Below are 57671 nucleotides of genomic sequence, written 5' to 3' on the forward strand. Positions count from 1 at the left end.
TCGAAGGTGGGTTTCCCCATTCGGAAATCCATGGATCAAAGCTTCTTCGCAGCTCCCCACGGCTTATCGCAGCGTAGCACGTCCTTCATCGCCTCTCAGCGCCAAGGCATCCACCGAACACCCTTAAGGCACTTGATTGCTCTCATTATCAATGTCCACACACTCGGCAGAATGTTGTCTGTAAGAACTGCCTTGCGGCGCGCGCCCTCGATGAACGCTATTCTCACAGCCGGACAATGATTAGAAAGACCAGTTTGCTTCGTAAGATCGTTCCGATAGCGAGGCGGTCAAGCTTCGCTAAAAGGATCATTTACAACTCGCATGTCTCTCAAACGCAGCCTTGTGAGCTACCTTGAAAGACGCACGAGCGCCGAAATGATCCGGAGATAATGAAGTATCGCGCAACAATTGCTTGTTGCCCGATCCAACTCGGATCGATCTCCTCTTTACGATGTCAGAAATCACGCAGCTTACTGTCCATCCGGACTAGTAAGTGCGAAGTGATGTTTCGCGGACGATTTAGGTGCACGATCAGTCGATGATCAAACCATCTGGTGGAGCCAGACGGGATCGAACCGACGACCTCATGCTTGCAAAGCACGCGCTCTCCCAGCTGAGCTATGGCCCCGTAACCAGAAGACGAATGCTCACTCGATGAGTGTGGTGGGCCTGGGAAGACTTGAACTTCCGACCTCACGCTTATCAAGCGCGCGCTCTAACCAACTGAGCTACAAGCCCCTAACGCATATCCAGTCAAGGACCAGGGATTCTGCAAGCTTGCAGCCCCAGCGCGTGTTCGTCCGCGAAGAAAGAGAAACGAAGACGGCGAAATCCCGCCAATGCAGCTCAACAATCCTGACGATCGTTGGCCACTGATGTTTCTAAAACGGCTCGATAGAAGCAAGCTTCTGAAGAACCATCCTTAGAAAGGAGGTGATCCAGCCGCAGGTTCCCCTACGGCTACCTTGTTACGACTTCACCCCAGTCGCTGACCCTACCGTGGCCGGCTGCCTCCCTTGCGGGTTAGCGCACCGTCTTCAGGTAAAACCAACTCCCATGGTGTGACGGGCGGTGTGTACAAGGCCCGGGAACGTATTCACCGTGGCGTGCTGATCCACGATTACTAGCGATTCCAACTTCATGGGCTCGAGTTGCAGAGCCCAATCCGAACTGAGACGGCTTTTTGAGATTTGCGAAGGGTCGCCCCTTAGCATCCCATTGTCACCGCCATTGTAGCACGTGTGTAGCCCAGCCCGTAAGGGCCATGAGGACTTGACGTCATCCCCACCTTCCTCGCGGCTTATCACCGGCAGTCTCCTTAGAGTGCTCAACTAAATGGTAGCAACTAAGGACGGGGGTTGCGCTCGTTGCGGGACTTAACCCAACATCTCACGACACGAGCTGACGACAGCCATGCAGCACCTGTGTTCCAGGCTCCGAAGAGAAGGTCACATCTCTGCGACCGGTCCTGGACATGTCAAGGGCTGGTAAGGTTCTGCGCGTTGCGTCGAATTAAACCACATGCTCCACCGCTTGTGCGGGCCCCCGTCAATTCCTTTGAGTTTTAATCTTGCGACCGTACTCCCCAGGCGGAATGCTTAAAGCGTTAGCTGCGCCACTAGTGAGTAAACCCACTAACGGCTAGCATTCATCGTTTACGGCGTGGACTACCAGGGTATCTAATCCTGTTTGCTCCCCACGCTTTCGTGCCTCAGCGTCAGTATCGGGCCAGTGAGCCGCCTTCGCCACTGGTGTTCTTGCGAATATCTACGAATTTCACCTCTACACTCGCAGTTCCACTCACCTCTCCCGAACTCAAGATCTTCAGTATCAAAGGCAGTTCTGGAGTTGAGCTCCAGGATTTCACCCCTGACTTAAAGACCCGCCTACGCACCCTTTACGCCCAGTGATTCCGAGCAACGCTAGCCCCCTTCGTATTACCGCGGCTGCTGGCACGAAGTTAGCCGGGGCTTATTCTTGCGGTACCGTCATTATCTTCCCGCACAAAAGAGCTTTACAACCCTAGGGCCTTCATCACTCACGCGGCATGGCTGGATCAGGGTTGCCCCCATTGTCCAATATTCCCCACTGCTGCCTCCCGTAGGAGTTTGGGCCGTGTCTCAGTCCCAATGTGGCTGATCATCCTCTCAGACCAGCTACTGATCGTCGCCTTGGTGAGCCATTACCTCACCAACTAGCTAATCAGACGCGGGCCGATCTTTCGGCGATAAATCTTTCCCCGTAAGGGCTTATCCGGTATTAGCACAAGTTTCCCTGTGTTGTTCCGAACCAAAAGGTACGTTCCCACGCGTTACTCACCCGTCTGCCGCTGACGCATTGCTACGCCCGCTCGACTTGCATGTGTTAAGCCTGCCGCCAGCGTTCGCTCTGAGCCAGGATCAAACTCTCAAGTTGGACTTGAACTTTGAACCGGCTGATCACAACGTTTGACGAGGTCCCACCATTATTTCGACAACCGAAGTCGCCGAGCTGCCCGCGATTCACATCGATGGCAGCGATGGTGTTTCCTTTAAAACGTGTACCGCCGAAGTCTTTCGTCCCCTCTCAAAACTCAAAAGCCGAAGCTCTTCAGTGTCCGAGAGGCGCAAGGACTCCGCCGTCCACGTTTCTCTTTCTTCATCTTCACTTGTCAAACAGCCCGGGACCAGGAGGCCCCAACCTTCCAGAGTGGAAGGGTTCCGACACCCTTACCGACGATGAATGAACTCCAATCGACTTACGTCGATTGTTGTGTCACTCAACAAGGTGAGGAGCATCAAGAGCGTGCATGCTTCCCTTGGCATCTAGGCCAAAGAGAGCGCCCGACAGACGGGCAACGCTGGAAAACACATAGACGCTCACTCACCTGACTTCAAGCAAAAAATGAAAAGTTTCCACTTCGCCAATCTTCTCGTGTCCGCGTAGCAGAGCAGCAAGCCTGCTCGTCCTGGTTAAGCCCAGACGTTCATCGACTTTCCACCCGGGCACTCAGATAGTCAGGACCTCGGAAGAGACCGCTCTGGCCGTCGAGTTAGGGAACGATGCCTCGGCACGCCCACGCGACGTTTGCAAAGGACCTCGGGCCATCGGGCCGGCCGGCCTCGTAGGCATCGCGCACGGCGGCGTCGGTGCGCGCTCGCTCCGCAGCGTCGAGCGCTGCCACATACTTGCCGAGCGGCCCTTCGCCAGCGGCAATCGGCGTCCAATAGTCGGCAAAGCTTTTGTAGTCCATGCGGATCATCAGCTCTACTTCCGCAATGCTCACGAGACCCTGTTCGGCAAAAGTCCGTCTCAGTTCGCCCGGCTGCATCATTGGTTGAAAGCAATAGCGACTGCGCAGCTGGCGCCCGCTTTCACCGAGTGCCGCCACCGTGTCGACCATCATGCGCATGCCGGGCATCCCGCCGAGATGATCCCACACCGCTGCCGCGACCACGCCGCCCGGCCGAACGACGCGGCGCATCTCGGCTACTGCCTTACCGGCTTCGGGAACGAAGTGGAGCACGAGAAGCGCCAAAGCGCGATCGAACGTGCCGCCCTCGAAGGGCAGGGCGCAGGCATCCGCCTGTCGGACTTTTATTCGCGGGTTTGTGTTGCGCCGGATTACCTCCTCGACAAAGATTGGCGAATAGTCGACCGCGGTAATCTCGGCGAGGTCGGCGGCTTTGGCGAGCGTGAAGGTCAAGCTACCGGTGCCGCAGCCGATCTCGAGAATCCTTTCGCCGTCGGAAATCCCTGTGAAGTCGATGAATTTCCGCGCGAGTCTTCGGCTCCAGCGGCCCATGAGCTGCTCATAGCCCGCGGCGCTGTGGACGTTGAATTCTGAGGTCACCGAAGTCTCCGTGCGCTTCCCAGATTTTTAGATCTCCACGAGGTGGCTGCACAGCCGCTAACACAATCGCATTGCGATCGCGGCGAGAACGCCGCGCTGCTTGCTCTGTGGATGCGTATGAGAAGATCCGTCACGGCGAGCTCCTTTTGAGGGCTACCATGCCTCATCGAGGCCGAGTTGCCCAAACACCTCGCGACGAAGCTCAACGAAGTGCGGATCGCCCCGGTGGCGTGGATAGGGCTGGCTGTTGACGACTTCAGCCTTGACCCGTGCAGGCCGGTCGCTCAGCACGATGACACGGCCAGCAAGCAATAGCGCCTCCTCGACATCGTGCGTGACCATCAGCGCCGTGAAGCGCGAGCGCTGCCAAAGTGATACGAGTTCCGCCTGCATCGCGATGCGAGTCAGCGAGTCGAGCTGGCCCAAAGGTTCGTCAAGAATGAGCAGCTTTGGGTCGTTGACAAGCGCACGCGCCAGAGCCGCGCGTTGCGCCATGCCACCGGAAAGCTGGTGCGGGTAGGCATTGGCGAAACCCGTGAGCCCCACCAGGCGCAAGGCGTCTTCGATACGCCCGCCATAAGTGCGTAGCAACCCGCGGGCTTCCAGACCGAGCGCAACGTTGCTCCGTACCGTGCGCCATGGATAAAGCGTGGGATCTTGAAAAACGACGACGCGCGACGGATCGGGTGCTTCGATCTCTCTTCCCTCCGCTAGCAGGGAGCCGGCTGTTGGAGTGTCGAGCCCCGCGACCAGCCGCAGCAGGGTCGATTTTCCGCACCCACTCGGACCCAGGAGAGCGACAAATTCGCCGCGGCCGACCTGAAGGCTGATGCGGTCCAATACCGGCAGGGGCTGCCCTTCGAGATCGAAGCTGTGGCTCACTTCGCGGAGCGTTAGCGTCGATCCACGGACCGCGTGATCGCTTGCGATCGCCGCTACCATCGCACCAGACCTTTCTGCCAGGATAGCAGGCGGTCCCGCAAGCGGAACAGCAGCGTGATCAGCCCTGAGCACAAGAACGCCATGAGCAGCAGCGCGGCGTACATATTGGCATAGGCCGCCCAACCTTGCGCCCATTGCAGGTACCAGCCGAGCCCCGCCTTCACGCCCAGCATCTCGGCTACGACAAGAACCGCAAACGAGTTGCCGAGACCCATGAACAGGCCAACAAAGACATGTGGCATTGCCGCCGGAATGGCAACCTTGAGCACGAGGAAGCGCTGGGTTGCTCCCAATGTCCGCGCAATATCGTAATAGGCGCTCTTCACGCAGGCGACGCCCGACCAGGTCAGCACGGTGACCGGAAACCCGGTGGCGAGCGCAATCAGGAAAATGCTGGCGCTGAAGCTCGACGGGAAAACGAAAAATGCGAGCGGCAGCCAAGCTGTCGCGGGCAGCGGCCCGATGAACCGCAAAACTGGGTGGATCCAATAACCGGCGAGCCGCGACCAGCCGATCGCCACGCCGGTTACGAACCCCACCGCCGCACCGAGAAAGTAACCGGTCGCGAGCAGACGCGCTGAGGCGAAGATGCCTTCAGCCAGCCGCCCCCAATCATCGATTACGACTTCGACAATGGCCTGCGGCGGCGGAAAGAACGGCAACGGCAGCAATCCAAGCTTTGCTGTGACGGCCTCCCAGGCGGCAAAAAACAGCGCGAGCGCAAACAGCCACGGGGAGAGCCGCTGGAGACGCTGAAAAGCAACAAAACGAACGCCGGCAAAGGCTGCCAGGGCGAGCGCAAGGGCCAACGCGCCGCAGGCAATCGCGAAGCCGCCCGTGTAGGCCCAATCGCTCTCGGGCTTATCCGGCCAGAGCGCAGTGAGCACGGCGACCATAGACCATGCGGCGGCAACAGACAGTCCGCCGATCAACGACCGAGTGGTCGAACTTTCAAAAAAGCCGAAACCCGATTTCTCTGATGGCCTCGGCACTTCATCGATGACCGAGCTCACTGCGGATCTTCCCAATCGGCTCAGCTTAGAACGTCAAGATAAATCCGCTCGGCGAACTTGGCCGGGTCAGTGCTTCGCTTCATGACGTTCACAGCCTTGAGTTCGTCGGTGTAGAGTAGAAGCTGCTTCTTGAGCGCGGCCCCGACCGGGTGATTGTGGTGAGTATGGCTACGATACATGGTGGCGAGATCCTCTACGGATCCTCTCCCGCCGTAGCCCGAATAGATTGCTGCGGCATCGGCGGGATCGCTGGCAACTAGGTCTGCCCCCTCCAGTATCGATCGGGTCAGAGCGGCCGCCACCGGCATTTCGCTTCGGGTGAGGCTGCCACGTATCGCGAGAACGCAGCAGGTGCGGTCGGCGAATTCACCCGTCAAGTTCGTCGCGATCTCGTTGAGTTTGCCTTCCTTGAGCCAGAGGTAGGGCAGCGGATCTATCTCGGCCAGCGCCTGCACTTCGCCCTTGTCGACGGCAAGCGCGAGCAGATTGGCCGGGTACTGGCGCCACTCTACCTCTTGGGCCGGATCGATGCCCTTTTTGGCGAGGTAGATCGAAAAGAAGTTCTTCGCTGGGCTCGATTGATCGCTAATCCCGATGGCCTTGCCGCGCAGGGATTCCAGGCTGTCAATATTCGCAGCCTTGGAGCCGAGGAGCCGGATGCAGCCGCCGTGCACACCGGCGGTGATCCGAACGTCGAAACCTTGCTCCAGCGGTTTGAGCCAGCGCAGGGCCAATCCCAAACCGGCATCCGCCTTGCCAGTTGCAATCGCCTCCAACAACTGGTCGGTCGAACCGCCGAAATTGACGAATTCGACATCGAGGTTGTGCTTGGCGAAGATGCCCCGCTCCTTTGCGACAGCCGCAGCGACGGTACACGCCGCGTTCGCATTCCAGGCGAGTTTGAGTTGGCGGGGTGGGCCCTGCAGCTCTTCACTGCTCGCTGCGGCGCGACAAATAAGAGGCGCGCCGGGAATATAAGACAGCGATCCAGTCCCGGATGCCGTCAGCGCGCGAGCCGCTCCAAACATTCCAAGCGGCGCCGTGGCGCCGAGGGTGCAAACCAACGTCAACACCGAGCGGCGGGAGAAGGCGCCCCGCTTCGCTTCGGACAGACCTTTCGTCAAGCTGTTGCCAATTTCGCGCTTTTCCATGTGTCACTCCCAAACTCGCGTGTGAATGGAATAGAACTGGGCGGCGCTTTGCGGGGCCTTAGCTCACCTCTCTTTGGGCATCATCCGAGCCCGTCTGCTACACAGGTGTGAAGAGCTTCACATTAACGCAAAAAATTGGAAGGAGATAGCCGCGCGGCGATTAAGGCTCTCGTCAATCGTATTGACCTACTCACGGAAGCCTCTGTCGCATTTAGTCGCGATCGGCGGGGGTAGATGATCAAAATTTCGGTCGTGCGCACGCACCAGCATGGAGCCTGCGTTGCGCGAATTCAGCGACGCGGTCTAACTTCTAACGCTAAGTGTCTGTTCCAAAACATGTTGAGTCGAATGAATCGGTTGTGATTCAAGGTGAGCGGCCTGATTCGATGGGGACGCGCCGCCAATGTGGACTACCGAGAACCGTGCACGCTACGACCGCAGCCGCCTGCGCTATCCGAGCGACTTGACCGACGAGGAGTGGGCGCTGATCGCGCCTCGCATCCCGCCGGCCAAGCGCGGCGGCAACAAGCGTACGGTGGACCTGCGCGAGATTGCCAACGGGCTGATGTACATCCTGAGCACAGGTTGCCAGTGGCGCGCGATCCCCAAGGACCTGCCGCCGCGCTCGACGCTGTATGGCTACTTCGATCTGTGGAGCTGGAACGGCACGCTCGATAAAATTCATCACGCCCTCTATGTCGAATGTCGCGAAAGGGCCGAGCGCGAGGCTTCTCCCACCGCCGCCATCATCGATAGCCAGAGCGTGAAAAGCGCTGAAAAAGGGGGCCTCATGATCTCCATGGCTACGACGCGGGCAAGAAGATCAAGGGCAAGAAGCGGCACATTCTCGTCGACACGCAAGGCCTCTTGATGCACGCCATCGTGCATGCGGCGGACATCCAGGATCGCGACGGCGGCGTGCTCCTGATGGCAACGTTGTTCGGCCTCTATCCCTTTCTTCTGAAGCTCTACGCCGACGGCGGATATCAAGGGCCACATTTCCAGAAGGGGCTGCGTAGCGCTCTGAAGCGCGTGAACCTCGAAATCGTCAAACGCTCCGATCAGGCTCACCGTTTCGTCGTCTTGCCCAAACGCTGGATCGTCGAGCGTACCTTTGCCTGGCTCGGGCGATGCCGAAGACTGTCCAAAGATTGGGAATGCTTCAATCACAGGGCGCTCGCCTTTCTCAAGCTGGCCTCCATCCGACTCATGCTGCGAAAGCTATGCAATCCAAGGTAATCTTTCCGGACAGACTCTAAGTCAGCATGATCTGGGATAGTCGGCTGGTCGCAGCAGAACGGAAACTACTGGTTAGGCTTTGCGCTTTTGATCCATGTCGGCTTCCCGCTTGCTTGATCGCGGGAATGCCAATTGAGCCGGGGCATCCTTACAAGGAGGTCGCATGATTACCGCCGTTGTACGATACAAACTGCCGCCGCAGATCGACCACGCGACGTGTCGCGAGCACTTTCATAAGATCGCACCCAACTTCCGCGAGGTGACGGGGCTGATCAGCAAGCACTTCATCTGGTCCGAAAGCGGCTGGGCGGGCGGCGTGTACCAGTGGGAGCGTATTGAGGATGCCAAGGCGTTCTACACCGGGCCGTGGCTCGAGGGCATCATCCAGCGCTACGGCATGAAGCCGCAGATCGATTTTTACGAGGTTTTTGCGGTAACAGACAACACGCGCGGTAAGGTTGAGCTGTTCGAGGAGGCCGTTGCTCCAAATGACCCCAGCAGATAGCTCTTCTGCCGCACTAGCGCGTAGAGGTGGCGTTGTATGAGAGGATAGCTGCGGAATCCTCACGTCATCGTAGGTAGCAAGTCCACGCCGCGACCGAATGCGACGATCACTCTGATCTTGGCTCTTCGGAGACGTGCCGATCAGGCCAAATGTCCGCGTTTCGCCAAGAACTGCCCTCCCCGTTAAGTCGCAGTTTGCCCCAACCCGGACATATCTTGCACCGGAGACAAGTAGCCCTTTTGGGCGTCCGGTAAGGCCGCCGCCTCGCCGGACCGATTAAGCTTCGACCGCTTTAGTTGAATGTTTGCAGCCTCAATTTGAGCGATCCGTCGGCTTGGCGTTCGAAGACGTGCGTCGCTAAACCACTGAAGGGAGACGGCTTGCCCTCCTTGTCCTTACCCGTAGCGCTCCACTTGGCTGTGCCGAAGACTACCTTGTCGTCTCCGCCGGCATCGATCATCTCCAACTTGTGATCCGTCACACCGCTCGCGAAGAGTCCGGCAAAGAACTTCTCGATCTCGGCCGGCCCCGACGCGACCTGATGTGTGGGCGGCATCAATTTTGCCGTCGCGACATAGGAGGCGCCGATGGCTTTCTCGTCGTGCTTGTTGAATGCGGCATCCCAAGCGGCGTAAGCCTTCTCCACGTCCCCCTTGGCGTCTGCGGCCAACGAAATTCCCGGCGCGCCGAGCAGACAAATGAGTAGTGTTGATTTTTGAGCCAACTTCATAGGATACTCCTCTGTTGGATAACGCCTTTCCCGAATGATTGGATCATCTCTCCGGTCGTCTGCCGCGGCTGCGCTCCCGCCAGCATGACGGACATCGTCGCCGGTCGCGCTGTGGCCGGCCATTGTTTCATTACGAAAGAGGTGCAGGCGATGGCAACTTCAACGGCGCCGTTCACCTCGGGAGTCCATATCGCTCGTCATGACATCGCTAATGCAGCCGGTCCACAGGCCGCACTTCAACCACCACGACCAGTTTTGCGAAGGCAAATTCAGCTGGTTGCCGGAAGAGTCCATCCAATAGTTCGCGGAACAGCGATTCCGGGCAATTACCGTCAACCACGTTGACAAATGGGAGAGAGCGACGGCGCACACATTGCCTAGACCGGAAATCCCCGCGCTGGTCACGGTGTAATTCGCCTTTTGACCCCTTAGCTGACTTTGCCGCGTTGGAGATCGCGCCGGAAGGGTTTGACCATACTTTCCTTGCCGGATCCGGCTCCGAGGCGGTCGATACCGCGCTGAAGATGGCGCTGGCCTATCACCGGGCACGCGGCGAAGGCCATCGCCAGCGCCTGATCGGGCGCCAGCGCAGTTACCATGGAATGGGATTCGCCGGACTCTCGGTCTCGGGCATCGGGTGGCAGCGGGCGCAGTTCGGCGTCATGCTTCCGGGGGTATCACGCCTTCCTCACACACATGATCTCACCCGCAATGCGTTCAGCAAGGGCGAGCCCGAGCACGGCGTCGAATTTGCAGACGCGCTGGAAGGTCTTGACCGCGATGGACCCCTCGACGGTCGCAGCCGTGATCGTCGAAATTGTTTCGAAAATGGGATCTTTGTTCGCGCTGTTGGCGATACACTGATCCTGTCGCCGCCTCTTATCATCAACGAGGAGCAGATTGGTCAGATCGCCGATGGCATCAAGAGCGGCATTCGGACATTATAAGATACTGAGGCGCAAACAGGGGCCGCCGGAGACCGTTACAGGAATTTCTCGCGGCCCTGTGCTTTGATCTCGGTCTCCAGTTGCTGATCGAGCTTGTCGAGGCTTCGCCTCAAAACCTCGATTTCGTGCGGATCGAGCGCGGCCATGAGCTTGCGCTCGACCCGAACAACGAATTTCTCGATATCCTTGTAGACCTTGCGGCCATCGGTCGTGAGGCTCAGGCTGGCGCGGCGGCGGTCCGCTTTATCCACGTCACGATGAATCAGCCCTCGGCGCACCAGCAATTCGATGGAGCGCGCGACCTTGAACGCATCGGACGAGGTCAATGTCGCAAGTTGCGTGGCCGTCAGCGGCTGATGCCTGGCAATGACCGCGAGGCTTCGCCAGGCCGGCATCGTCAGCTCGTAACGATCTTCGTACATGGGGGAGATGAAGCTGCCCAGCCGTGAAGCAATGAGACCGAACCGGTATCCGGTCCAGTTCTCGAGCGGGAGGATCGTGCTGACCTTGTTCATCAAGACAATTTGCTCGCGGTGATGGGAGCAGAACCATAACGAGTTGCACTGCACCGCTCAACCGCTCGCTTTCCGGACGATCGCGTCATTGACGCAGGGGCGACTTACTTGCATAATGCAAATAATAAGCATTCAAAAGAGCTAGGGAGGATCACCATGTCGAAATCGACTGACGGCCAGGATCTGACGCTGGTTGGCCCGGGTACGGTCATGGGCGAGATGATGCGGCAATACTGGATACCCGCCGCTCTTTCTTCGGAACTATCGGTCGACGGCGATCCAATGCGCTTGATGCTGCTCGGTGAGCAGCTCATTGCCTTCCGTGACAGCTCGGGCCGGGTTGGCGTGCTGGATCACCAATGTCCGCACCGCTGTGCCTCGCTGTTCCTCGGCCGTAACGAGCAGGACGGCATCCGTTGCGTCTATCACGGCTGGAAATTCGACGTTGACGGCCGCTGCCTCGAAATGCCGAACGTCCCCCCTCCGCAGGATTTCAAGGAAAAGGTCCGTGCAAAAAGCTACAGGGTTCGCGAGTCCGCGGGCCTCATATGGGTTTACATGGGCGCACGGGCCGAGGCGCCACCCATGCCGATGCACGAAGCGCTGTTCGTTCCGGAGCAGGATCTGACCGTCACCATCCTCCAGCGCGAAGCCAACTGGCTCCAGGGCCTCGAAGGCGATATCGACACGTCGCATTTCGGCTTCCTGCATGCCGGACACATCAACCCTGATGATTTCGAGGAAGGCCACCCGGCCCGTCACACGGTTTCCAACCGAGCGCCGGAGTACAAGGTCACCGAGACCGACTGGGGTACGATGTACGGCGCGTTTCGGCCGGAAGCGGACGATCGAATGCACTGGCGCATGGCGCATTTCTCACTGCCGTTCTGGACCCAGACCCCGAACGCCGACTTTGCCGACCACGTGGTCGCCAAGGCGTGGGTGCCCATGGACGACACCCACACGATGCTGATCTCGATCTATGGCGGCCGCGCCAAGGGGGCGACTTACTCGAGCTCCAAGCTGAAATCCGGTGGCGGCATCCCCGGGGCCGACGGTCTCGATTATCTACCCAACACCACGGACTGGTATGGGCGCTGGCGTGCGGTCCAGAACATCGGCAACGACTGGCAGATCGATCGCGAAGCTCAGCGCACCAACAAGATCTACACGGGCATCCGCAACATCGTGATGCAGGACCAAGCCGTCACGGAAAGCATGGGGCCGATCGTCGATCACACCAAGGAACATCTCGCACCGAGCGACGTGATGATCGCGCGGACGAGGCGGCGCCTGCTCAACGCTGCACGGGCATTCGCCAACAACGGCACCGTGCCGCCCGGCGTCGACGACGCCGAGGTGTTCTGGAACGCGCGCGCAGGCTCGTACTACGCTGATGCGAAGATCGACTGGCTCGAGGCCTATCAGGACAAGCTGAAGACCGCCATTCGCTGGCGTGCCCCAAGCCCGCAAGCCGCGGAGTAGCGACAATGGCCACGCCGGACCGGGAAAAGCGCGCGCGCATCACGCGCCGCGCTACGGTGTTTGGACTGACCGCCTCTTCGATCCTGCCGTCGATCATGGCTCCGTCGAGAGCGGAGGGCGAATGGTCCTCGCTGGTCGCCGCCGCAACGAAGGAAGGCCGCGTGGTGCTCTACAGCGCGTTCGTCGGCCTTGCCGCGCACAAGGAGCTCAAGAAGGACTTCGAGTCCGCTTACGGAATCACCGTGGACATTCTCGAAGCGCGCGCGAGCGAAGTCCGGGAGCGCATCCGCATCGAGCAGGCCGCGGGCCGCAACGCAGCCGACGTCTCCGAGAACGGGCGGACCACGACCACGCTGCAGATCAAGGAGGAGCGTGTCTTCGAACCGCACGGCCCCCTCCCCAGCCTCGGCCGTCTCAAGACGGACTTCCCAAGCGACGGCATGCGGCTCCCTGTCTTTGCCATCGTCTACGGCATCCTGGCGAACACCATGCTGGTCAAGCCGGCGGACGAGCCGAAAAGCTGGCTCGACCTGACGGATCCGCGCTGGAAAGGAAAAATCCTCAGCGACGATCTGCGGACGCTCGGCGGCGGCGGCGTGCTCTTCTCGGTCCTGCAGGACCTCTACGGGCGCGCCTTCCACGAGAAGCTTGCCCAGCAGGACCTGAAGTTCAGCCGGGAGATACCCGCCAATGAGCGCCGCATAGCGCGCGGCGAATACCCGCTCTACATCCCCGACAGCCTGACGTCGCTGCTCGAACTCAAGGGCCTCCCGGTCAAGTTCATCGCGCCGAAGGAGGGGCTGCCTTATGTCGGCTACGATCTCGCGCTGCTGAAGAATGCACCCCACCCCAACGCGGCGCGGCTGCTGATGGAATACTATCTGGGCAAGACGATGCAGCAGAACCTTGCGAGGCTCGGGCTGCTGCCGACCACGGCGGACGCGCTGACCGGTGTCGATCCCGCGGTGGCACAAATCGAAACAACGAAGCTTCTCGGCACCACGGATCCAGAACGCATGAACGAGATGCTGTCTTTGGCTCAGCAGATCTATCGCTGAGAGGCATTCCCGGCTTAAGGGGCTGCGCCGGCCTGCTCCGGCACAGCCCAAGCCGACTGCTGCGGAACGACGACGGTCACATTGTCTCCGACGGAGAAGCCACCGAACGGCGGCGCATCGACATTGAGGCGGTTATCGTCGGTCTGCACCACGACCGACCGGATCGGACCGCGGAAGATCGTATGCGCAATCTGTCCGGACCATCGAAGCTCGTGGTCACTGTGAGCCGCATCTGGGGCCGCGATACGGGCGTCCTCGGGACGAACCATGACGGTCACGGGCCGCCCGGGCCGGATCTCGCTTGCCGACTGGCACGCTCCACGCCAGCCCTTGCCGACGACGTTGAGCCGCACCCGGCGATCGTCGATCCGCGTGCAGGCCTCCACACTGGCCTCCAGCAGGTTCGGTGTTCCGAAGAAGGCTGCCACGATCCGGTTTGCGGGATAGCGATAAATCTCCTCGGGCGCTCCGATCTGCTGGATTCGACCGCGATCCATCACGACCACACGGTCGGACAACGCCATCGCTTCGGCCTGATCATGTGTCACGTACAGGCTCGTCATCCCAAGCCGTCTCTGGATCGAACGGAACTCGTCGCCCATCTGCAGACGGAGCTTTGCGTCGAGATTGCTGAGCGGCTCGTCGAGCAGCAGCACCTTGGGTTCGAAGACGAGGGCCCGCGCGATCGCGACCCGCTGCTGCTGGCCGCCGGACAGCGCCGGTGCCGGCCGCTCGGCAAAATCCTGCATCTCGACGAGGCGGAGTGCCCTGGCGACGAGATCGCGTATCTCGGCCGCGGATTTGCGGCGCACCCGCAGCGGATAGGCGACGTTCTCGAAGACGGTCATGTGCGGCCAGATCGCGTATGACTGGAAGACCATGCCGAGCCGCCGGCGCTCCGACGGAACAAAGACGCCGCGAGCCGCATCGCTGACGACCTCGTTGCCGATGCTGATGCGGCCGCCGGAATTTTGCTCGAGGCCCGCGACCATCCGCAACGTCGTGGTCTTGCCGCCCCCCGACGGCCCCAGCAGGGTGACGAATTCACCCTCGCTGACCCGCAGGTCGACGCCGTCGACCGCGACGAAATTACCGAAGCTCCGGCTTACCTTCTCAAGAACGACATTCGACATGGCACGATCCAAGCCTGGTCACATTCCACCGATACGGCTGCTGATGAACTTGAGTTGAACCCACCGGAAGACGATCACGAGAACCATCATGATGAGCCCGATCACGCTGACCTGCTCCGCATTGCCGTTCGCCCACAGCTTCAGCAGCACGACAGACAACACCTCGGAGCCGACAGAATAGAGCAGAACGGATGCGCTCAGCTCGCGCATGATGCCGAAGAACACCAGCACCCATCCGACGGCGAAGGAAGGCCAGGCCAGGGCAAGGACGATGCGCCTCATGGTTTGCAGCCAGCTTGCGCCATGCACCCGGGAGCACTCCTCGAGGTCGAACGAAAGCTGCGCATATGCGCTCGACATGGCGCGCACCGAAAGCGGCGTCCCAAGCGAAATATAGGCCAGCAGCAGCGCCCAGATCGTGCCGTAGATCGGAATCGCGTGAGGCAGCAGAGCAAACCCCCAGAGAAACCCGACACCAAGGACGATGCCGGGCATCATCCACGGCAGCCAAGCCATCGAATCGATCAGCAACCGGCCTCGCCACTTCGTTCGGACCGAGACATAGGCGACGGTTGCGCCGAGCAACATCGTCAGCGTGGCGCCGGCGAGGCCCAGGAACATTGTGTTGCTGAACCCGCGCCAGAACTCGCTGCTGCTGAATACCGCCTGATAGTGCTCGAGTGTCAGCATGTCCCACTGGTAGAACCCGAAGAACTTGAAGAACGAGCCGATGACGAGTTGTCCGACCGGGAGAACCACCGTCACCACAAAGAACAGAACGCAAAAGGCAAAGGTTGCCCATCGCCATGCACCGAGTTTCATCACCGAAGGCGAATAGCCCTTGCCAGTGATGGTCTGAAAACTTCGGCCGCGCAGCATCCGCCGCTGCAGAAGAACGATCAGGAACAGTAGCGCCATGATGACGAAGCTGATCGCGGTTGCATACTGATATTGCGGCGGCGACCGCTGGTTGATCGAGTCGTAGATGTCCGTCGTGATGACCCTAATTCCCGCCGGTGAACCGAAGAAGAGCGGTGACTCGAAATTCTCGATGCCGCGAATGAAGCTCAGGATGGCCGCACCGGTCAGCGCGGGCAGCATAAGCTGCAGCGTGACAGAGCGAAAAGTTCGCAGACGTGATGCGCCGCACATGGTCGCCGCCTCCTCGAGACTCGGATCCATCGCTCGGAAGGCGTCCACGATAAGAAGAAACAGGAACGGCACGGAATACTGCATCATGTGCCAGACTACGCCGCCATATGAATAGACGTTGATCGGCGCTGTCTCTGATCCCGTGACCCACTGATAGAGCTGATTGAGCAATCCGACCTGCGGATTGCCGAGCATGCCCCACGCCATTGCGGTCAGGATCGGGGGAATGAAGAATGGCAGCGTGATCAGGACTTCCAGAGCCCCCCGGAATGGCGTGTCGGTTCGCGCCAGTATCCAGGCGAGCAAGACGGCCAGGATTACCGAAGGGATGGTCTTGGCCAGGGATATGCCGACGGTGTTGAGGAGTGTCACCGCGCTTTGCAGCGTGATGACGTCGCGGTATCCGTCCAGATTGAAAGTGCCGGCCATTCCCGGCGGCGTCGAATGCAGGCTTCCATAGAGCAGCATCGACAGCGGATAGACGGAAAGGAAGGCGAGAACGACGACGAGCAGAGCGAGCGCCGCAAGGCGGCCTGCCGCAGTCGCCTGCAGCCACCGCCCGATCCCGCTCAGGCCGGTCGTACGCCTCTCGACGAGGTTGTTCACTCCCTCTCCGGCTGAAACGCTCATGGGTCTCTCAGGGGTAAAGCTTCTTGGCGAGATCCATCATCGAGGAGCGCTCAGCCAGCTTGGCAGGACCGATGATCTTGGCATTCACGAACTGCTGCGCGTCCGGATTGGCGCGCTCGGCGGCTGCGGCGTTCACCGGAAGCATCCAGGCGTTGGCGTAAAGCAATTGCGACTCGACGCTGAGGAAGTGGTCGATGAACAAACGCGCGGCGTTGGGATGCGGCGCGTTCCTGAGCACCGCGAGATCCATCTCCGCGAAAGGTGCACCCTCCTTCGGAATCACGACTTTCACCGGCAACCCCTTCAGATCGGACGTGAACGCAAAGATCTGCGGGATATAGATGGCGTACTCGCCGCGAGCGACGCGCCGCGCGTCGTTTCGCATATCGCGGCTGAACACGGGCTTCTGCTCGGCGAGCTTCTGGTTGAAGTCGGTGCCCATGGTCTTTTCCAGGATGGCGAACATGGTATTCCCGCTGCCGAGCGGCCGCATGTCGTCCGAGAGGATCTTGCCCTTCCATTTGGGATCGTTGAGATCGTTCCAGCTCGTCGGAATGTCCTGCTCTTTGACCAGCCGCGTGTTGATGAGGATGCCCATCGGCTGCATGAAGGCCGGGACGCTGTACTCATTGGCCTTGAACGGAGGTCGCAAATGGGCAGCATTCGGGATCGGCGGCAGTTTCTGCACGAAATCGCCGTTCTTGAGTTGCTCCTCGATCATGGTCGTCGTAACCATCTCGGCGTCGCCCAGGAAGCGGCCGGCCGCCTGCTCGGTGCGGATGCGCTCGGAGAGCTCACTGGCACGGAGGTCGAGACTCTCGACCGGAATTCCGTACTTCGCTTCGAACGACTTGAGGACAGCCGTGAAGTAGGGAGCGCCCAAGGCCATGTTGTAGACCACGACCTTGCCTTCCTTCTTGGCGGCCTCGATGACCTTGTCCCAAGAACCGTCCTCGGCTTGCGCGGAGCTCAACAGACCCACGAAACAGGCGACAGCCGCCGACATCCCTAGCTTGAACAACACTTACTCCTCCCAATGCGCTTTTATTTGCTTAATTGATTCACTGGTCTTCAGACTTCCAAGACAACATATTGCTTGTCGATCGTGACCTGAAACGTTTCGGCGCGCAGCTCGCCTTCGATCAGCGCGCCTCCGGACTCGACTTTCAGCTCATAGCTTCGGACCTTGGTGCGATCCGGCTCGCACCACGACCGACCGGTTCGCAGATCGAATTCCCACCCATGCCACGGGCAGCGCAACAGCTCACCGCGACGGCTGTATTGATAGTCACCAGGCCCTGTTGCCTCGACGAGCCCGACGATGCGCCCCTTGCACAGGGACGCGCCCTCATGCGGGCAACGATTGCCGACGGCGAAATACTCGCCGCCAACATTGAAGATGCCGATCTCGCGTCCATTGACCTGGACCAGCAGGCGCTGGCCCGGCGGGATCTGATCCACGGTCGCAACCACATGCCGCGCCATCAGTCCAACCTGTAGAACTTGCGCGCATTCTCGTAGAGAAGCTGCTCGCGCTGGGCCTGCGTGAGGTTGGCACGAAACGCGTAGCGCGGATCGTCGAAATCCCAATGCGGGTAGTCGGTGGAGAACAGCAGCCGATCCCATCCGATCCTGTCGAACAGATCGATCAATTCGGCCGACGTCGCCGGCTCCTCCATCGGCTGCGTGCTGAACCACACCTGCTCGCGCACATATTCCGACGGCGCCTTCTTCACATGAGGAACCTCGCTCCGAAGGCGTGCCCAGTGCTTGTCCATGCGCGCATTGAGCGAGGGCACCCAGCCCAAACCGCCCTCCATGATCACGACGCGCAACTCGGGAAAGCGCGCCAGGACCCCTTCGAAGACAAGGCTGGCCACGACCGCCTGCATGGTCTGGGCGACCGAGTGGTGTTCCTCCATGTAATAGGATGTCCATCCGCCGCCGGTCGACGGATGGCCATTGGTGCCGCCGACATGAATCGTGATCGGCAGGTTGTTGCGCACGGCCGCCTCATAGATCGGCCAGTAGCGCCGGCGTCCAAGCGGCTCGTCCGTCTTGGGCAGGATCAGGATCTGGGTAAAGTTGGGATCCCCTCCCCTGGAATCGATCTCGGCGACGGAGGCAACCGTGTCCTCCTGGGCGATCAGCACCGAGGCCCTCAAACGCGGCTCCTGCTTCACCCAGCGTTCGACCTGCCAGGTATTCATCGCGCGGGTCAATGCGACGCCAAGGTCGAGATTTCTCTGACTGCCCGGATTCCACCGCAGGGGTATCAACATGCCCACCTCGATCCCGTTCGGATCGAGGTGCTGTTTCTTCATCAGTTCAAGGCTCGATCCCGGCGGCCCGCCCTCCTCCGGATAGGCATCGATCCGCGCGGCGTCGGGCGACATGCGCGGATGCGACAGTGCCTCGGAGAAGGCGTGGCGCAGGTGACTGCCATAGACCGTGAGATGCTCGATCCATTGCCTTTCCAGATAAGGATGCACCTCGGTCCAGGACGTCATCGCCGGATGGATGTCGCAATCGATCACTCTCAGCTTGTAGTTCGAGGCCCGTGGCCGTTCCAGTTCAACGGTGCTCATGGCACAACCTCCATGATCTGATCGGCCGTGGCCAATCGCGAGTAAGCGGCGATTGCATTTTCACTGGCGATCTTGCGGAAAAGCGCATCAGGGAGCCGGCCGGAGAGAACCGCATCCCCGTCGAAATGCCAATGCGGATAGTCCGTCGAGAACAGGAACAGTTCGTCCGACTTGATGTGATCGGCGAGCCGCATGATGGCCTCGCCGTCGTCCGCCGCATCGACCGGCTGGACGGTGAAGCGCACATTGTTACGGATGATCTCGGACGGCGTGCGCGTGACCCACGGAACCTCGGCTCGCACGCCTATCCATGTCTTGTCGGCGCGCCAGATGAACCCGCTCAGCCACGTCAACCCGGATTCGATTGCAACGACCTTGAGCCCGGGAAACTTCGCGAACACGCCCTCCGATATCAGGCTTTGAAGCTGGCTCTCGAATGCGGCGGATTGCGCCACATAGTCCTCGACATAGTATGACGGCCACCCGACGGCGGTAGGCGCATATCGATAGGCGCTTCCTGCGTGAATTCCGATCGTCAGGCCAAGGCGCTCGGCGCGTTCGTAGATGGGCCAGAGATGTCGCCGGCCCAGCGTCGTTTCACCGGACACCAGCATGAGCACCTGCACGAACCGGAAGTCGTCGGCGCGGCGGTCGATTTCCGCCACGGCGAGTTCCGCGTTGTGCGACGGGATCACGATCGAGGCGCGGAGGCGCGGATCCCGATTGAGCCAGTGATCCCTGATCCAGTCGTTGGTCGCCCGGCAGAACGCCGCCGCCATATCCTCACTGTGAAGGACCTGCGCGCCGTAGAGGCAGTTTAGAATTCCATAGCGCGGTCGAAACCGATCGAGCACATGGTCTTGCATCGCTTCGAGCGAGGAGCCCGCCTTCGCACCGCCCGGGAGAAGCCAGTCCGGACGACAGGATAGTGGCGAGTTCTGCGGGTAGCTGGTCAGGCTCAGATTGAGACGGTCGAGCGCGCGGACGGAGACCATCTCGCGCCAATAATCGTCCAGATAGGGCAGGAGGACGCCCATCCCGGGCACAGCCGGATGAAGGTCGCAATCGATTGCGCCGGCATACGTCCTCGCCTGATCAAGACCGGCGACCAAGCCGTTTCCTTCCATGTCACTCTCGCCACTTTTTTCTTGGAATTGGGAGATTGGGCTCTATGTTGATATGTCAATAAATGTTTTGTCAAGAAATTTGATCTGGATCAATGCGCTGCAAAATGCGGGACTTGGAACGAAGTCCATTGGAGATCTTCGAGAATGCCGGCGACCAAGAAATTCGAGAGGGAGAAAGCTTCGGACGAACGTTCTCGGAGTGCCGGAATGCTGGCCCGTGAACATGTGGCCGTGCTGGTGTCGACCCTCGGCATGCGCCTCAACAGAGGCGCGACTGCGTATTACCGCGCGGCCTGGAACATCGGCATCGTGGAATGGCGTCTTCTCATGACGCTCAAGAGCATCGAATCCCTCAATGTCAGTGAACTTTCCGACGCTGCCGACGTCGACAAGGCTGCAGCAAGTCGCAGTCTCGCCATCCTGGCGGATCGAGGGCTGATCTCGATCGAGCAGACTCGCTCCCGTGGCAGAGCCGCTATCGCCAAGCTTACCGGCGAAGGTAGAGATTTCGCCACGAGAATGGCCGAAGCCTCGCGTAAGCGCGAGGCTCGGCTATTCAAAGATTTCCCAATCGCCGACAAAAAACAATTGTCGCAACTTTTACTTCAGCTTTCTAATGCCTTGGATCATGCTGATTGGGAGCACTAACGGATCACACAGCAGCGGAAGGATCAAGTGAGCTACGATGCTCAAGTCCAACCCGCAGAACGTTTCTCGATAGGATGTCCCCGTCTCACTCACGGCATGCGCGACGCTCTTGCCCTCCTTAGGGAGACGGCCGGCGGCTTCGGATCGCCCCCAAAGTCCTGCTAGGTGGTGCATTGTTCTGAAAGTTGTAGCCGTCTCTCGCTTTCAACCGAGATCGGCCGCAACAATTCGTAGACGTGGCTAGGCTTGATCTCTGGGATCGTGAGTTTCCAATTGCCGGGTAAGCGTACCGTTTGAGCGACGACGGCCATTGAACGCGATGCTTCGTGCTCCAGATCGACCAGTGCTCGCGCATGTAGATTTCGGCGCACAGCTCGAAAATAGGCAGGGTGACCTTGGTCTCTCCGGCTTTCGCTTCCTCAGGCGCCGCTCGCTTCTCCACACGATGTCGACGCCGGGTGCGCTGCGATCGCCTTTGACACGAAGACGCGCTACGTCGCGGACAAGCCGCGCGTCCTTTAGCGACACGTCCTTGAGCGATCCTAGACCGAGCCAGCGCGGCTTACCTTCTTTCCAGTACCGGTAGCACCAGTTCTTGCACTCGCGACGACGAGGTAGAGACCGTCGCCGTTGTTGTTGCTGGCTGAGAAGATGATGACGGGACTGCGAAAATGCGAATAACTTCCGTTGGTCACTTTTGAGGGGCTGTGTGATAGGCCAAGCGGTCTCCCATCCTCAAGCAAGTCGATCTGGTCGGACCACTGTCAAAGTCTTGGCACTGGCCTGTTTCCGGCGACAGTGGCTTAGTTTGAAATGACAACGTGGCCCGTTTTGTTCTGGGCCAACCATACGGTGTATTCACGGGCGGAACACGCCGTCATAGATTGCCGCACTTTCCCGGTCTTGGCACGATCTGCAATAGACGCCGCATTCTGACGGGCAATATCATTTCCCGTTTCAGGACTATGGAGGGCGGGCGCGCTTCGCGGGCTAGCTCTTAGTGTCTGTTCCAAAACATGTTGAGTCGAATGAATCGGTTGTGATTCAAGGTGAGCGGCCTGATTCGATGGGGACGCGCCGCCAATGTGGACTACCGAGAACCGTGCACGCTACGACCGCAGCCGCCTGCGCTATCCGAGCGACTTGACCGACGAGGAGTGGGCGCTGATCGCGCCTCGCATCCCGCCGGCCAAGCGCGGCGGCAACAAGCGTACGGTGGACCTGCGCGAGATTGCCAACGGGCTGATGTACATCCTGAGCACAGGTTGCCAGTGGCGCGCGATCCCCAAGGACCTGCCGCCGCGCTCGACGCTGTATGGCTACTTCGATCTGTGGAGCTGGAACGGCACGCTCGATAAAATTCATCACGCCCTCTATGTCGAATGTCGCGAAAGGGCCGAGCGCGAGGCTTCTCCCACCGCCGCCATCATCGATAGCCAGAGCGTGAAAAGCGCTGAAAAAGGGGGCCTCATGATCTCCATGGCTACGACGCGGGCAAGAAGATCAAGGGCAAGAAGCGGCACATTCTCGTCGACACGCAAGGCCTCTTGATGCACGCCATCGTGCATGCGGCGGACATCCAGGATCGCGACGGCGGCGTGCTCCTGATGGCAACGTTGTTCGGCCTCTATCCCTTTCTTCTGAAGCTCTACGCCGACGGCGGATATCAAGGGCCACATTTCCAGAAGGGGCTGCGTAGCGCTCTGAAGCGCGTGAACCTCGAAATCGTCAAACGCTCCGATCAGGCTCACCGTTTCGTCGTCTTGCCCAAACGCTGGATCGTCGAGCGTACCTTTGCCTGGCTCGGGCGATGCCGAAGACTGTCCAAAGATTGGGAATGCTTCAATCACAGGGCGCTCGCCTTTCTCAAGCTGGCCTCCATCCGACTCATGCTGCGAAAGCTATGCAATCCAAGGTAATCTTTCCGGACAGACTCTTAGTCCGTATTCCTGACCGCCTCAGCTAGTATGGCGTAAAGCTGGCGCTTGCTGAGCTCTTTGGGGCTGCCGCTTCTCCAGTGGTTTCGACACCTTCTTACCTACAGTGCGGGCACAAGCGGCGGACAATGCCGCTCTCTTCCGGTCTCCCCCTGTGAACGGAAATCGTCAGACTGCACCGGCATGTATCACGCGGGCCAAAACCGGACTCGTGCACCGCAGAAAATGATGGCGCATGATCTACTTATCCTATCGGTTCTGGTATGATCCTTAAGGTGGTTGAATATCTCGGGAAGCGGATTTTTCGAGCAGGAAGGGCATCTGCGGAACCTAACATAACATCAGACGTTCTTTCGGCGTATGAGCAGCGCCGTCGCCCCGGCGCAGCCTGCGCAGACGCGTCGCGCTGTGCTGGTCGGAGAGAAAGCTCATGAGACTCACTCTTTCGGTCATCAAGGCTGACGTTGGCTCAGTCGGCGGGCATACGAAACCATCCTCACGCATGATGGCAGCTGTCGAGGGCGAGGTCGCGAAGGCGATCTGCAATGGTCTGTTGATCGACGGTTTTGTCTGCCACACCGGCGACGACATTGCGATCATCATGACGCACACTCGGGGCGAGGGGAGCTCCGAGATCCATCAACTCGCCTGGAAGGCGTTTCTTGCGGCCACTTCGGTTGCAAGGACTTCCGGTCTCTACGGCGCCGGCCAGGATCTTCTCGCAGACGCACCTTCCGGAAACATTCGCGGTGCCGGCCCGGGCGTCGCCGAGCTCAGCTTCGACCACAGCCTCTCGGGGCCGAGACCCGCGGAATCATTCATGGTGTTCGCCGCCGACAAATGCGGCCCCGGCGCCTATAACCTGCCGCTCTACCTCGCCTTCGCTGATCCCATGTATTGCGCCGGGCTGATGCTACCCCCGATGATCAAGGGATTCCGTTTCCATGTCATCGACATGGACCACACGGCGGGCGACAGCGTGATCGAACTCGATGCGCCCGAGGACAACTACCACATTGCCGCGCTGCTCCGCGACAACGAGCGCTTTGGCATTGATCGCATCGTTTCTCAAACATATGGCGAGGTTGCCGCCGCCGTGTCGGCGCAACGTCTTCACGCAATCGCAGGCAAGTACACCGGCAAGGACGATCCGGTCGCAATCATCAGAAACCAGGGAATTTTCCCGGCGCCCGAGGAGATTATCTCGCCCTTCGCCAAGGCACACTTCGTGGGCGGCGATGCGCGCGGCTCGCATGTGATGCCGCTGATGCCCGTGCCGCTCAATACACCGGTCACTGGCATGTACTGCCTGCCGATCGTTTCTTGCGCTGGCTTTTCGGTCGACAAGGACGGCCGCTTTTCCGAGTCCTATACCGATTTCTTCGACAACCCGGCGTGGGACGAGGTGCGCCGGCGCGCGCAACGCAAGGCAATCGAGATGCGCAGCCAAGGCTGGTCCGGCGCTGCGATGCTGCCCTATTCTGAGCTGGAATATGGCGGCTTCCGCGACACCGTATCCGCACTCGTGAAGCGATTTCGGCTGCGTGAGGAGCGCAAGCCGGAAGCAGCCGAGTAGCGAAGCTGCGCTGTGCATTATTACGACCTGCCAATGCTGGAAGGTTTGGCTTGGCGAAAAGACGCATCGGCATTCTCACGGGCGGCGGCGACGTCGCCGGCCTCAACGCAGTCATCAAGAGCGTGACTTATCGCGGCAGTGAGAACGACATCGAGGTCGTCGGTCTCCGCCGTGGTTGGGAGGCCCTCACGCACTTGAACCTCGAGGACCCGACCAGCAGGTCTCACTATGTCATCCCGCTCAACCGTGAAAACACTCGCACTATCGACCGGCGCGGCGGCACCGTGCTGCACTCGAGCCGCATCAATCCGTCCAAAATACAAAAGCTGCCCGATCATCTCGTCGGCAGGGACGTTCCAGTCTCCCTGAGTACCAAGGACGGCATCGTAACCAAGACTTGGGACCTCACCGGCCAGGTGCTGGCGAACCTTTCGGGGCTCGGAATCGAACACCTGATCGCCATCGGCGGCGACGACACGCTCAGTTATGCGGCCAAGCTCAACGAACTCGGCGTCAAGATCATCGCCATCCCGAAGACGATGGACAACGACGTCCGCAACACCGAGTACTGCATCGGCTTCTCGACCGCGATCACCCGCGCCAGCGATGCCATCCAGCGACAGCGCACCACTGTCGGCTCGCATGAGCGAATTGGCATTTTCCGCGTCTTTGGCCGCGATGCTGGATTCACAGCGCTCTACGCCGCGTATGCGACCTCGATATGATGCGTCATACCGGAGTACAAGGTCAACCTCGACAAGCTGATCCAGCTGCTCCTCGAGGAGAAGCGAGCGAACCCAAGCAACTACGCGCTGATCGTGCTCAGCGAGGGTGCCGAGTGGGAGGGCTTCAACCTGCAGGAATACGGCGAGCCTGACGCCTACGGTCACCGCAAGAAGGCCAACGTGGCGGAATCGCTTGCCGACGAGATCAAGCGGCGCGCCGGCGAGGAGACGATCACCTCCGACCTCACCTACGACCTGCGATCGGGCGATCCGGACTTCATCGACAAGCTTGTGGCCCTGACTTTCGGCAACATGGCCTACGATGCCATCCTGGAAGGCAAGACCGGCCTCATGTCGGCGCTGGTAGAGGGCTGCTACGACCTCGTGCCCATCCCTGACGCCAAGCTCGGCCCGCGCAAATTGGACGTCGCCAGCAGCTACAACACGGAGCGCTATCGCCCCATCTACGGCAACAAGCAGGGGTTGCCGATCTTTCTCAACCGCGCGTCATAGATAGATGGTGACCCAAGCGCCGGCATGACTGGTTGCTGCGGGTGCGTCGCAACCGGCCTTGTCGCCGCCGCGCCACCGAGATCGGGGAGACGGCTCATGAGGACCTTGCTGCTGCTCGTGCTTTCTATGGTGACCGTCGCGCGCGAAGTGACCGCACAGGACGCGCAATGCGTCCTCGAACGCGCCGCCATGGTCGAAACCATCCGGTCCTACGCCCGGTCCCACGTCAGTGTTTTGGGACAGCAGGGGCTGTCGGGGAGAGTCCTTGAGGCCATGGGGCAAACACAACGCCATCTGTTCATCCCTGAGCGATCTTGCTCCATCGCATACGCAGACATGCCGCTTCCGATCGGCGCCGGCCAGACCATATCGCAGCCATTCATCGTGGCCTTGATGACTCAGCTGGCTCACGTCGCGCCCGATGATGTTGTGCTCGAAGTCGGTACGGGTTCGGGCTATCAGGCTGCCATCCTTGCGCACCTGGCGCGAAAGGTCTGCACCATCGAGATCATCCCGCAGTTGGCCGCGGCCGCAGCCAAAACGCTCAAGGACCTCGCGTATGACAATGTGAGCGTTCGGCTTGGCGACGGCTATGCTGGCTGGCCCGATTGCGGTCCTTTTGAAGCAATCATCGTCACCGCAGCGCTCGGGCACGTACCGGCGCCGCTGATTGAGCAGCTCAAATTGGGTGGCCGGCTGGTGATGCCGGTGGGACCTGCCTACACCACTCAGCAGCTCACGGTGGTGGAAAAAACCGGCCCGGGCAAGACAGCAACGCGCGCCGCCAGCCTCGTGCGGTTTGTACCCTTTACGCGCTCACCAGATTAAAAGCCAATCGACGTTTAATTCTTGAGCAGCACTTGCGCAGTCGCCCTCGCTGGCTGGAGCCTTGGGAAAGCGCCAGCTGTTCGAACCTGTCGGCTTCGGGTCAAAATCCGCATTGACCGCCGCGAAGTCCAACTTCCGCTCTGCCCCCGTTAACGGACATCGTCAGACGGTCAGTCGGGTCCGCCACCAGTTGCAACTCAAAAAGACCCGCGCGCGAAGGGGAACCGAATGCGCTAGGTCGCATTTCTAGACGTACAGGCACACTTGCTACGTCAAGCTGACCCTTTCACGACAACTTCCGAAAGGATGGCGACCATGCCACGGGTGAAGCAAGCTGCGAAGCACGCACGCGCAACCAAAGCCGCCGCCGTGACGGCACTCGGTACGGCCGGACTGGGTCTCTCGCTGGCGGGGAGCGCATCCGCGCACACGATACCCACTGCTCATATCCCGCATTCTGACAACATCTCGCCCAATCAGCGCTTCGTTCTTGGCGAAGAGGAAATGGCCGACGTCAGTCTCGCCACGTTCTATCTCTTCGATAACGAAAATGCTGGAAGCGACGTGCAGCTAGCCGCCGTCCTTGTTCGCCGAGGTTGCGGTGGTTGCCGTGGCTGCCGTGGTTGCCGAGCTGTGCGTGGTTGCGGTGGCTGCGGGGGTTGCGGCGGCTGCTGCGCACGCTGGGGACGGTGCCGCTGGTGCTAAGTTCCACGACCTAGCGGATGAACGATAAAACTTAACGAACAATCGTGCGGCATCTCCGCCGCAGGTCGGCGATGATATCCCCCCTGTAGCCTGCTTCTCAGTACATCCGTGAAACCGAAGCGTCGACCGATGTTATAGGGTCTTCAGATTTTCAGCGCTCGTCTTTCCGCGCCTCGGATCGGTCTTCTCCTCGAAGGAGACCTTCTGCCCTTCGGCTAGTCCATGAAGGCCCGCACGCTCGACGGCGCTAATGTGAACAAATACATCCGGCCCACCATTGTCCAGCTGAATAAAGCCAAAGCCCTTCTGGCCGTTGAACCACTTCACGACACCCGTTGCCATTATCCGTCTCCAACAATACCCACGAAAGAGTTCGTTACCCACAATCCGTGTGAGCAAATTCGATCCAGCGATGTCTTGGAAAGGCCCCCTCGGGGCGCGGCCATCAAGTCATTCAATAGGTCGAACCCCTTCACCATACCACCGGTGGCATGGGTTGCCACGGGAATGAGATGAGAGGGCGCCGCGGCTGGCCTCGGGTTCCGCGGCCTTCTCGAAGGGACTGTTCACGGCCCGCAAAACCTTGATTGCAATCAGCGGGCCGGCGGGCTTCTCTGTGCGGCGCACGCGCCCCAAATGCTGTAAGGAACACAATGCCCTACATCTTCTCGATCAACGACGACGTTCATCATCAAGCCCAGCGACCGCAGGGCCGCGCCGACAATGGCGAACGGACCGTCTACACTATTGTTGCATGCCTCCCGATTGAGGCGGACGGACGCATTCGATACCGCATCAAAAGCAAAACCGAGAATTTCGAGCGTGTTGTAACTGAAGATGAACTCAGTCAGTGGCTACAGCAGTAGGCGCGACAGTGGGCCTGTCGGTTGGTTCACAGAGGAGATCCAGCTCGACCTGCTTGCGGTCCACCTCGCTTCTCAGCGGCATTCGTACCGCGAGTGCAAACACCGCCTGTATCGGATCAAGCTCAAGGCCTCTCTTCGTTGCGTGTTCAGCCCGAACTATGCAGCCCCTGTGTTCTCCAATGAGCGCCAAAGGAGCCGCGGCGCTAATGGCCCGTGGCGTGCCGGTTCATTTCCTCCAGAAGCTCGCGCATTGCGTCGAACTGCGTGCCAAAGCCTTTCCAGTCGCCGGACTTCAATCGTTCGACGGCCTGATTGTAGCGGTCGAGCGCCTCCCGTGCCTGACTTGCCGACGGGCGTGCGACAGGAAACTCCTCCTTCGTGTTCGAGACCGGCCGCACCGCGCCAGGCTCGATAAACAGTGCTGACAAGGCCTCGTCGAGCGTCTCCTTCATCACCACATGTTCACCATAGGCTGCGATCACGCGTTTCAGCTCCGGCAGGTGTCCGTGCTCCGCTCGCAAATAGAGCGGCGTTACATAGAGGATCGAGTTCTCGATTGGGATCACAAGCAGGTTCGCACCGCGTATCACCCGCGAGCCCATCTGATTCCACAGCGTGATCTGCTGCGATATATCGGTGCTCTGATTGATCCGCGCTTCGATCTGGAACGGCCCGTAGACGAGCTTCTCCTTGGGAAACTCGTAGACAATCAGCTTGCCATAGTCGGGTGCGTCGCAACGCGCGGCGAGCCACGCGATCATATTGTCGCGGCGGCTTGGCACCATGGGAAGCATGAGGAAAAACTCGGCCTGCGGCTCGCCGGGCAGTCGCATGATGATGTAATATGGGGCCATCGTCGCAATGCCGCCGCCGCCCGGCTGACGCGGGAACTGCCAGAGATCCTCGCGGTTATAGAAAACGTCAGCGGCCTCCATGTGATAGCTCTGATAGAGCTGCGCCTGAATCAGGAACAGGTCCTCCGGATAGCGAATGTGCCTCTGCATATCCGCCGGCATGGCCAAGAATGGCTTGAACAGGCTCGGAAAGATACGCCGATAGGTCGCTGCAATCGGATCGCCGGTGTCCATCAGGTAAAAGTCGACGGTCCCGTTATAGGCATCGACGATGACCTTCACTGAATTGCGAATGTAGTTGATATCCTCGTCTTGCGCCGGCTGCGCGGAGGGAAAGTAGGAACTCACCGTGTAGGCGTCCTGCATCCAGAACATCCGCCCATTGCTGATGACCAGATAAGGATCGTGATCGAGCCTGAGGAACGGGGCGATCGTTCGTACTCTTTCCCCGATATTGCGCCGGATCATGATACGGCTGTCGGTCGTGATGTAGCTCGAGAGCAGTAGGTTCGGGTCGTTGAAGTAGTAAGCGAACAGGCCTCTCCACACCATCGCTCCTATCGGAACGCCGCCCGTACCGTCATAAGCCGCGTAGACATTGTCCTTTCCCTTCGGATAGTCGAACTCCGGCGTGCTCCCCTTGACGATGACGTAGTTGTCGTTCTGTTCGCCGTAGTAGAGGCGCGGCTCGTGGATTTTGGGGCCTCCATCCGCAACCGGAGGGATATCCCGCAAATAGAGCAGCGGTAGCCCCTCGGTGCTTTTGCGCGTGACCGGGCTCATCACCGCGCCATTGCCGTGAGTAAATAGCACGTGGCGGTTGACCCATGTCTGGGCATTTGGCGGCAGCAGGGAGGGCCGCAATTCGCGAGCCGAGAGCATTACGCTTTGGTAGGAGCCATCGAGCCAGTAGCGATCAACATCAAGATCATGGAATTTGTAGTAAGTGCGGATCTCTTGCAGCTGCGCGTAGGTGTCCGACAAGGGCAGCCAGTCCCACAGCCTGATATTGTCGATTGTCGCCTTGTTGGCGTCGAGCGTCTTGAAGCTAAGCTTCTGTTCCGCCGCAAACGGCTTGGCCGCGATCTGATCGAGATTATATGCCTGCCGGGTGAGCGCAATGTTGCGTTCGATATAGGGCCTTTCCAGCTCCAATTCGCTTGGTTTGACGAAGAACTCCCGGAACAGCACGGGAATCACGCTGGACAGCACGAAAGACCCGATCACGACAAGCAGGAACGCGCCGGCAGGAAGCCGGTAGGTGCGCACCCGCAAATTTGCCCACGTGGCGAACGCCGCGATGACCGAAAGTCCGATCATCAACCACAAGGCCGGGAGCCTCACGTGGACATCGGTGTAGCTTGCGCCGACGACCACACCGTTGTCGCCGTAGAGCAGCAGATAGCGATCAAGACCATAGGACCAGGCCTTCACTGCAAAGAAAAGACCGAGCAGCACCGAGCCGTGGGCAATCGCCATCGACGACATTGATCGACGATGACGGTCGTATTCGATATCGCCGTGCACCCAGTAGATCGCCGCGGCGAAAAGCGCGCTGAGAACGAGCGCGAGCATCATCCAGTTTTTGATGAGGATATAGGCGGGCAGCGAGAAGAGATAGAAGCCGATGTCCTTGTTGTAGAGCGGATCGTCTGCGCCATATGGCACCTGATAGACAAACCGCAGGAAGACACCCCAGTTGCCGACTTCTGCGGCGGCGACGAGCAGAGCGATCAAAGCTGCCCCACCTACGATCAACCGGGACCACGGCAGTCGATCGCGTAAAAGCGCAAGCAAATCTGGCGGCGCGTTGCCCGCGAAGTTCCACACCGAAGCGGTGACAAGCTGTGTCGACCGCCGTCGGGCAAAGCGCAGTGCGAACCATCCGTTCAGCCAAAGGATGATGGCGGTTCCGGTCCAGACCCCAAGAAAGATGACGGTTTTCGCACCGATTGTCGTCCAAAAAACCTGCGGATAACTGATCGAGGAAAACCACAGCCAGTCGACGAGGAGGTCGCTCGCGAGCCAGAGAAGGATCAGGCAAACCCCAATGACAGCGGCCGCAATAGTGAGCCCGACCACGGCACTCTGCCTTGGTACCTTCCGTTCGGGTCCGGTGATCCCGATCGTCATGGCTTGATCATAGCGGAAATGAGGGACGCCCGCCGCTCGATTTCGCGGTCGGAATAGCGCCTCAAGGCGGGGGCACGGGTGCTCGAACCTGGGTCGCCAGGATCGCGAAACAGCGCAAAGTGGCGAGGTCCGCCGCGAATTCCCATTCGGCCTCGGTCGGAAGTTCCTTGCCTGCCCACTTGGCAAAAGCCTCGGCGTCGTTGAACGCCACATGCACCGGGTGCTCGTCCAGCCCGCGGATCGAGCTGCCCCGTCCGTAAGGCCGCCGCCAGCAGAAAATTTGTCATAATTCAAAGGCACGCGATGTGCCGATCATCGGCGCGACCTAAATGATCTGCGGACAGTTTCGTCCTGACGGCTCTGCGAGAGCGCCAACGAGTCGCGATGATTGCCTATGTTGTTTCGTCAAACTACTGCTCGACAGCTGACTATGGTCGCTCCGTTCTTGTGGTCGATTCGGCGGCGCTATCGTGCCAACCGGCCAACCAACGATCGGATTTTGGCACGTGCTGATTCAGTTGTCCGCAGGTTGCTCGCTCATATAAACTACCCCCGATCTCCTGCGGAGCCTTGCCATGAAAGCCTTCTTGCTCGCCTGCGCAGCCGCAATTGTGATCGCGGCGGCCGGTTTTGTCGTCCTCGACCAGATCCAGGAACCCGTCCAACAAGCGTTTGCGACGACGGGCGTGCGGCTCTGACCAAGCGCCTGCACATTTATGGGCCGCGCGATCCCTACTCCGCCGCGGTGGCCGCCGGCCGGGGCCGTGCATTCGCTTCGGCGCGCGCATTCTGCGCTTCAAGCCAGAGCCCATGGTGCTCCTTGGCCCAGTTGACATCGACAGTGCCGCTGCCCATTGCCTCGAACGCGCCTTCCATACCGATCGTCCCGATATAGATGTGCGCCAGCATCGCCGCGATGAAGAGCATCGCCACGATGGAGTGAACGATCTGCGCGAACTGCATCCCTTCGATACCTGACAGATAGAACGGGAACATCAGCACATATCCGGTGGCCGCCACCAGGCCTCCGCCGATGACCACGATCCAATAGATCGCCTTCTGGCCGGCGTTGAAACGATAGGCCGGTGGATGATCGTGACCCACCATACCGCCACCGCGCTTGATCCAATCGACATCCGCCTTGTTCGGGACGTTGCCAGCGATCCACATCAGGAAGATCAGCACGACTCCGATGGTGAACGGAAAGCTGAGGTAGTTGTGCGCGTACTTCGCCCACTGCGACCATTCGGAAAACGCCTCGTGGCCAATCAGCGGCAGGAGCAACGGACGGCCGAAGGTGATGTTCAATCCGGAAATCGCCAGAACGACAAAGCAGGTCGCAGTCATCCAATGCACGAAACGCTCGAATAAGGAAAAGCGCACGATTGTGCGGCCGGATCGTCCGCTTTCCAGACGGACCATGCCGCGCGTCAAATAGAAGATCACGAGAACCGCCAGCATGCCGAGGATGGCAACCCCGCCAATCCAGCGCAGCGCCACGTTGCGGAATTCACGCCACTCGCGGCCAGCCGGCTGCATGAGCACGCTGGAGCGCTGGTCGGGAATGCTGACGCGCCCCTGGATCCGGTCCATTTCCTGGAGCAGCTGCCGCTCGCTAACCGAGCTCGCTGTCGGATTGACCTGCTGGGCCAGTGACGGTGCCGGCGCCGCAATGATCAACAGAAGCAATGCCCACGCGCCGATGGTGACTGGAATGAACCTTCCGGATGACGACATGAACTCCTCCTCGGCATCTGCGCCGCGTGGCCGCGGCCTGCTTCAGGACTCGATCGTCTCGCGATAGGCGGTTTTCCAGCCCCATGCGCCCGAGCCGTAGCCGCGCTTCAGTACGCGCTCTCTGTAGATCTGGGCGATGATCTCGCCATCGCCGGCGAGCAGCGATTTTGTCGAGCACATCTCGGCGCAGAGCGGCAGCTTGCCTTCGGCAAGCCGGTTCGCGCCGTATTTCTCGTATTCCTCCTTGCTGCCGTCGGCTTCGGGACCGCCGGCGCAATAGGTGCATTTGTCCATCTTGCCGCGGGAGCCGAAATTGCCGACCTTCGGATATTGCGGCGCGCCGAACGGACAGGCGTAGAAGCAATAGCCGCAGCCGATGCAGAGGTCCTTGGAGTGCAGCACCACGCCGTCGGCGGTGGTGTAGAAGCAGTTCACCGGACACACCGCAGCGCAGGGCGCATCGGTGCAGTGCATGCAGGCCATCGAGACCGAGCGTTCGCCCGGCTTGCCGTCATTGATGGTGACGACACGACGCCGGTTGATGCCCCAGGGGACCTCGTGCTCGTTCTTGCAGGCCGTCACGCAGGCGTTGCACTCGATGCAACGGTCGGCGTCGCAGAGAAATTTCATACGTGCCATCGTCGTTGCTCCTTATGCCGCCGCGATCTGGCAGAGAGTGACTTTCGTCTCCTGCATGTTGGTCGCGGGATCATACCCGTAGGTGGTGATCGTGTTCGCGCTTTCGCCGAGCACGATCGGATCGGTGCCCTTGGGGTAGTTGCTGCGAAGATCCTTGCCTGCGAGCCAACCGCCGAAGTGGAAAGGCATCCAGGCAACGCCCTTGCCGACACGCTCGGTGACGAGCGCCTTCATCCTGGCCCTCGAATTGTTCTCTGCGCCCGTGACCCAGACCCAGCCACCGTCCGTGACGCCGCGCTCGGCGGCATCGGCTGGATTGATCTCGATGAACATGTCCTGCTGCAATTCGGCGAGCCAGGGGTTGGTGCGCGTCTCCTCGCCGCCGCCCTCATATTCGACCAGACGGCCGGACGACAGGATGAGCGGAAATTGCTTCGCGATCCCCTTCTCGACCGCCGCCTTTTGCACCGAGAAGCCGATATTGGGCACCCGGAACTGCTCGGCGTCGGGCAACGTCGGATATTTCGCGACCAGGTCGACGCGCGGCGTGTAGATCGGCTCCCGGTGTACCGGAATGGGGTCGGGCAAGCCGAACGCATTCATCCGCGCCTTGCCGTTGCCATAGGGCACGCAACCATGCATGAGCGCGACACGCTGGATTCCGCCCGACAGGTCGAGCGACCACGACACCTCGTCTGGCTTGGCCGGGTTGATCTTGTTGATAACAGCCATTTCGGCTTCCGTGAGCTCCGTGTCCCAGCCGAGCTTCTTCAGGCTCGCCAGCGTGAATTCCGGATAGCCGTCCTCGATCGCCGAACCCTTCGAGTACGAGCCGTCCGCGAGCAGGCTGACCTTGCGCGTGGTGCCGTCGGGCAGCTTCTCTTCGCGCTCGACGCCAAAGCGCGGACGGAACGCGCCGCCACCGTCCATCACGTGCAGATTGGTGTTGTAGAGCAGCGGCGTGCCCGGATGCTTGACTTCAGGTGATCCCCAGCACGGCCAAGGCAGACCGTAATAGTCGCCGCCGACCTCGGGATCGTCCTTGGGCGCCCGCATCGTCAGCATGTCGAACTTCGCCTGGTTCTTCATATGCGCCTTGAGGCGCTCGGGCGATTGCCCGCAATAGCCGGTCGACCAGCTGCCGCGGTTCATCTCACGCAGCACATCCTCCGCCTCGGGCAGATTGTTCTCGACCTTGATGTTCTTGAACATCTTGTCGGCGAAGCCGAACTTCTTCGCCAGGAGATAGATGATCTCGAGGTCGTCCTTCGATTCGAAGATCGGCTTCACGACCTGCTCGCCCCATTGCAACGAGCGGTTCGAGGCAACGCGCGAACCCTTGCACTCGAATTGCGTGGCAACCGGGAGAATGTAGACTTTATCCTTGCGTCCCGCCTCGATCGAGAGCGAGGCCCAGGTCGTCGGATGCGGGTCGGCGATGACGAGCAGCTCGAGCGCCTTCAGGCCATTAAGGGATTCAGGAATGCGGGTGATGCTGTTGCTGGCGTGCCCCTGCACGAACACGGCCCGCACATTGTCTCTCTGCGCGATCCGATCTTTCGGCAGCGTCACCGCTTCGAACCAGCGGGTCAGCGGGATGCCGGGCGTTTCCATGATCTGCTTGGAGTCGAAGCGCGACTTCAGGAACTCATGGTCGACTTCCCAAACCCGCGACCAGTGCTTCCACGCGCCTTCGTCGAGCCCGTAGTAGAACGGCAGCGTGACGATATCGAGCCCGACATCGGTCGCGCCTTGCACGTTGTCATGGCCACGGAAGATGTTGGCGCCCATGCCCGCTCCGCCGACATTGCCGGTCATCAGCAGTGCGATGCAACTGGCCCGCACGTTGGCGGTGCCAACGGTCTTCTGGGTCTGGCCCATGGCCCAGATCAGCGTTGCCGGCTTCTCGGTAGCAAACATCTTGGCGACGCGCTTGAGCTGCTCGCCGGGAATGCCGGTGACACGCTCGACTTCTGCCGGATTCCACTTCTCCACTTCTTTCCGGAGATCATCGAATCCATAGACCCGCTGTCGGATGAACTCCTTGTCTTCCCACCCGTTCTGGAGGATGTGCCACATCATGCCGTACAGCACCGGGATGTCGGTGCCCGGCCGCATCCGAACATATTCGGTCGCGTGTGCCGCGGTTCGCGTCAGGCGCGGGTCGATGACGACAAAGTTGGCCTTTTGAAGCTCCTTGCCCTCGAGCAGATGCTGCAACGATACAGGGTGCGCCTCGGCTGGATTGCCGCCCATGATGACCTGGGTCTTGGCATTGCGGATATCGTTGAAGCTGTTGGTCATCGCGCCGTAGCCCCAGGTGTTGGCCACGCCGGTAACGGTCGTTGAATGGCAGATGCGCGCCTGATGATCCGTGTTGTTGGTTCCCCAGAACGCGCCGAGCTTGCGGAACAGATAGGCGCCTTCGTTCGTCATTTTGGCCGAGCCGAGCCAATAGATGGAATCGGGCCCAGATTTCTCGCGGACTTCCAGGAGCTTGTCGCCGATCTCGTTGATCGCCGTATCCCAGGAGACACGCGTCCACTGCCCGCCCACAAGCTTCATCGGATAGCGCAGCCGCCGCTCGCTGTGCACGAGCTCGCGCACAGAAGCGCCCTTGGCACAATGTGATCCGCGATTGATCGGGGACTCCCAGCTCGGCTCCTGGCCGATCCACACCCCATTCAGCACCTCCGCTGTCACGGTGCATCCAACCGAACAATGCGTGCAGACGCTCTTGCGAACGGTTGCTCCCGATGTGAGGGGACCTGCCACTGCTGCTTTCGCCTTGCGGACGCCGCCGACCGGCAGCGTGCTCACTGCAGCGAGAGCGCCGCCACCAAGGCCAGACCGGAGCAGGAAGGTGCGGCGGTCGAGACCATTGGTTTGCCCGGACAAACCTCCCGCGATTGATCCGCGTGAAGCGGATTCGGAACGCTGTTGTGTTCTCCTGATCAGCACGGCCGCCTCCTCTCAACCCGGATAGCGATTGACACGGTAGTACGCCTTCACATGATCGGTCTCCTTGTAGCGCGCCTTGCGTTTCTCATCGTCGGTCTCGCTGTCCGCCTGAGCAGGCGAGATCAAGGGCGTTGCCAGCGTCGCGCCCGCACCGACCGTGCCGATGCCGACCTTGCGAAGGAAATCGCGGCGTCCGACTGTCGTTCTCTGCTCGTCCCTCATCGCATCTCTCCTGGACCAGCGGCGCTGGTCAGTTGACGAACGTGAAAGCCTCGGATTCGATTTCCAGAAAATTTCGTCCAAGTGTTCCGACCGACCGGTAGAATTTGGCGTTTTCCGCCTTCTCCATGTCGGCAAACAAACGTCCCATCCAGCGGGACACATGCTTCTCGAAGAATGTGCGCTGTGCTTCCGTTGGCACCGGAAAGCGTGCCACCGCAAGGCCCGCCATGATCTCGCACAGCGTCGCCGCGTGATCCTCGGGCTCAAAATTGCTCTCGATCCGCTCAATGCCGAGCGCGGCGAGATCGTCGCGCAGGCGCGACAGCGGACGTTCGTGGAGAAAGCCCGTCAAGTAATAGGATGCGTAAGGCAGCAACTCGCCGCGACCCAGACCGACGAAGAGGTCAAAATACTCGCGCTCGACCTCGGATACGGCCGCTACCGATGCAGCTTCTGCAAGGGTTGCGTGGGCGCGTCCAAGCGGCGTCGCATCGCCATGCAGTTGCGCGATCTGCTCGAGCAATGCGGCCGACGGCGCGGACGAGAGCAAGGTTGCAAGCAGCGCGTATTCCTGCGCGCGCGCGGCATCGGTCGGATCAACCGCGTCGTCCGGCGCGGCCGGCTCGCTATAGAGATCGGGACGAAGCACTTTGCGCGACACACCCGTTGCGCCTTCGACCGCAATCACACGTTGCGCTGGCACCCTGTTCCAGTTCGACACCGAGGGCTGGGCAAACCCCATTTTTCGGGCAAGCTCGGCAACGCCGCCCGCCGCATCGATGGCTCGTTCAAGGCCCGCATCGCGCATGCCGACCTCCCATCCAGGGGGCCAAGCGCTTGATTGCGTTTGCGTAACAAAGACTAGCCGCGTGTCCGGGAGCGGTCAATTGATAGCCATAGCCTGAGGCTATCGCATTTAGTCGCAGTCTACCGGGGCAACGCCCCGCCATGTGTGCGGTGCCGAAGGGGAGTCTCTTCACTCGCAGCTACGGATTGCGATGCAGTAGAATTCGACGGCAATTCCGCGGCTGCGAACTCGCCGAGCGGTCGAGGTTCCGTGATCGCCTTCACCGGATTTGATGATTGCTCGAAACCGGCCTCCGCGGGAGCCGATCGCGCGGCGTCTTCGGCAGCCTCGCGCGGATTGGGGAGGCCCTCGGCGGCCTCTACCACGCCCCCGACGACGCGGCGGACGAGAGCGTCAATTTGCTCGGCCGAATAATCCAGCGGACCGAAGCCAGCCATGGCGTTCGGGTCGTTGAAGTCCCAGGCGTTTTCCGCCAACCCCACGAAATCGCGGATGGTGGGATCGGCGCTCCAGGCGCGACGGAGCGCCGCCCGGCTCAACTCCTGCGGAATGCCTTTGCGCAGGAAAGCCGTGATGTCGGTGGCAGCATCGATCGATTCAATCGGGGGCAAGTTCGACAGCTCCGTCTCCGGGGGAGCCGGCTCTGCCGCGGCCCGGTTGGACAGCGCCGGCCCATGCGCCTCAGCGGCTTCTTCAGGGGCTGGTTCAGCGTGACCGGCCTTCGCCTCTTGCTTGCGGCGCGCCCAGCGCGCCAGGAATTGCTCGTCGCTCATTCGTGCTCACCGTCGTGGTGACGCCGCGCAAGCGCCTCAGGATCGGCGCGGCGTCGCTCGCGCTTAACGAATTCCCTCTCGACGTGGTGCTCGGCGATGAATTTTTCAATCGCCTTATGCAGTATCTCAGGCATTGGCACCGCTTCGACCAGATTGGCACCTGCTTCCGTGAATGCCTCGCCCTCCGCTGGATCTGCGGTGACGGCCGAAACGGCATAGGGCCAGGCGCCCTCGGAGGGAGTCAATACGATCCAGATGCGGGGAGCGCCCGTGGCAAGATTGTCACGGTAGCGCTCGGTTTCCGAGCGATAGAGATCGACCATGGCGTTCCCGGCATAAAAGAGTGTCAATCCCTCCTGCGCCCGTAGGACAGTCCACGGCATCATCTCCGACTCATCCGGCAAGACGCCGATGCCGCGCCAGACAAAATCAATCCATGGGGAATCCGCCTTGCGGCGCTCGACGACAACGCCGACCGGAATGCGCAACAATGGCAGCGCGCCGGGGCTCACGTTGCAGCCTCCAGGTGCTTGATCGGCAACCCCGTCAACAGATTCTGCGGCTTCATCTGCACCAGCTGATCGGAGGTCGTTGCAAGGATCAGGTAGACCGGCTCGCGCCCGACCGCATCAACGACCAGGCTGGAATCTGGAAAAGCGAGCCGGAACAGCGCCAGCACACGGCTTGCGGTGCGGTCGTCCAGCGCCTCTCCATGCCAAAGCTGGTCGCCCATCCGGGTGGCTTCAGCATCGAGCCCAACATACCAGGTGAGCTTCGCATCGCGCAGGGCGGTGAGCGGCTCAATTCCGACGGCAAATCCAAGCAAATGAGTAATCCAGCGCCCCATGGCCTCTGCCAGCGCAGCGGGGCCCCGCGTTCCGCCGGTGAAATCGAGCGCAAGATCGAACTGATCGCTGCGCTGCCAGTAGCCGTCGGCATTCCCCTCGCTGAGGACGTCGATCTCCGCGCCGGTTGTTGCCCCCAACATGGACATCAGCGACAACACGGGCGTTTGGCTTGGCCCGCCAATGATTTCCTCGTCGCCCAACAGCAGCAAGTGTTCGTGCGGCACGATACGCTGCGGCCGGAAGAACAGTTCGGCCGCGCGCAGCACGAACGGGTCCTCGCATCCGTCAAGCGCATTTCGCAGGATCACGTGAACAAGGTGGTTCACAAACAGCGGCGGCAGGTTGACGTGACGTGAGCGAACCAATGCAAGATAGGCCGCTTCCAACGTGGGTTCGCGCAGCAGAAGCTTCCGAAATGCCAGTACGAATTGCCAGTTCTCCCGCGCATCCGCATCGGCGATCGCAGCTACCTCCTCCGCAGCGACTGCCCGGCCCGGGTCAGCGAGCAGCTCCTGGTGCAACCTGCGTTCGACCGCGCAAGCGTCGTCCGGCGGCATCAGTTCGGGGCGCACGAAGTAGGCCTTCAGGAACTCATCCGTGACCACGAGCCCGCCGCTCGCATTGTGATCGAGCAGATGGTGGCCGCAGGCGATCCAGAAATCCCTCATCGGCGCGACGGCTCCTCGCTCATATTCGCAAGATTGAGATCCTTGTCGGGCTCGGTGTCATCCTCCACTTCCATGAACGAGAACGCCTTGCCGTGACGCTGGCCCTCGCGCAGTTGCAATCTGCGGAATGACTCGCGGACCTCGCCATTGCTCGCCGAGCGGTGGACCGCGATCAGCGCGCTGATGGGATGCGTGCAGAGTGATTGCGCAAAGGCGACTTCCTCTTCAGCGGCAAGGCGCGCGGTTGCAAGGTCCGGCGCCCCGAACCGTTCGACCAGTTGTTTCGCAAGGAGCTCCACCAACGTCCGGCGATCGCCTTCAGTCGCGGGGACGATTTGCACCAGTGTCGACCAGCCCCAGGATTGCACGCCGAGGAAACCGCTTCGAAACGCCGAACGGTCCTTGCCGCTCAGCTTCGCTGCATCCCGATTACAAAAGCGGAAGGCGCCCGACACTGCCCAATCGCCGGGCTGCGCCGGCACGTCGAACACGAACGTGTCGGATGGATCGAGCGCGATGGTGCGCAAGAGCTTCACAGACGCGGTCCCCCGAGTATTGAATCGAACCATGACGGCGATAGCAAGCCCTTCTTCAGGTCGTGCCGATCGGTCCTGTTTGTCCCAATCCGGCGGGCAATAAGGTCACCGTTGTCAGCGATCACATATGTGGTTTGCCGCGCACGCGGCAACCGACTTAGAAACTCGCGAGCGATGCCGTCGAATCCATCGGCTTGCCAGGCGTCGAGAGCGCGCATCAGATGCCGCACAAAGCTCTCCGTCACCTGAATCGCGCCGGCCTCACCAAAACCCTCCTGATCCAGGGCGGAAGCGAGCGGATAAACGCCGGCTTCCCTGTCGCTCATCGCAACCGTCCGGATCATGGCACCGAACACCAGCCAGCGCGGCGGCTCGTCCTCCTTTGCGGACGAAGGCCAGCCGAGCCGCCCGCCACCAACGAGGCCGCCGTCAACACGGATCGCGTCCGGCCAGTCGATCGCGATCTCCTTGTTCGGCGGCGCATACGCGCGCAAGGCGTCGGTCAGCGCCACCATCCCCGCATAGAAAGCGCGGCGCGCGGTACGCAACGGCTCGCCAGGTTCAAGGACGACTGCGAACTCGGCAAGATCGAACCGCCCCACGTAGGTCAGCGTACCTGCCCCACTCACTTCGGCGATATGCATGGCATGGGCGAAAGAGTCACGACTTTCGCGCAGCCTCACCAGCGTGAATGGCGGAGGCAGATTGATTGGCTCCGTGACCGATGAGTGCCCAGGGGCTGTCGGTGTCAGGCGGACCTCCAGCTTTCTTTTCTTCTCTTGTGAGAATAACTTAATCGACCAGGAGGGGCGACGCGAGTCCGCTCGCCGTCGTTCCCGGACCGCTTCAGGAGGTGAAGGGCTGCGCATGCCTGATCCGCCGAACACGATCCTGATCTGCTCGTGCGAAGACACGATGCGCCTCGATACGGCCGCCGTGAAGCGAGGATGCCGCAAAAGCGAAATCGCCGAGTTCCGCCAGCTCTGCAGGGCCGAGCTCGATCATTTTCGCAACGCGGCGAAGGCGGAAGGACCGCTCATCGTCGGCTGCACCCAGGAGGCCCCACTGTTTGGCGACGAGGCGAAGGGGCGTTCGGGGAAACTGGATTTCATCAACCTTCGCGAGACGGCCGGCTGGTCGGTGGAGGGAACCAAGGCAGGCCCAAAAATGGCAGCACTGCTCGCCGCTGTGTCCGAGCTGCGCCTGCTTTTCCGTTTGTCACCCTATCGAGCGAAGGGGTGATCTTGATCTATGGCCGCGACGAACTTGCGGTCGAAGCTGGTCGATTGCTTGCCGATCATCTCGACGTGACGATCATGATCACAAAGCCGTCACAGATTATGCCGCCGGCGACGACATCCTTTCCGATCGTCCAAGGAACGATCCGTAACGCCAAGGGCCATTTGGGGGCCTTCGAGTTGACGGTCGACGGCTATGCGGCCCCCCGCCCCTCCTCGCGCGATACGCTCGTCTTCGAGGATCCGTGCGACGGCCTGACTTCGCGCTGCGACATCGTCCTTGATCTCTCCGGCGGGAAACCGCTTTTTCCCGCGCATGACTTGCGCGACGGCTATCTCCGCGCGGATCCGCGGGACCCGGCCGCGATGCTGCGTGCCGTGCTCAGGGCACGCGACCTCGTCGGCAACTTCGACAAGCCGAAATACGTCAAGTTCACCGCAGAGATCTGCGTCCATTCGCGCTCGAGGCTGACGGGTTGCCATCGCTGTCTCGATCTCTGCCCGACCGGAGCGATCACGCCACATGGCGATCACGTCAAGATCAACGCCGAGGTCTGCGCCGGATGCGGCCAGTGCGCCGCGGCCTGTCCGACGGGTGCAGCAACCTATGCCCTTCCGCCGCCCGATGCGCTGCTGCACAAATTGCGCGCAATGCTTTTGACCTACCGCGAAGCCGGCGGCTCCGGTGCGGTCGTGCTGCTGCACGACACCCAACATGGCAGCACGCTGATCGATGCGCTCGCCCGCCACGGCGACGGGCTTCCCGCCAATGTGCTGCCGTTCCCCGTCAACGAGGTGACACAGGTTGGATTGGAAGCGGTCGTGGCATCCTTCGCCTATGGCGCAGCGGGGATACGCTTTCTCCTCCGCGCAAGACCTCTGCACGACATCTCCGGGCTTTCTCAAACCATAACGATGGCTGATGCCATTGTTTCCGGATTAGGTTTTTCGGGGCGCCGGGTTGCGACTATCGAAACGGACGACCCGGACGTGCTGGGCGAAGTGCTGCGGTCGATTGAACCCGCGCCGGCCGTGGAGCGTCCCGCAACCTTCAAGACGGTAGGCAAGCGGCGCGACCTGCTTCGCTTCGCTCTTCACGAACTGCACCGCGTTGCGCCTGTGCCGACCGACATCATTGCGCTGTCCCAGGGCGCGCCGCTTGGTACGGTTACCGTCAATACGGACGGATGCACTTTGTGCCTGGCCTGCGTGTCGGCCTGTCCCACCGGGGCTCTCCGCGACGATCCCGAACGTCCCGTGCTTAAATTCGTCGAAGATGCCTGCGTGCAGTGCGGATTATGCCAGAGCACCTGCCCGGAAAAGGTGATCACTCTGAAGCCGCAGATCGATTTCCGGGCCGCAAGGGCTCCGGCACGGATCATCAAGGAGGAGGAGCCGGCGCTTTGCATCCGCTGCAATAAGCCCTTTGGGGTAAAGAGCACGATCGAGAAGATCGCTGCGAAACTCGAGGGCCGACACTGGATGTATCCCGCGGGCGACAAGCGGCTGGACGTGGTCAGAATGTGCGCGGACTGCCGCGTCACCGCAATGAGTGAACAACAGTTCGACCCGTTCGCCGGCGTGCCCGAACGCGCTTCGCCTCGCACGACCGATGATTATCTCCGTGAGCGTGAGACCAAGCGTTAGCTACTTGGCGGTGGCGCGCGCCAGGAAATCCGTAAGCGCCTTGCGATCCTTCGCGGATCCAATCCGCTGCTCCGGCATTTTTGTGCCAGGCGTATAGGCGTTCGGACCGAGTTCGAACAATTTTGACACGGTCTCGGGCGTCCACACGATGTCCATCGCTTTGAGCGCGTCGGAGAAGCGATAACCAGGCAGCGACGCGATCCTGCGGCCGTATAAGCCCGCAAGCGTGGGGCCGGCGCGCTGCGCGTCCTGCTCGGACAGGGTATGACAGGCAACGCACGCCCTGAACACCTCGGCCCCGTGATCTCCCGTATAGGCTGCAAGCGGATCGCGCGGCGTGGCTTGCAACGATGAGCCGATGGGGGCGCCGGTCAGCGCGTTCCAGCGCCGGATCCTGCCGTCGACGCCGCCCGTCAGCAATGTTGCGTTGTCCGGCAGGAAAGCGACCGACCACACGGGCGAACCTGTATCGACCAGGCTTCGCGCGATGCTTCGCGCCTTTCGGTCGATGACCGTCACGACACCGCCAATTCCTGCAGCAGCGACCGACGTGCCGTCTGGAGAGATCGACAACGCGACAATCGGCGTCTGGCCAGCTTGCACCTCGCCGCTTTCCCGGCCCTCCGACATCAGAAAGCGTAGCTTGCCATCAGCACCACCCGTTACGATCTCGCCGTCAGGCGCGACTGCCACGGCATTAAGGGGTGAGCCCAGCGTGATGACATTAGGGGTGCCACCCGCCAATGGCCAGATCCTCAGTTCACGATCGTAACCCACGCTCACCAGCGATCGTCCATCCGGCGTGAATGCGACGCCGTTGACGTTCTGCGCATGCCCTTCCAGCACCTGCTGCGCGCCATCGCCGAGCGACCAGATACGAACTGTATGGTCCCAGGAGGCAGAAGCCAATCTTGCGCCATCCGGCGAGACTGCAAGTGAAGCGATCGGCGCGCCATGGCCCTCGAAAACCTGATCCGGCTGCTGCCGGCCAGGCGTCCAGATCGCTACCTTCGCATCCGCTCCGGCAGTCACCATCCGCCCATCCTTCAGGAAGGCCACCGCGTTCACCGCATCGGAGTGAAAGCGAAGGACCTGCTCGGCGGATTCGGTCTTGAGCGACCATCGGATGGCGGCGGTGTCGAAGCTGCCCGACAGAACATTGTTGCCATCACTGGAAATCGCAATCGCCCGCACGGGCCCACCGTGACCTGTCAATTGCGCTGGCGCCGGCGCTGAATGCATCGCCAACAGAGCGGCAACGATGCAGAGACTGGTGCTGAGACGTGGGACCCAATTCATCTGCGGCTTACAGGTCGTTCGGGCATGTCGTCGGTGTTGACACGGCGTACGTGCACTCGCTCGGTCTCGTCAATGATTGAAGCCGTTATCCGGTTTCCATGCTGCACCGCAGGACGGGCATGGCTCCGCTACTCAATGCCGCAACGGCTGTTGTCGGCTTGAACCGGGCATAGCCTGAACCTATGCTTGATCTGACACGTCGAGGACGACGTCATGCAAATACGACCTAAAACGTATCTGCATTTCATTTCGTTGTGGCGATCACTTCGCAATGCGATACCGCCACACCATGACGATGTGCCCGCTGAAACGTCACCGTTCCTCATCTATACCGCGGCCGTGCTGATGCTTCTCTTGGCCATTCTGGAACTGGACGCTCATCGAGGCGAACTGGAATTGCTCGGCCTTTTGGGGAACGACTACCCGATTCCGCCCGCTTTCCAGGGCCCGTAGCCCCGCGTCTCGACCACGATTTCGTTCGACCTCGCAGGCTCAAGCGCATCTATTTGCGAGCCCTGGCTGAACGGTCTGCTGCGCGGCCTTCTGCCTAAAGCGCGATGAGATTGGGATGAATCGTCATCGCGCTTTAGGTTGTTGTTTGAGCATGATCTTTTCGGAAAACCGCTGCGCACTTTTCCGGATCATGCTTTAGCGCTTGGAATCCCGCGGAAAGACCAATGACCGATCGTCAAAATCGTCGACCGGCAGTTTGTCTGCGCTTCGACCGCTTTGCATGCCCTGCAATGTCGACGTGCTTGATGTTCCGGCGCGCCCGACCGTTGCGTTCGAGTGTGATCGCGGGATGCCGGTCACAGCAGCAAGCAGACCAACAGCGGCGATGGAACAAATGATCAAAGGCTTCATGCGAAATCTCCTGTCCGCCAGAAATCCCCGCAGCGATCTGATTAGCGCGAAGCCTGACGTGGGGGTGTGAGCCGCCTCACACCTCCCGGGATTCTTGCGCTCAGCGCCTGTCAGGTTCCTAGTTTGGAACCGTCAGAGCCGGCTTCATCCCCGGAGCGAGGTTCGTCAACCGCGCTGGGCGGCAAGGCTTGTTGGGCGCGATTTGTTTGGCGCGCTGGTCACGAACAATCTTCGGGAGGCGTTGCGAAACAGCACGTCAGGCACGAAAATCTCAGACCATCTACCGCACCAGTTTCGCACCAGAAACGATCTCACCAGAACACAACGAACACGACCGAACGCAGACCAAAACGCGTCCAGACCAACGAAGCCGACCATGATCCTCCCGCTCATAACGGTCTGGTTGCAGGTTGGAGTCCTGCCGGGCCCACCATGCTCGCAAACTCCCATTGACATCGCTTCGTTCTTTGCCCGTTTCTGCTAACTAGCTCACTCAGTTAGCAAGTTTTTGTTCGCGATCTGAGCCTGTTCGAACGCGGTCGAGGTTTCGATCCCATCTTTTCCCGGTTCGCTTGCTCAATGTACAACTGGATTTCTCGCAAATCTTTGTGGCCCGAGACGGCGGCGATTTGCGGCGCGCCGTAGCCAGCGTGCGCCAGTCGTATCAGGCACAATTTACGCAAACCGTGAGAGGTGCATTCTGGCAGCCCGGCTTCATCGCACCACTCGCGCATCTTGTTGCCAAAGCCGTTCGCGGTGAACGGTTTGCCGAACGAGGTCACAAGATAGGTCTCGGTGCCGGTGACGGGCGTCGCGGCAATGATGGCCTTGGTATCCTCGAATAGTTTGACCGTGATCCGGTTGCCAGCGGTGCGCTCACCCTTCTTCGGCAGGAAATTGTGTAGCATCCCATTGCGGACATAGCGCGGCCCTACCCGCACCACGTCTGACTTGCGAACCCCGAGATTGAGATAGAGCGCCAGCGCCGGCCGCGCCTTGGTGCCGACCGGATGTTGCGCCTCATACTTGGCGAAGTGATCTTCGGTCCACGTAAAGAAGCCGCCGGTCTTTTTCATCTTGGCGCGGGTCACGCTGGCGGCCGGATTATCATCGATCAGGCCCGCCCCTTTTGCGAACTTCGTGAAGTGACGGATCGCGCGCAGCATATTGCGTTGGACCGATGGCGATCCCAGCTTCGAGATGAAAATCTCGAACAATCAGGGGACGTGATTGCATCCGCCACTACCGATGCGACTAAAGGTGGCGCTCGACCGGGAGGGCGCTCATTGTCAAATGGCAGCGGAAACGCCTAGGATGGTCAGTGGGGCAAATGGGGGTCGGCCTTGCGCTATTTCTTTGAGGATTACTCGTTCGATACCGACCGACGCGAGCTGCGACGCGGGCCCGGAGTAATCCCAACGACTCCGCAAGTTTTCGATCTGCTCGACTTCCTGATCCGCAATAAAGACCGCGTCGTTAGCAAGGACGATCTCATCAGAGCAGTTTGGAATGGGCGGATCGTCTCAGATGCCGCGCTGACGACCCGGCTAAATGCCGCTCGGGCCGCAATCGGCGACGACGGTGACAAACAGCGCCTGATCAAAACATTGCCGCGCAAAGGCTTCCGCTTCGTTGGCGCAGTGGAGGAAGAGCAAAATCCCGCAACTGCGTCGGCCAGTTCGACGGTGTCGAGCGATGGCACGGCACAAAACACGTTCTCGCCGCCTCGTCTTTCCATGCTCGTGCTGCCCCTCGCCAATCTCAGTAACGATCCCGCGCAGGATTACTTCGTGGATGGAGTGACCGAGAACCTGACTACGGACCTATCGCGGATCAGGGGCTCGTTCGTGATCGCTCGCCACACTGCATTCGCCTACAAAGGCAAGCCGATTGATCTCAAGCAGATCGGTCGCGAACTACACGTTCGCTATGTGCTCGAAGGCTCCGTGCAGAGAGGCGGCAACCGACCTAGAGTGAACGTACAGCTCTTGGATGCCGAAAACGCCAATCTCATTTGGGCCGAGCGCTTTGAAACGCCCGTAACTGATCTTTTCGAAATACAGGACGAAATCGTAGCGAGGCTCGCCAATACATTAAATGCTCAGCTCATCGCGGCTGAGGCGAGGCGAGCGGAGCGTTCATTGAACCCCGATGCTCTAGACCTGCATTTCCAAGGGATGGCTATTTGGAACAAGCGTTGGACTCGGGAACACGTCGCGCAGGCGCGAAGGTTCTTCGAACGAGCCTTAGAGCTTGATCCCGACAATGTCGATGCGCTGGTGGGTATGGGGATGATCGACGGGGCAAGAGCAGGCTCGTTTCTCACCGATAACCCTGACGTTGTCTATGCTGCGGCCGAAGCGGGTTTGATTAAGGCGCTGTCCTTGGCCCCGCAGCACGCCGGTGCTCACATGTCTTTGGGTGCGCTCCAATTCTGCACCCAGCGCGTGGCGCAAGGCATCACTAACCTTGAACACGCATTGGCATTGAATTCGAATTTGGCGGAGGCCCATGCTCTGATCGGTGTTGCCAAAGTTTATGTTGGTCGCGCAGCAGAAACGGAGGCACATGTCCACGAAGCTCTCCGCTTGTCTCCTCGCGATGAAGGCGCTTATCGATGGATGAGTTGGGTTGGACTCGCTAAGGTATTGCTTGGAGCCGATGCCGAAGCACTTGTATGGCTGCGTCGAAGTTTGAATACAAATCCAAACTATCCCATAGCGCACTTTGAGCTCGCCGCTGCGCTCGCGCATCTCGGGAAGTTGGGTGAAGCGCGGCTTGCTGTGAAAGCGGGACTTGCGGTGGACCCAACTTTCACTATCCGTCGCTTGAAAAGCGCCACCGTAAGCAACGATCCGACCTTTCGCGAGCAAGGCAAGCGGGTTATTCAGGGGATGCGCATTGCTGGCGTACCAGAGGGGTGATGTCGTCACGCATCAGTGCGCCAAGTTCGGCTACCGATATCACCTGCGCTCGCGCCGATAAGCCCGGAACGTCAGAATTCCTGGGGGAAGATCGAGCGACAGAGAAATGTCGTCCGGGTGCATCGCTGCGGCCATCCTCGAAAGGTCCAGCAGTGCTGCACCAAGCGTCGTCGGCAGCCCCTCCACGGGCTCCAACCCGAACGTCCGCTCGACCGCGTCTGGCTTTCGCACGGCAGAGACGCACGTCGAACACTTTCCTTCCTGATGCTCGGCTCGGGTCAAAGCTAACGGTGTCCAACCAAGAGAAAGCTGTCTCTTGTCGCTCGATAAGTAGACACGTAGCTTAGCTTCCAGTCCTTTTCTCGCTATCGCTCAGGCGCATCAGTGGCGGGCGTCTCGAGCGTTGTGGTAGCAAGGAAACTCCCGAGCCGGATGCTTGTCCTTGTTTGAAGCCATAGCGACGATGGATCGCCGCTTTGGGTTTATGGTGCGCTCGGAGGGCGTTCGCATTTTCCGCAATTTCAATGAGTTACAGGGGCGGAAAGCGAAGTGGGGTGCATTTCGCCGAAAGACTCGAGATGACAAAGGAAGCAACAGATAGAGTTAACCGCATCAACGATGAGGAAGGCGTGAAGTGGCTGTTGACCTTTCTCAGCGCCGACAAGCGCAAGACCTATTGTCTTTATGAAGCTGAGAGCGCCGAGGCAATTTGAAATGCGGCGCGGCGCAATGATGTTCCGGCCGACGTGATCATCCAAGTGGATGAGATAACGCCAGCAATGTTCGCGTAAAGAGGTTGGAAGGCAGGAAGTAATTTGAGCCCCGGGGTCGTTGTGCCCGGTCGCTTATTCTCCTGAAACGGACACACCGGCAAGAGCGGATGGTTCAAGACGCAAATATCGCGATCCAAGTTTGGATTCGCAAATGAGACGTTATGGAAGAAGTGGGCCCGTGGCCGACTTCGAAGCGGCCGCATTGGCACGGGGGCGGCTCAGTTTTCGGACAATCACATCTTGATCGCATTCGCGAAGAGCCTGTCACCCCACTCGTACAACGGCCGCATGAAGTCCGATTGGGTGTGGATTGCTCGACCTTTGCGCTCGCGCCATTTTCGTCCGTAGGTATCGAACGGAAAGTGTCGCATGTAGTAGTCGCAGGTCTCTTCCCAATGGTCGACCGACAACGATTTGCCGTAGTGTTGGCAATAGAGGCCAGTCGCCACGCGTTCAACGCCACCCGGCTCGCGCGCATGGTGCTCTGCGAAGGTGACCTCCAACCGGTTTCGCCACAACATCAGAATGTCTCGCCGTTCCGGACCGAAGAAACGACGAAAGTCCAACAGTTCGCAATCGGCCTGATAGGGTGCATGATCCCCAGGAGTCATATAGGCGTCGAACAGTTGAACCCGCACGCCGTCGCACTCGCTGGAATGCGTTCCTTCTATGAATCCGCGTAAATCTCCGGTAACGCGCTCATCCGCATCGAAGCAAAACACCCAGTCGAACTGCAAATGTTCGCGCGCCGTCTGCAACAAGAGGCCGCGATGCCGCCCCTCGGCAATCCGGCGTGCCTCGACCTCCGCTTCCCACGACCGATTTGTCACGATCAGAGCGACTTTTGGGTGTTCGCATAGAATCTCCAGCGTACGATCCGTGCTCGCGTCATCATAAGCGACTATCGCATCGACGTGCTTGCCGACGTAGTCCAGTGTGTCTCTGAGAATAAGCGCTTCGTTACGAACGCGGGTGATGCCGATTAAAAGGTGCTTGTGACCTAATAAGCCTGTGTTGCAAGCAATGATTCGTTCGCCCTCGCGAAGTAGCCAACCAATGGTGCCCGGCATAATCCTCGCCTCGCGACTTTAATGAATTGACACCAATGATGGCGGACGGGCGCGTATCGCCAAGATTAAGAATTCTCGTTGTCGCCGCATCGAGCTGGCGACCCGCCCCTCTTGACCATCCCTCCCCTTACGCGATTTCGTGACATCTTCTCGAAGAGGTCGTTAGATCAGCGAATGCAAGGCCGTGACCGCGGCCTCGCGGGTCTCCACAGGAACGAACAAATTTATCGAATGTGGCGATAGAACGTATTTTTCAACGACAATCCCGCGGGATTGCAGAATTTGTATCGCCTGAAATGGCAAGTCTGAAGAAACGCCGCCGAAGCAAGTAAGGCTCACCGAACTTAAAGTCTCACGCTCTTTGCGCAAGTCCTTGCTCCTTTCCAGCGTGCGCAGCAGAGTGTCGAGCGATTCCGACTCGCAAGTCATCATGATGCGCGTTTTTCCGGCGGTGAAAGCCGAGGCGAGGACTTGCGGCCAAGATAGGCCGTTTTGCTTGAGATGCTGCGCAAATTTCTCAAAACCGTGACTGAGATTCGTCGAAGCGATCTCCACATGCTCAATACGAGCCATCGAGTTGACGGCCAGAATTCCGGTTTCCATTCCGATAACCTCCTTCATCACTCGCGTGCTGTGTTCGGAATTGCCCCATTTTCGCAAATACAAGGGGATGTTTTGGCTTTGTGCCAGCTCCACGCTGCGAAAATGCAGAACCTTGGCGCCCCAAAAACACATTTCGGATAAGGATGCAAAATCCAGCCGGCGCAATGGCTTTGCGTTCGCCACGATGCGCGGATCGGCCGAGCAAATTCCGTCGACCTCTTTGATAATTTCACAGCGCTCGGCCTTTAGCGCCGCAGCCATGGCGACTGCGGTGGTGTCGCTGCCGCCCCTGCCTAGTGTGGTGATCTCTTTGGTTCGCGGATTCACGCCTTGAAAGCCCGCTAAAACCACGATGCGTCCGCGACCGAGTTCTTCGAGCACGCGCGCAGGCCGCACATCTAAAATTCGCGCGGAAGAATGAGATTCGTCTGTCATTACACCGGCCTGACTCCCGGTAAAACTAATGGCTGGCGCACCGAGATCAGACAGGGCCATGCTCATCAACGACATGCTGATGCGCTCACCGGTCGTTAGCAACATATCCAGTTCGCGGCGGTTGGGATGCGGGCTTACTTGATAAGCCGCCTTAATTAATTCGTCGGTCGTCTTACCCATCGCTGAAACGATCGCCACGACGCGATGACCACGGCTGTGCAAATCGGCGAGGCTCCTCGCAACCGCGCGGATTTTTTCCGGGGTTTCTAGACAGACGCCGCCGTATTTTTGCACGATGGTCGGATTGTTGCGCATTTACGTGCGACGGCAGCTGTATGAGCGGTGGCTTGATGTTCGCTTCGCTCCGCCGGATAGTTTCATACATCTAGCTCCAGAACTGCTTGCGGTCCGCGCAAAGATTGGATCACCCCTATCGAATTTCGCGACGTTTTTTCCGCGCGCCAGCGCGTCTCTGAGGTTCAGAGAATAAGCCAGTGCACGCGGTTGCCCACGTACCTCTCCGCTCATCGCCTTTCACAGCTCTCCAAGTATTCGATACAAGAATCGTTTTTCTTGGCGGAAGATTGGCGGTCACGACAAGATCGGCTGGGTAACGCTAAAGGTTCTGCCGGCCCGAAAAATAATCCCTGAATGAATGTGTCGTACCGGTTTCGCCGGGAAGTGGCCACACGCACGTCCTCGGACCAGCGGTGCCGCCGACCCGTCTCCACCGCTTCAAGCCGTTCGACTTGGGCACTGAGGCCCATCACCGTCCATCAGGACAGTTCTCAATACCGCGCCTCTTTCGGCAAGGCGGCCCCGCCGGATGCGTCCTAACAGAGTGGCCCGACGTCGTGTTTTCTAGGACGTTCCAAGACTTGTCAGCCTTGCACTCCCCAAAGGCCTTGCCCAAGGCAGCTAACGAAAATTTGGGTCCAGATGCTGGACATAATCGATGTGGATCAAATATCATCCACCATTGCGCGCGATTGTTCCAAGCTCCGAGAGCTTGGCGGCCGGGCCCTTGTCGGCTGAGACAACAACTGACGCCCCCCGAGCCCGTGCCTACTTTCGCTTGGTTGCCCTGAGTTAGTGCGTCGCTACCAGCAAGGTTGCGCCATGCTGAAACACTTGCTCATTGAAGTCATTGGTCACGTTTCCGGTCTCAGCGACGCGCAGCTTGAACAAATTGAGCGGTCATTGCCCGCGACCAAGGCGCTAATCGATCTTCTCAGTAAGGCACATCCGATCATCGAACAGGCGGAAACGCTCTATAGTGAGGCGCAGCCGCTAATCGATCAAGCTAGGAAAGAGTGGCAAACGGTCGGCCCTGCAGCGCAAATTCTGATTGATGTGATCTCACATCATCTCAACAAAGGCAGTTCGCCGGCGGAGGCCACTGAGGCAGTGCGCGCGGCGCTCGGCGGGTCAATACAGAACGTTGCGCAGGATCGTGGGATGGACCGGGGAATGAACCGCGGGACCGTGTTTGGGGGGACCGGCTTCGTTGGTTGTCGCGTTGTGCGCCATTTGAGCGTCTCCACCGTTACGGTGCGTATAGCCTCACGGCATCCTGCGCGGGCCGAGGGCGACAACGCGGAACAGGTCATCGCTGATGCCCATGACGAGCGCTCTGTAGAGGCCGCCGTTATGGGTGCCGACGGCGTCGTCAACGCGATCAGCCTTTACACCGAGCATGGAGGCGACACATTTCATTCGGTGCACGTCGAAGCGGCCGCCAGGATCGCTGGAGTGGCACGGCGGGCCGGGGTCAAACGGTTTGTGCACCTATCAGGCATAGGCGCTGACCCCACATCGCCTTCGCCCTATATTCGCAATCGCGGCGAGGGCGAGGTGGCTGTGCAAGCGGCATTCCCTGGCGCAGTCGTTATCCGCCCGGTGGTAATGTTCGCGCCGGACGACGCCTTTCTCACGAGAATTCTTGGGCTGCTTCGGACCCTGCCGGCTTATCCGCTATTCGGCGACGGCAGGACGAGGCTTCAGCCGGTGTACGTGGACGACGTCGCCGCGGCGATCGCACAGGTCCTGCGGCAAACACAAAGACCGTTTCCAATCTACGAACTGGCCGGCCCGCGCGTTTACTCATACGGCGAGCTGTTGCGGACCATTGCGCGCACCGCCGGATTGCGGCCAATGCTGGTGCGAGTACCCTTTGCTTTCTGGAATGCCGCCGCCGGCCTCGCTGAGATCCTGCCGCACCCGCCGCTCACGCGCAATCAGGTTGAGCTTATGCAGATCGACACGATGGTCTCGGGCAGCCGGCCGGGATTCGGTTCACTCGGAATTTCGCCGCGATCGCTCGAAGAAGAACTCAAAGCGATGCTCAAGCATACAAACGAGCAAACTCAAAACACAAAGAAGGGTCGAGCCAGGTGGGGTTGAGACTTCGTTACCGTGTCACGATGTGACTACTGATGTCGGGAAGCGGCTTACCTCCGAGGTCGCGCACTAGGCCCGATAGATCGATGGTCGCAGCTCAGGGGTCAGTTCATCCGCCAAAGTTTTTACAAGAGCCGAAGGGGAATGACCCTCCCGAGTGAACCCTTAGCGTGCGGCCAGCCGGCTGGAGCTGTCTGAATTAGGACAATCGATCTGTCACATTAGGATACCCAACGGAGTGCTCCTTTTGCGCAGTCACCTCTTCACTTTGACCGGGAATAAATTGAGTTGGCCGGCTCGACTCATCCAGCCCAAGTCCGGACGGCAGGCGGCCCTACCACGCGACTCGCGAGGCGGGGTCGTTGCGTGTAGGGCTATCAGATGTGCTACCAGTTGGGCCGCAAGATGGTAGCGGGAAAAGCAGATCATGACTGACGATCAGGTCAATCTCGTGGTTCGGCACCTTTGCGAGCAGTTGCACTTGACGCTCCGATTGAAGGGCAGCGAGGCACATCCACCAAACGCCAAGGATATTGGTTTCGATCCTGCCTCTGTAAGAACTGTGTTGCTGACGTTCGGCGGGCTTCACAATCCACCACGAGGCAATCGGGGCGAGCGAAGAGCCGCCGTGGTCCTAACGAAAAGCCCAGGACAGAAGTCCCGTGCCAAGGTCCGGGTCGGACGCACCGGTCTACCTTTGAGCCGGTGACTTCCGGTCTACTCGCGTGAACGGAATTTGCCAGACCAACGCGACTGGTCGGGCTCGTGCCAATAGACGTCTTTTGCGTCTACTCAATTATTTGGTCAGCTTGTGCGAGTAGTGTCGTCGGAACTACGAGCTTGAGCGCTTTTGCAGTTCTAACGTTGATCCATAACTCGACCCGCGTCGGCTGTTCGACGGGCAAGTCGCTGGCTCGTGCACCCTCAAGGATTCTTTTGACGTAGTAAGCTGATCGAATAAAAAGACGCCGTCTCGACGCACCGTAAGCGAGTAGACCACCTTCCCCGGCGAAATCCGGCGATGTTGCGAAGCTCGGGATGCGGTGCATCAACGCCAACGCGGCGATGCGGCTTCGATACGCGAAACGAGGACGACTTCGCGACTCCATCGACCATCGGCCCCGGACCCGGCGAGCGCAAGAGCGCACCCGCGTTAGTATTACTTGGGCCGCTTAACGATACCAGATCGCTTCGCAGATGGCCTCCGGGTGACGATCGTTTCAATACCTTGCAGCGTCCGCGCGAATTCGGACCGCAGGTGCTGCGCGTGTGCTGCATCCTTCGGCTCAGATAAGAATGCAATCTTCACGAAGAAGCGGTTCAATCGCGATGTGACGAGAAGATTGTCAGAGTGTTGCGAGCGTAAGTTCGTGATCTGTCGTCGCATCTCAACGAGATCGAACCGGTCATCGTCGGGCTTATTCGCCAAATGAAGCTCATACCGTTGCGGTAGATAAACGAAGCCGCCGCGCCGAATATCTTGGCGCGACGACCTCGCCATGGTGAACCCGGACGGGGCAATGTCCGGTGCAGAGAGGTTAGCGCTCCGCAGCTCGGGTGCAATCGAAGACGCGGATTAAGCTTGATGTCGTCGCGGAAGGTTAAATCTGGAACAAGCGCTACTGTGGTCTGCAGCACGCCCGCGCGTCCAGTTAAGCACTCCTTCTCCAGCGACGTCCCGGCCACGCGATCAAGGTCGGAGCCTCGCGCTTTGGCGCGGGTTACGTCGCGCTCAATCGATCGCTCGGAGTTGCCAGATTTTGCCGCCGTGTCCTTAGCGAAACTGTCCATAAGGCCGTCAAGCCGCCTTTCGCTTGGAGATCAGCTTTCGCCCGTTGCGCCGACGTCAGGTCGCGGCGGATCAGGTTTTCGTCGATTTCCATATCCAACCAAATTCAACTTCACGAAGCACTCGCCCGGCGAGCATGACGCCCACGCGAATTGCCGCTATCGAATGCCGCTAGCGCCGCTATTTGTTGATGTAAGTGACTGAAAACACTTGCTGGCGCTCCCTAGGGGAATCGAACCCCTGTTTCAGCCTTGAGAGGGCTGAGCAGCAAGAGTGAGTTCGCAGCCGGCGTTTGTGGCTAGGATCAAGAGCCGACTGCCATATATCGATCTCCTGCTATTTGTTAGGACCAGTTTGAAAGACCCGTTACTTGATATGATTAGTTGCGGATTCCGACGAAGCCGGCCATGCATTCCAATTCGAAGCCGGCCGGGTATTCCGATCTGAAGCCGGCCACCCGTGGCGTCGTTCGCATGGGTCAATTTCATGATGTCGTCGAGGGCTGGGAAGGTCAAGAGACCGGTTGATCTTGAGCGGGTTGCTTCTGCTTCCTGAGGCTCTCTCCTTTGAGTTCGATGCGGTAGGCATTGTGGACGAGGCGATCGAGAATCGCGTCGGCGATGGTGGGGTTGCCGATGATTTCGTACCAGCGATCGACGGGCAGCTGGCTGGTGACGATAATCGAGCGGGCTTCGTATCGATCCTCGACGATTTCGAGCAAATCACGGCGCTGGTCGGCGTCGAGAGGTTCTGGTCCCCAGTCGTCCAGGATCAGCAGATCAAGTCGTGCGATCGCCCGCAGCATCTTGGTATAGCGGCCATCGGCGCGGCCGAGTGCGAGAGCGGCGAAGAGACGCGGCACACGATGGTAGGCAACTGAGAAGTCGTCTCGGCAAGCCTTGTTGCCGAGGGCACAAGCGAGCCAGCTCTTGCCGACGCCGCACGGCCCGGTAACAAGGAGATTATGTCGTGCCCGGATCCAGTCGCCAGCGGCGAGTTTTAGAAAGAGCGTGCGGTCGAGGCCGCGGATAGCGCGGTAATCGACATCCTCGACGCAGGCGGCATGACGCAGCTTGGCGGCTCGAGCTCTGCTTTCGAACCGCTTTTGCTGGCGCAGCGTTTTCTCGTGTTCCAGGAGCAACGCCAGCCATTCGGCGTGTTCGAGGCTGCGCGCTTCGGACTGGGCATCGAGGTCCTTGAAGCCTTTGGCCATACCGTGGAGACCAAGGCTATGCAGCAGGTCGAGGGTGGGATGGGTGAGCATGCTGGATAATCCTTTCAATGGAAGTAACCGGGGCCGCGCAGATTGGGATGTTCGATGATCGCGTCCTCGGTATCGCGAGAACTGCGTTCGAGCTTGTTGGCGATGATGGAGGCGATGCTCTTGTAGGTCAGTGCGCTGACCGCGACCGCGCGGGCCGCGATCAGCTCGGCGCGTTCGGGATCAATATCCTTGAACAGCCGAAGCACGCCGAGACAGGTCCGGAATCCCTGTTCGGGATGAGGCCGATTGGCCAGGATGGCGAGAACGAGCCCCTCGATGTTGGGCCCGATCGACCGCCCCCAGCGCCGGAATCGATCGGGAGTCCACTCGGCGTAACGCCGATGCGCACTGGGCATGTGATCGGGATCAGTGCCGTGCCGGCGGCCGCCATAACGGCGCTGGTGAGCAGCAACACGCAAACCCCGATGGAACAACTCGATGGTCCGGGTGGTGGCGCGAACGTCGACCTGCTCCCGGATCAGGCCGTGTGGAACTGAGTAGAAGAAGCCGTCGACCTCGACGTGATAATCGAGCGAGACGCGGGCCAGGAGCCATTCCGCGAACTGATAGTCGGCATCCGGCAACGGCGGGGATGTCCCGATCGCTGTTGAACTACGTCGGGTCGACGTTGCCGGAATGAATATTACGCAGCCCTCGTGACGTGGGCAACGGACTTGATTGTCATGCGATCGTGGTGAGCTTGAAGGGCCGCACGCAGAACCGACAATTGCTTATGCGCCTTCAATCGTCGGAAGCCCTTGTTGGCCTCGATCATACCGGCCGCGACCCATCGCAAGGCCATACCGGCATCCCGCCAGCGTTTAACGTTGCGCGTGACGCGGCGAATGGTGCCCATCATGTTCTCGGCGATATTGGTACAGGCGAGCGATCGGCGAAGCTCCTTCGGCAACTTCAACCGGACGACAGTCAGGATTTCGTCGAGGCCTTCGAGGATACTGGCCGCAACGCCGGGCCATTGCTGGTCGAGTCGACGCGCGAGATTGCGGATCAATTTTTCAGCCTTGTCGGCGTCATCGAGCTCCCAGGCCTGGCGCAGCACCCGGCGGGTGGCCGCATGATGCTCTTTCGGCAGGCGTTCCATGATGTTGCGCGCCTTGTGGATCTGGCAGCGCTGGATCGCAGCGGCCGAACCGAAGGTGCGGCGGATCGCCTTCGACAACGCCTTCGCGCCGTCGGCGATGAACAGTCTTGGCACCGTCGGGTCGAGCCCGCGCGAGACCAGGTTGTCCAGCAGGGCCTGAACCGTTGCTGCATTCTCGGTCGCCCCTTCCACCAGCGCCAGCGGATGCTTGTTGCCTTCGCCGTCAACCCCGATCGCGG

At 60.0% G+C, this 57671-nt stretch carries 45 protein-coding genes, 2 tRNA genes, 2 rRNA genes and 6 pseudogenes (2 of these 55 cut by a window edge); 17 read left to right on the top strand and 38 right to left on the bottom strand.

What is annotated here, in order from left to right; all coding sequences use genetic code 11:
- The 8 genes from HAP41_RS38115 to HAP41_RS38150 all read right to left on the bottom strand — a co-directional run.
- Positions 1-138: ribosomal RNA gene (locus HAP41_RS38115) — 23S ribosomal RNA — on the bottom strand (it extends 2735 nt beyond the left edge of the window).
- A 414-nt stretch (positions 139-552) separates the two neighbouring features.
- Positions 553-628 (bottom strand) — tRNA-Ala (locus HAP41_RS38120).
- Between the two features lie 33 nt (positions 629-661).
- Positions 662-738: transfer RNA gene (locus HAP41_RS38125), tRNA-Ile, on the bottom strand.
- Between the two features lie 188 nt (positions 739-926).
- Positions 927-2415, bottom strand: a 16S ribosomal RNA gene (locus HAP41_RS38130).
- The 16S and 23S rRNA genes sit together here with 2 tRNA genes alongside, the layout of an rRNA operon.
- A 616-nt stretch (positions 2416-3031) precedes the next feature.
- Positions 3032-3832, bottom strand: a complete 801-nt coding sequence (locus tag HAP41_RS38135; RefSeq protein WP_166082227.1) for a class I SAM-dependent methyltransferase — start codon at positions 3830-3832, stop codon at positions 3032-3034.
- A 153-nt stretch (positions 3833-3985) separates the two neighbouring features.
- Positions 3986-4774: an ABC transporter ATP-binding protein gene (locus tag HAP41_RS38140; RefSeq protein WP_166082226.1), complete on the bottom strand. Its 789-nt coding sequence runs from the start codon at positions 4772-4774 to the stop codon at positions 3986-3988.
- Positions 4768-5706, bottom strand: coding sequence for an ABC transporter permease (locus HAP41_RS38145; RefSeq protein ID WP_224517721.1), 939 nt, complete (start codon positions 5704-5706; stop codon positions 4768-4770). Before HAP41_RS38145 ends, HAP41_RS38140 begins: the two co-directional genes overlap by 7 nt.
- Before the next feature lie 101 nt (positions 5707-5807).
- Positions 5808-6938, bottom strand: coding sequence for an ABC transporter substrate-binding protein (locus tag HAP41_RS38150; RefSeq protein WP_166082225.1), 1131 nt, complete (start codon positions 6936-6938; stop codon positions 5808-5810).
- Between the two features lie 403 nt (positions 6939-7341).
- On the opposite strand from HAP41_RS38150, the pseudogene HAP41_RS38155 reads away from it, so the two are divergent.
- Positions 7342-8177, top strand: a pseudogene (locus tag HAP41_RS38155) (IS5 family transposase).
- A gap of 163 nt (positions 8178-8340) precedes the next feature.
- Complete coding sequence (locus HAP41_RS38160; protein WP_166082224.1) at positions 8341-8682, top strand: YdhR family protein; 342 nt, start codon at positions 8341-8343, stop codon at positions 8680-8682.
- A gap of 292 nt (positions 8683-8974) precedes the next feature.
- On the opposite strand, the gene HAP41_RS38165 is transcribed toward HAP41_RS38160, so the two are convergent.
- A complete protein-coding gene (locus HAP41_RS38165) occupies positions 8975-9412 on the bottom strand; it encodes a YybH family protein (protein ID WP_166082223.1) in 438 nt (145 codons plus the stop codon).
- A gap of 446 nt (positions 9413-9858) precedes the next feature.
- On the opposite strand from HAP41_RS38165, the pseudogene HAP41_RS38170 reads away from it, so the two are divergent.
- A pseudogene (locus tag HAP41_RS38170) lies at positions 9859-10237 on the top strand (aminotransferase class III-fold pyridoxal phosphate-dependent enzyme); the annotation flags it as partial.
- Positions 10238-10394: 157 nt separating this feature from the next.
- Here the strand turns inward: HAP41_RS38170 and HAP41_RS38175 are convergent.
- Positions 10395-10874, bottom strand: a complete 480-nt coding sequence (locus HAP41_RS38175; protein WP_085403315.1) for a MarR family winged helix-turn-helix transcriptional regulator — start codon at positions 10872-10874, stop codon at positions 10395-10397.
- A gap of 156 nt (positions 10875-11030) precedes the next feature.
- Between HAP41_RS38175 and HAP41_RS38180 the strand changes: the two genes are divergently transcribed.
- Together HAP41_RS38180 and HAP41_RS38185 are read left to right on the top strand one after the other, a co-directional pair.
- Positions 11031-12359 carry a Rieske 2Fe-2S domain-containing protein gene (locus tag HAP41_RS38180; protein ID WP_166082222.1) on the top strand — a complete coding sequence of 443 codons (1329 nt, stop codon included), beginning with the start codon at positions 11031-11033 and terminating at the stop codon, positions 12357-12359.
- Between the two features lie 5 nt (positions 12360-12364).
- Positions 12365-13417 carry an ABC transporter substrate-binding protein gene (locus tag HAP41_RS38185; protein WP_166082221.1) on the top strand — a complete coding sequence of 351 codons (1053 nt, stop codon included), beginning with the start codon at positions 12365-12367 and terminating at the stop codon, positions 13415-13417.
- 14 nt (positions 13418-13431) lie between these two features.
- On the opposite strand, the gene HAP41_RS38190 is transcribed toward HAP41_RS38185, so the two are convergent.
- Genes HAP41_RS38190 through HAP41_RS38215 form a run of 6 tightly spaced genes read right to left on the bottom strand, consistent with a single transcriptional unit; the run spans position 13432 to position 20047 of the window.
- Positions 13432-14550, bottom strand: a complete 1119-nt coding sequence (locus HAP41_RS38190; RefSeq protein WP_176400473.1) for an ABC transporter ATP-binding protein — start codon at positions 14548-14550, stop codon at positions 13432-13434.
- A gap of 18 nt (positions 14551-14568) precedes the next feature.
- Positions 14569-16308, bottom strand: coding sequence for an ABC transporter permease (locus tag HAP41_RS38195; protein ID WP_224580632.1), 1740 nt, complete (start codon positions 16306-16308; stop codon positions 14569-14571).
- 31 nt (positions 16309-16339) lie between these two features.
- Complete coding sequence (locus tag HAP41_RS38200; protein WP_224580631.1) at positions 16340-17356, bottom strand: ABC transporter substrate-binding protein; 1017 nt, start codon at positions 17354-17356, stop codon at positions 16340-16342.
- Between the two features lie 47 nt (positions 17357-17403).
- The gene (locus HAP41_RS38205; protein WP_166082219.1) at positions 17404-17817 is read right to left on the bottom strand and encodes a Rieske (2Fe-2S) protein; all 414 of its coding nucleotides are present in this window, start codon (positions 17815-17817) and stop codon (positions 17404-17406) included.
- Entirely contained in the window at positions 17817-18920 is a 1104-nt protein-coding gene (locus HAP41_RS38210) for an amidohydrolase family protein (protein WP_166082218.1), read from the bottom strand. Before HAP41_RS38210 ends, HAP41_RS38205 begins: the two co-directional genes overlap by 1 nt.
- Positions 18917-20047, bottom strand: a complete 1131-nt coding sequence (locus HAP41_RS38215) for an amidohydrolase family protein (protein WP_166082217.1) — start codon at positions 20045-20047, stop codon at positions 18917-18919. Before HAP41_RS38215 ends, HAP41_RS38210 begins: the two co-directional genes overlap by 4 nt.
- Positions 20048-20191: 144 nt before the next feature.
- Between HAP41_RS38215 and HAP41_RS38220 the strand changes: the two genes are divergently transcribed.
- From HAP41_RS38220 to HAP41_RS38240, 5 genes and pseudogenes are all read left to right on the top strand, one after another.
- A complete protein-coding gene (locus HAP41_RS38220) occupies positions 20192-20695 on the top strand; it encodes a MarR family transcriptional regulator (RefSeq protein ID WP_166082216.1) in 504 nt (167 codons plus the stop codon).
- 1083 nt (positions 20696-21778) lie between these two features.
- Positions 21779-22614 (top strand): annotated as a pseudogene (locus HAP41_RS38225) (IS5 family transposase).
- A gap of 448 nt (positions 22615-23062) precedes the next feature.
- On the top strand, positions 23063-24208 hold the full coding sequence (locus HAP41_RS38230; RefSeq protein WP_063985299.1) for a fructose-1,6-bisphosphatase: 1146 nt from the start codon (positions 23063-23065) through the stop codon (positions 24206-24208).
- Between the two features lie 122 nt (positions 24209-24330).
- Positions 24331-25446 (top strand): annotated as a pseudogene (locus HAP41_RS38235) (6-phosphofructokinase).
- Between the two features lie 96 nt (positions 25447-25542).
- Positions 25543-26274, top strand: coding sequence for a protein-L-isoaspartate(D-aspartate) O-methyltransferase (locus tag HAP41_RS38240; RefSeq protein ID WP_166082215.1), 732 nt, complete (start codon positions 25543-25545; stop codon positions 26272-26274).
- A gap of 837 nt (positions 26275-27111) precedes the next feature.
- Here HAP41_RS38240 and HAP41_RS38245 read toward each other — a convergent pair.
- Complete coding sequence (locus tag HAP41_RS38245; RefSeq protein ID WP_166082214.1) at positions 27112-27321, bottom strand: cold-shock protein; 210 nt, start codon at positions 27319-27321, stop codon at positions 27112-27114.
- 311 nt (positions 27322-27632) lie between these two features.
- Here HAP41_RS38245 and HAP41_RS38250 point away from each other — a divergent pair, with 311 nt between their 5' ends.
- On the top strand, positions 27633-27845 hold the full coding sequence (locus HAP41_RS38250) for a hypothetical protein (RefSeq protein WP_063985301.1): 213 nt from the start codon (positions 27633-27635) through the stop codon (positions 27843-27845).
- A gap of 203 nt (positions 27846-28048) precedes the next feature.
- On the opposite strand, the gene HAP41_RS38255 is transcribed toward HAP41_RS38250, so the two are convergent.
- Entirely contained in the window at positions 28049-30832 is a 2784-nt protein-coding gene (locus HAP41_RS38255; protein WP_166082213.1) for a UPF0182 family membrane protein, read from the bottom strand.
- A 130-nt stretch (positions 30833-30962) separates the two neighbouring features.
- Positions 30963-31103, bottom strand: a pseudogene (locus tag HAP41_RS38260) (SUMF1/EgtB/PvdO family nonheme iron enzyme); the annotation flags it as partial.
- 304 nt (positions 31104-31407) lie between these two features.
- On the opposite strand from HAP41_RS38260, the gene HAP41_RS50150 reads away from it, so the two are divergent.
- Complete coding sequence (locus HAP41_RS50150; protein WP_256376430.1) at positions 31408-31530, top strand: hypothetical protein; 123 nt, start codon at positions 31408-31410, stop codon at positions 31528-31530.
- 34 nt (positions 31531-31564) lie between these two features.
- Here the strand turns inward: HAP41_RS50150 and HAP41_RS38265 are convergent, their stop codons facing one another.
- From HAP41_RS38265 to HAP41_RS38310, 10 genes are all read right to left on the bottom strand, one after another.
- Positions 31565-32569 carry a formate dehydrogenase subunit gamma gene (locus HAP41_RS38265; protein ID WP_166082212.1) on the bottom strand — a complete coding sequence of 335 codons (1005 nt, stop codon included), beginning with the start codon at positions 32567-32569 and terminating at the stop codon, positions 31565-31567.
- Positions 32570-32611: 42 nt separating this feature from the next.
- Positions 32612-33208 carry a formate dehydrogenase FDH3 subunit beta gene (gene fdh3B / locus HAP41_RS38270; protein ID WP_063985305.1) on the bottom strand — a complete coding sequence of 199 codons (597 nt, stop codon included), beginning with the start codon at positions 33206-33208 and terminating at the stop codon, positions 32612-32614.
- Between the two features lie 12 nt (positions 33209-33220).
- A complete protein-coding gene (locus tag HAP41_RS38275; protein ID WP_166082211.1) occupies positions 33221-36169 on the bottom strand; it encodes a formate dehydrogenase subunit alpha in 2949 nt (982 codons plus the stop codon).
- Between the two features lie 12 nt (positions 36170-36181).
- Positions 36182-36391: a twin-arginine translocation signal domain-containing protein gene (locus HAP41_RS38280; RefSeq protein ID WP_166082210.1), complete on the bottom strand. Its 210-nt coding sequence runs from the start codon at positions 36389-36391 to the stop codon at positions 36182-36184.
- 28 nt (positions 36392-36419) lie between these two features.
- Positions 36420-37199, bottom strand: coding sequence for a molecular chaperone TorD family protein (locus HAP41_RS38285; protein WP_166082209.1), 780 nt, complete (start codon positions 37197-37199; stop codon positions 36420-36422).
- Between the two features lie 119 nt (positions 37200-37318).
- On the bottom strand, positions 37319-37972 hold the full coding sequence (locus tag HAP41_RS38290) for a DUF3306 domain-containing protein (protein ID WP_166082208.1): 654 nt from the start codon (positions 37970-37972) through the stop codon (positions 37319-37321).
- Entirely contained in the window at positions 37969-38484 is a 516-nt protein-coding gene (locus HAP41_RS38295) for a DUF3305 domain-containing protein (protein ID WP_166082207.1), read from the bottom strand. The genes HAP41_RS38290 and HAP41_RS38295 overlap by 4 nt, the downstream gene beginning before the upstream one ends.
- Positions 38481-39488 carry a DUF6352 family protein gene (locus HAP41_RS38300; protein ID WP_166082206.1) on the bottom strand — a complete coding sequence of 336 codons (1008 nt, stop codon included), beginning with the start codon at positions 39486-39488 and terminating at the stop codon, positions 38481-38483. Before HAP41_RS38300 ends, HAP41_RS38295 begins: the two co-directional genes overlap by 4 nt.
- The gene (locus HAP41_RS38305) at positions 39485-40024 is read right to left on the bottom strand and encodes a DUF6505 family protein (protein WP_063985312.1); all 540 of its coding nucleotides are present in this window, start codon (positions 40022-40024) and stop codon (positions 39485-39487) included. The genes HAP41_RS38300 and HAP41_RS38305 overlap by 4 nt, the downstream gene beginning before the upstream one ends.
- Entirely contained in the window at positions 40021-40668 is a 648-nt protein-coding gene (locus HAP41_RS38310; RefSeq protein WP_248577145.1) for a biotin/lipoate--protein ligase family protein, read from the bottom strand. The genes HAP41_RS38305 and HAP41_RS38310 overlap by 4 nt, the downstream gene beginning before the upstream one ends.
- Before the next feature lie 271 nt (positions 40669-40939).
- Between HAP41_RS38310 and HAP41_RS38315 the strand changes: the two are divergent.
- Positions 40940-42909, top strand: a pseudogene (locus tag HAP41_RS38315) (4Fe-4S binding protein).
- Here HAP41_RS38315 and HAP41_RS38320 read toward each other — a convergent pair.
- Positions 42910-44208, bottom strand: coding sequence for a c-type cytochrome (locus HAP41_RS38320; protein ID WP_166082204.1), 1299 nt, complete (start codon positions 44206-44208; stop codon positions 42910-42912). It abuts the pseudogene before it with no gap.
- A 213-nt stretch (positions 44209-44421) separates the two neighbouring features.
- On the opposite strand from HAP41_RS38320, the gene HAP41_RS38325 reads away from it, so the two are divergent.
- Positions 44422-44661, top strand: coding sequence for a hypothetical protein (locus HAP41_RS38325; protein ID WP_166082203.1), 240 nt, complete (start codon positions 44422-44424; stop codon positions 44659-44661).
- Positions 44662-44856: 195 nt separating this feature from the next.
- Here the strand turns inward: HAP41_RS38325 and HAP41_RS38330 are convergent, their stop codons facing one another.
- Entirely contained in the window at positions 44857-45072 is a 216-nt protein-coding gene (locus tag HAP41_RS38330; RefSeq protein WP_085403297.1) for a hypothetical protein, read from the bottom strand.
- Positions 45073-45569: 497 nt separating this feature from the next.
- Positions 45570-46289 (bottom strand): tyrosine-type recombinase/integrase, encoded by a 720-nt coding sequence (locus HAP41_RS38335; protein WP_166082202.1) that lies wholly within the window; start codon positions 46287-46289, stop codon positions 45570-45572.
- Between the two features lie 126 nt (positions 46290-46415).
- Between HAP41_RS38335 and HAP41_RS38340 the strand changes: the two genes are divergently transcribed.
- Positions 46416-47996 (top strand): winged helix-turn-helix domain-containing tetratricopeptide repeat protein, encoded by a 1581-nt coding sequence (locus tag HAP41_RS38340; RefSeq protein ID WP_166082201.1) that lies wholly within the window; start codon positions 46416-46418, stop codon positions 47994-47996.
- A 578-nt stretch (positions 47997-48574) separates the two neighbouring features.
- A complete protein-coding gene (locus HAP41_RS38345; protein ID WP_224580630.1) occupies positions 48575-48709 on the top strand; it encodes a nickel-binding protein in 135 nt (44 codons plus the stop codon).
- Positions 48710-49002: 293 nt separating this feature from the next.
- On the opposite strand, the gene HAP41_RS38350 is transcribed toward HAP41_RS38345, so the two are convergent.
- Positions 49003-49839, bottom strand: a complete 837-nt coding sequence (locus tag HAP41_RS38350) for a glycosyltransferase (RefSeq protein ID WP_166082199.1) — start codon at positions 49837-49839, stop codon at positions 49003-49005.
- Between the two features lie 162 nt (positions 49840-50001).
- Positions 50002-51192 carry an aspartate kinase gene (locus HAP41_RS38355; protein ID WP_166082198.1) on the bottom strand — a complete coding sequence of 397 codons (1191 nt, stop codon included), beginning with the start codon at positions 51190-51192 and terminating at the stop codon, positions 50002-50004.
- A gap of 804 nt (positions 51193-51996) precedes the next feature.
- Between HAP41_RS38355 and HAP41_RS38360 the strand changes: the two genes are divergently transcribed.
- A complete protein-coding gene (locus HAP41_RS38360; protein ID WP_224580629.1) occupies positions 51997-53280 on the top strand; it encodes a complex I NDUFA9 subunit family protein in 1284 nt (427 codons plus the stop codon).
- Positions 53281-54065: 785 nt separating this feature from the next.
- Here the strand turns inward: HAP41_RS38360 and HAP41_RS50805 are convergent.
- The 4 genes from HAP41_RS50805 to HAP41_RS38375 form a co-directional block, all read right to left on the bottom strand.
- A complete protein-coding gene (locus HAP41_RS50805) occupies positions 54066-54386 on the bottom strand; it encodes an ABC transporter substrate binding protein (RefSeq protein ID WP_414643350.1) in 321 nt (106 codons plus the stop codon).
- Positions 54387-55577: 1191 nt separating this feature from the next.
- Positions 55578-56330: an IS21-like element helper ATPase IstB gene (gene istB / locus HAP41_RS38365; RefSeq protein ID WP_166057122.1), complete on the bottom strand. Its 753-nt coding sequence runs from the start codon at positions 56328-56330 to the stop codon at positions 55578-55580.
- A gap of 14 nt (positions 56331-56344) precedes the next feature.
- Entirely contained in the window at positions 56345-56914 is a 570-nt protein-coding gene (locus HAP41_RS38370) for a Mu transposase domain-containing protein (protein ID WP_224580628.1), read from the bottom strand.
- Positions 56915-56973: 59 nt separating this feature from the next.
- Positions 56974-57671, bottom strand: the 3' portion of a protein-coding gene (locus tag HAP41_RS38375; RefSeq protein ID WP_166064748.1) for an IS256 family transposase. It continues 577 nt past the right edge of the window; only the last 698 of its 1275 coding nucleotides appear in the window; its start codon lies off the right edge, out of view; the stop codon is at positions 56974-56976.

Origin of the sequence: Bradyrhizobium barranii subsp. apii (genome assembly GCF_011516635.5) — a bacterium.
GTDB lineage: Bacteria > Pseudomonadota > Alphaproteobacteria > Rhizobiales > Xanthobacteraceae > Bradyrhizobium > Bradyrhizobium barranii.

Bases quoted from the DNA above. Each gene is read 5' to 3' on its own strand.
- HAP41_RS38140 (WP_166082226.1), bottom strand. From the start codon at position 4,774: ATGGTAGCGGCGATCGCAAGCGATCACGCGGTCCGTGGATCGACGCTA.
- HAP41_RS38150 (WP_166082225.1), bottom strand. From the start codon at position 6,938: ATGGAAAAGCGCGAAATTGGCAACAGCTTGACGAAAGGTCTGTCCGAA.
- HAP41_RS38160 (WP_166082224.1), top strand. From the start codon at position 8,341: ATGATTACCGCCGTTGTACGATACAAACTGCCGCCGCAGATCGACCAC.
- HAP41_RS38165 (WP_166082223.1), bottom strand. From the start codon at position 9,412: ATGAAGTTGGCTCAAAAATCAACACTACTCATTTGTCTGCTCGGCGCG.
- HAP41_RS38175 (WP_085403315.1), bottom strand. From the start codon at position 10,874: ATGAACAAGGTCAGCACGATCCTCCCGCTCGAGAACTGGACCGGATAC.
- HAP41_RS38180 (WP_166082222.1), top strand. From the start codon at position 11,031: ATGTCGAAATCGACTGACGGCCAGGATCTGACGCTGGTTGGCCCGGGT.
- HAP41_RS38185 (WP_166082221.1), top strand. From the start codon at position 12,365: ATGGCCACGCCGGACCGGGAAAAGCGCGCGCGCATCACGCGCCGCGCT.
- HAP41_RS38190 (WP_176400473.1), bottom strand. From the start codon at position 14,550: ATGTCGAATGTCGTTCTTGAGAAGGTAAGCCGGAGCTTCGGTAATTTC.
- HAP41_RS38205 (WP_166082219.1), bottom strand. From the start codon at position 17,817: ATGGCGCGGCATGTGGTTGCGACCGTGGATCAGATCCCGCCGGGCCAG.
- HAP41_RS38210 (WP_166082218.1), bottom strand. From the start codon at position 18,920: ATGAGCACCGTTGAACTGGAACGGCCACGGGCCTCGAACTACAAGCTG.
- HAP41_RS38215 (WP_166082217.1), bottom strand. From the start codon at position 20,047: ATGGAAGGAAACGGCTTGGTCGCCGGTCTTGATCAGGCGAGGACGTAT.
- HAP41_RS38220 (WP_166082216.1), top strand. From the start codon at position 20,192: ATGCCGGCGACCAAGAAATTCGAGAGGGAGAAAGCTTCGGACGAACGT.
- HAP41_RS38230 (WP_063985299.1), top strand. From the start codon at position 23,063: ATGAGACTCACTCTTTCGGTCATCAAGGCTGACGTTGGCTCAGTCGGC.
- HAP41_RS38240 (WP_166082215.1), top strand. From the start codon at position 25,543: ATGAGGACCTTGCTGCTGCTCGTGCTTTCTATGGTGACCGTCGCGCGC.
- HAP41_RS38245 (WP_166082214.1), bottom strand. From the start codon at position 27,321: ATGGCAACGGGTGTCGTGAAGTGGTTCAACGGCCAGAAGGGCTTTGGC.
- HAP41_RS38250 (WP_063985301.1), top strand. From the start codon at position 27,633: ATGCCCTACATCTTCTCGATCAACGACGACGTTCATCATCAAGCCCAG.
- HAP41_RS38255 (WP_166082213.1), bottom strand. From the start codon at position 30,832: ATGACGATCGGGATCACCGGACCCGAACGGAAGGTACCAAGGCAGAGT.
- HAP41_RS50150 (WP_256376430.1), top strand. From the start codon at position 31,408: ATGAAAGCCTTCTTGCTCGCCTGCGCAGCCGCAATTGTGATCGCGGCG.
- HAP41_RS38265 (WP_166082212.1), bottom strand. From the start codon at position 32,569: ATGTCGTCATCCGGAAGGTTCATTCCAGTCACCATCGGCGCGTGGGCA.
- fdh3B (WP_063985305.1), bottom strand. From the start codon at position 33,208: ATGGCACGTATGAAATTTCTCTGCGACGCCGACCGTTGCATCGAGTGC.
- HAP41_RS38280 (WP_166082210.1), bottom strand. From the start codon at position 36,391: ATGAGGGACGAGCAGAGAACGACAGTCGGACGCCGCGATTTCCTTCGC.
- HAP41_RS38285 (WP_166082209.1), bottom strand. From the start codon at position 37,199: ATGCGCGATGCGGGCCTTGAACGAGCCATCGATGCGGCGGGCGGCGTT.
- HAP41_RS38290 (WP_166082208.1), bottom strand. From the start codon at position 37,972: ATGAGCGACGAGCAATTCCTGGCGCGCTGGGCGCGCCGCAAGCAAGAG.
- HAP41_RS38300 (WP_166082206.1), bottom strand. From the start codon at position 39,488: ATGAGGGATTTCTGGATCGCCTGCGGCCACCATCTGCTCGATCACAAT.
- HAP41_RS38310 (WP_248577145.1), bottom strand. From the start codon at position 40,668: ATGCATATCGCCGAAGTGAGTGGGGCAGGTACGCTGACCTACGTGGGG.
- HAP41_RS38320 (WP_166082204.1), bottom strand. From the start codon at position 44,208: ATGAATTGGGTCCCACGTCTCAGCACCAGTCTCTGCATCGTTGCCGCT.
- HAP41_RS38325 (WP_166082203.1), top strand. From the start codon at position 44,422: ATGCAAATACGACCTAAAACGTATCTGCATTTCATTTCGTTGTGGCGA.
- HAP41_RS38330 (WP_085403297.1), bottom strand. From the start codon at position 45,072: ATGAAGCCTTTGATCATTTGTTCCATCGCCGCTGTTGGTCTGCTTGCT.
- HAP41_RS38345 (WP_224580630.1), top strand. From the start codon at position 48,575: ATGACAAAGGAAGCAACAGATAGAGTTAACCGCATCAACGATGAGGAA.
- HAP41_RS38350 (WP_166082199.1), bottom strand. From the start codon at position 49,839: ATGCCGGGCACCATTGGTTGGCTACTTCGCGAGGGCGAACGAATCATT.
- HAP41_RS38355 (WP_166082198.1), bottom strand. From the start codon at position 51,192: ATGCGCAACAATCCGACCATCGTGCAAAAATACGGCGGCGTCTGTCTA.
- HAP41_RS38360 (WP_224580629.1), top strand. From the start codon at position 51,997: ATGCTGAAACACTTGCTCATTGAAGTCATTGGTCACGTTTCCGGTCTC.
- HAP41_RS50805 (WP_414643350.1), bottom strand. From the start codon at position 54,386: ATGGAGTCGCGAAGTCGTCCTCGTTTCGCGTATCGAAGCCGCATCGCC.
- istB (WP_166057122.1), bottom strand. From the start codon at position 56,330: ATGCTCACCCATCCCACCCTCGACCTGCTGCATAGCCTTGGTCTCCAC.